Annotated in this window: 42 protein-coding genes and 1 tRNA gene (2 of these 43 cut by a window edge); 19 read left to right on the top strand and 24 right to left on the bottom strand. The window is 42.6% G+C overall.

All coding sequences use genetic code 11. From position 1 onward, the window contains the following. The 4 genes from G7092_RS27105 to mqnB all read right to left on the bottom strand — a co-directional run. Positions 1 to 333: the 5' portion of an SRPBCC family protein gene (locus G7092_RS27105; protein WP_166094785.1), read on the bottom strand. The gene continues 162 nt to the left of window position 1, outside the view; 333 of the gene's 495 nt are visible here — the first part of the coding sequence; the start codon lies at positions 331 to 333; its stop codon lies off the left edge, out of view. A 26-nt stretch (positions 334 to 359) separates the two neighbouring features. Continuing rightward, a complete protein-coding gene (locus G7092_RS27100) occupies positions 360 to 704 on the bottom strand; it encodes an ArsR/SmtB family transcription factor (protein ID WP_166094784.1) in 345 nt (114 codons plus the stop codon). Positions 705 to 950: 246 nt separating this feature from the next. Beyond that, complete coding sequence (locus G7092_RS27095) at positions 951 to 1,814, bottom strand: menaquinone biosynthesis family protein (protein ID WP_166094783.1); 864 nt, start codon at positions 1,812 to 1,814, stop codon at positions 951 to 953. A 91-nt stretch (positions 1,815 to 1,905) separates the two neighbouring features. Continuing rightward, on the bottom strand, positions 1,906 to 2,526 hold the full coding sequence (gene mqnB / locus G7092_RS27090; protein ID WP_166094781.1) for a futalosine hydrolase: 621 nt from the start codon (positions 2,524 to 2,526) through the stop codon (positions 1,906 to 1,908). 75 nt (positions 2,527 to 2,601) lie between these two features. Between mqnB and G7092_RS27085 the strand changes: the two genes are divergently transcribed. From G7092_RS27085 to G7092_RS27070, 4 genes are all read left to right on the top strand, one after another. Then, entirely contained in the window at positions 2,602 to 3,018 is a 417-nt protein-coding gene (locus tag G7092_RS27085) for a 6-pyruvoyl trahydropterin synthase family protein (protein ID WP_166095546.1), read from the top strand. A gap of 9 nt (positions 3,019 to 3,027) precedes the next feature. Continuing rightward, positions 3,028 to 3,672: a GTP cyclohydrolase I FolE gene (gene folE / locus G7092_RS27080; RefSeq protein ID WP_166094780.1), complete on the top strand. Its 645-nt coding sequence runs from the start codon at positions 3,028 to 3,030 to the stop codon at positions 3,670 to 3,672. A gap of 113 nt (positions 3,673 to 3,785) precedes the next feature. Continuing rightward, positions 3,786 to 4,670: an ACP S-malonyltransferase gene (fabD, locus tag G7092_RS27075; RefSeq protein ID WP_166094778.1), complete on the top strand. Its 885-nt coding sequence runs from the start codon at positions 3,786 to 3,788 to the stop codon at positions 4,668 to 4,670. 123 nt (positions 4,671 to 4,793) lie between these two features. Beyond that, positions 4,794 to 8,525, top strand: a complete 3,732-nt coding sequence (locus tag G7092_RS27070) for a sensor histidine kinase (protein ID WP_166094776.1) — start codon at positions 4,794 to 4,796, stop codon at positions 8,523 to 8,525. Between the two features lie 72 nt (positions 8,526 to 8,597). On the opposite strand, the gene G7092_RS27065 is transcribed toward G7092_RS27070, so the two are convergent. Continuing rightward, positions 8,598 to 9,155 (bottom strand): YfiT family bacillithiol transferase, encoded by a 558-nt coding sequence (locus G7092_RS27065; protein WP_166094774.1) that lies wholly within the window; start codon positions 9,153 to 9,155, stop codon positions 8,598 to 8,600. A 90-nt stretch (positions 9,156 to 9,245) separates the two neighbouring features. On the opposite strand from G7092_RS27065, the gene G7092_RS27060 reads away from it, so the two are divergent. Further along, the gene (locus G7092_RS27060) at positions 9,246 to 11,072 is read left to right on the top strand and encodes an FAD-dependent oxidoreductase (protein ID WP_166094771.1); all 1,827 of its coding nucleotides are present in this window, start codon (positions 9,246 to 9,248) and stop codon (positions 11,070 to 11,072) included. Positions 11,073 to 11,484: 412 nt separating this feature from the next. Here G7092_RS27060 and G7092_RS27055 read toward each other — a convergent pair whose 3' ends face one another. Continuing rightward, positions 11,485 to 12,000: a GNAT family N-acetyltransferase gene (locus tag G7092_RS27055; protein ID WP_166094769.1), complete on the bottom strand. Its 516-nt coding sequence runs from the start codon at positions 11,998 to 12,000 to the stop codon at positions 11,485 to 11,487. An 88-nt stretch (positions 12,001 to 12,088) separates the two neighbouring features. Between G7092_RS27055 and G7092_RS27050 the strand changes: the two genes are divergently transcribed. Beyond that, a complete protein-coding gene (locus G7092_RS27050; protein ID WP_166094767.1) occupies positions 12,089 to 14,455 on the top strand; it encodes a S9 family peptidase in 2,367 nt (788 codons plus the stop codon). Position 14,456: 1 nt separating this feature from the next. Here the strand turns inward: G7092_RS27050 and G7092_RS27045 are convergent, their stop codons facing one another. Beyond that, on the bottom strand, positions 14,457 to 14,786 hold the full coding sequence (locus tag G7092_RS27045) for a DUF2185 domain-containing protein (protein ID WP_166094765.1): 330 nt from the start codon (positions 14,784 to 14,786) through the stop codon (positions 14,457 to 14,459). A gap of 46 nt (positions 14,787 to 14,832) precedes the next feature. Between G7092_RS27045 and G7092_RS27040 the strand changes: the two genes are divergently transcribed. From G7092_RS27040 to infB, 4 genes are all read left to right on the top strand, one after another. Next, on the top strand, positions 14,833 to 15,246 hold the full coding sequence (locus G7092_RS27040) for a hypothetical protein (protein ID WP_166094763.1): 414 nt from the start codon (positions 14,833 to 14,835) through the stop codon (positions 15,244 to 15,246). A 133-nt stretch (positions 15,247 to 15,379) separates the two neighbouring features. Beyond that, a complete protein-coding gene (rimP, locus tag G7092_RS27035) occupies positions 15,380 to 15,844 on the top strand; it encodes a ribosome assembly cofactor RimP (RefSeq protein ID WP_166094761.1) in 465 nt (154 codons plus the stop codon). 3 nt (positions 15,845 to 15,847) lie between these two features. Further along, positions 15,848 to 17,083, top strand: coding sequence for a transcription termination factor NusA (gene nusA, locus G7092_RS27030; protein WP_166094759.1), 1,236 nt, complete (start codon positions 15,848 to 15,850; stop codon positions 17,081 to 17,083). A gap of 59 nt (positions 17,084 to 17,142) precedes the next feature. Beyond that, the gene (infB, locus tag G7092_RS27025; RefSeq protein WP_166094757.1) at positions 17,143 to 20,178 is read left to right on the top strand and encodes a translation initiation factor IF-2; all 3,036 of its coding nucleotides are present in this window, start codon (positions 17,143 to 17,145) and stop codon (positions 20,176 to 20,178) included. Positions 20,179 to 20,234: 56 nt separating this feature from the next. On the opposite strand, the gene G7092_RS27020 is transcribed toward infB, so the two are convergent. Further along, complete coding sequence (locus G7092_RS27020) at positions 20,235 to 20,378, bottom strand: hypothetical protein (RefSeq protein ID WP_166094754.1); 144 nt, start codon at positions 20,376 to 20,378, stop codon at positions 20,235 to 20,237. A gap of 297 nt (positions 20,379 to 20,675) precedes the next feature. On the opposite strand from G7092_RS27020, the gene G7092_RS27015 reads away from it, so the two are divergent. The 5 genes from G7092_RS27015 to G7092_RS26995 all read left to right on the top strand — a co-directional run bounded on the left by G7092_RS27015 (position 20,676) and on the right by G7092_RS26995 (position 28,200). Then, on the top strand, positions 20,676 to 21,422 hold the full coding sequence (locus G7092_RS27015; RefSeq protein WP_166094751.1) for a hypothetical protein: 747 nt from the start codon (positions 20,676 to 20,678) through the stop codon (positions 21,420 to 21,422). A 91-nt stretch (positions 21,423 to 21,513) separates the two neighbouring features. Continuing rightward, on the top strand, positions 21,514 to 24,309 hold the full coding sequence (locus tag G7092_RS27010) for a TonB-dependent receptor (RefSeq protein ID WP_166094749.1): 2,796 nt from the start codon (positions 21,514 to 21,516) through the stop codon (positions 24,307 to 24,309). Positions 24,310 to 24,313: 4 nt separating this feature from the next. Continuing rightward, positions 24,314 to 25,477, top strand: coding sequence for a DUF4249 domain-containing protein (locus tag G7092_RS27005; protein WP_166094747.1), 1,164 nt, complete (start codon positions 24,314 to 24,316; stop codon positions 25,475 to 25,477). Between the two features lie 51 nt (positions 25,478 to 25,528). Beyond that, positions 25,529 to 27,916, top strand: coding sequence for a hypothetical protein (locus tag G7092_RS27000; protein ID WP_166094745.1), 2,388 nt, complete (start codon positions 25,529 to 25,531; stop codon positions 27,914 to 27,916). Between the two features lie 210 nt (positions 27,917 to 28,126). Then, positions 28,127 to 28,200: transfer RNA gene (locus tag G7092_RS26995), tRNA-Asp, on the top strand. A gap of 103 nt (positions 28,201 to 28,303) precedes the next feature. Here G7092_RS26995 and G7092_RS26990 read toward each other — a convergent pair. The 16 genes from G7092_RS26990 to G7092_RS26915 all read right to left on the bottom strand — a co-directional run bounded on the left by G7092_RS26990 (position 28,304) and on the right by G7092_RS26915 (position 49,836). Continuing rightward, a complete protein-coding gene (locus G7092_RS26990) occupies positions 28,304 to 29,593 on the bottom strand; it encodes a TolC family protein (protein WP_166094742.1) in 1,290 nt (429 codons plus the stop codon). Between the two features lie 12 nt (positions 29,594 to 29,605). Further along, positions 29,606 to 32,707 (bottom strand): efflux RND transporter permease subunit, encoded by a 3,102-nt coding sequence (locus G7092_RS26985; RefSeq protein ID WP_166094740.1) that lies wholly within the window; start codon positions 32,705 to 32,707, stop codon positions 29,606 to 29,608. Positions 32,708 to 32,725: 18 nt separating this feature from the next. Further along, positions 32,726 to 33,847 (bottom strand): efflux RND transporter periplasmic adaptor subunit, encoded by a 1,122-nt coding sequence (locus tag G7092_RS26980; protein ID WP_166094738.1) that lies wholly within the window; start codon positions 33,845 to 33,847, stop codon positions 32,726 to 32,728. 94 nt (positions 33,848 to 33,941) lie between these two features. After that, the gene (gene mgtA / locus G7092_RS26975) at positions 33,942 to 36,653 is read right to left on the bottom strand and encodes a magnesium-translocating P-type ATPase (RefSeq protein WP_166094736.1); all 2,712 of its coding nucleotides are present in this window, start codon (positions 36,651 to 36,653) and stop codon (positions 33,942 to 33,944) included. A 10-nt stretch (positions 36,654 to 36,663) separates the two neighbouring features. After that, complete coding sequence (locus G7092_RS26970; protein WP_166094734.1) at positions 36,664 to 37,215, bottom strand: manganese efflux pump; 552 nt, start codon at positions 37,213 to 37,215, stop codon at positions 36,664 to 36,666. A gap of 8 nt (positions 37,216 to 37,223) precedes the next feature. Beyond that, a complete protein-coding gene (locus G7092_RS26965; RefSeq protein WP_166094732.1) occupies positions 37,224 to 37,931 on the bottom strand; it encodes an MgtC/SapB family protein in 708 nt (235 codons plus the stop codon). After that, positions 37,915 to 38,118, bottom strand: coding sequence for a hypothetical protein (locus tag G7092_RS26960; protein ID WP_166094730.1), 204 nt, complete (start codon positions 38,116 to 38,118; stop codon positions 37,915 to 37,917). Before G7092_RS26960 ends, G7092_RS26965 begins: the two co-directional genes overlap by 17 nt. Before the next feature lie 199 nt (positions 38,119 to 38,317). Beyond that, positions 38,318 to 39,685: a HAMP domain-containing sensor histidine kinase gene (locus tag G7092_RS26955; protein ID WP_166094728.1), complete on the bottom strand. Its 1,368-nt coding sequence runs from the start codon at positions 39,683 to 39,685 to the stop codon at positions 38,318 to 38,320. Then, positions 39,682 to 40,362, bottom strand: coding sequence for a response regulator transcription factor (locus tag G7092_RS26950; RefSeq protein ID WP_166094726.1), 681 nt, complete (start codon positions 40,360 to 40,362; stop codon positions 39,682 to 39,684). Before G7092_RS26950 ends, G7092_RS26955 begins: the two co-directional genes overlap by 4 nt. Positions 40,363 to 40,633: 271 nt before the next feature. After that, the gene (locus tag G7092_RS26945; RefSeq protein ID WP_166094724.1) at positions 40,634 to 43,690 is read right to left on the bottom strand and encodes an efflux RND transporter permease subunit; all 3,057 of its coding nucleotides are present in this window, start codon (positions 43,688 to 43,690) and stop codon (positions 40,634 to 40,636) included. Further along, on the bottom strand, positions 43,687 to 44,631 hold the full coding sequence (locus G7092_RS26940; protein WP_166094721.1) for an efflux RND transporter periplasmic adaptor subunit: 945 nt from the start codon (positions 44,629 to 44,631) through the stop codon (positions 43,687 to 43,689). Before G7092_RS26940 ends, G7092_RS26945 begins: the two co-directional genes overlap by 4 nt. 1 nt (position 44,632) lies before the next feature. After that, complete coding sequence (locus tag G7092_RS26935; protein WP_166094719.1) at positions 44,633 to 45,868, bottom strand: TolC family protein; 1,236 nt, start codon at positions 45,866 to 45,868, stop codon at positions 44,633 to 44,635. Positions 45,869 to 46,013: 145 nt separating this feature from the next. After that, a complete protein-coding gene (locus G7092_RS26930; protein ID WP_166094717.1) occupies positions 46,014 to 47,273 on the bottom strand; it encodes a sensor histidine kinase in 1,260 nt (419 codons plus the stop codon). Next, positions 47,270 to 47,947 carry a response regulator transcription factor gene (locus G7092_RS26925; protein WP_166094715.1) on the bottom strand — a complete coding sequence of 226 codons (678 nt, stop codon included), beginning with the start codon at positions 47,945 to 47,947 and terminating at the stop codon, positions 47,270 to 47,272. Before G7092_RS26925 ends, G7092_RS26930 begins: the two co-directional genes overlap by 4 nt. Before the next feature lie 130 nt (positions 47,948 to 48,077). Beyond that, positions 48,078 to 49,082 (bottom strand): YncE family protein, encoded by a 1,005-nt coding sequence (locus G7092_RS26920; protein WP_166094712.1) that lies wholly within the window; start codon positions 49,080 to 49,082, stop codon positions 48,078 to 48,080. Positions 49,083 to 49,254: 172 nt separating this feature from the next. Then, the gene (locus tag G7092_RS26915; RefSeq protein WP_166094710.1) at positions 49,255 to 49,836 is read right to left on the bottom strand and encodes an RNA polymerase sigma factor; all 582 of its coding nucleotides are present in this window, start codon (positions 49,834 to 49,836) and stop codon (positions 49,255 to 49,257) included. Between the two features lie 139 nt (positions 49,837 to 49,975). Between G7092_RS26915 and G7092_RS26910 the strand changes: the two genes are divergently transcribed. The 4 genes from G7092_RS26910 to G7092_RS26895 all read left to right on the top strand — a co-directional run. Further along, positions 49,976 to 51,142, top strand: coding sequence for a FecR family protein (locus G7092_RS26910; RefSeq protein ID WP_166094707.1), 1,167 nt, complete (start codon positions 49,976 to 49,978; stop codon positions 51,140 to 51,142). A 206-nt stretch (positions 51,143 to 51,348) separates the two neighbouring features. Further along, positions 51,349 to 54,684: a TonB-dependent receptor gene (locus G7092_RS26905; protein ID WP_166094704.1), complete on the top strand. Its 3,336-nt coding sequence runs from the start codon at positions 51,349 to 51,351 to the stop codon at positions 54,682 to 54,684. Between the two features lie 10 nt (positions 54,685 to 54,694). Next, on the top strand, positions 54,695 to 56,221 hold the full coding sequence (locus G7092_RS26900) for a RagB/SusD family nutrient uptake outer membrane protein (protein ID WP_166094701.1): 1,527 nt from the start codon (positions 54,695 to 54,697) through the stop codon (positions 56,219 to 56,221). Positions 56,222 to 56,437: 216 nt separating this feature from the next. Beyond that, positions 56,438 to 57,671: the 5' portion of a PAS domain S-box protein gene (locus tag G7092_RS26895; protein ID WP_166094699.1), read on the top strand. 797 nt of this gene lie beyond the right edge of the window; only the first 1,234 of its 2,031 coding nucleotides appear in the window; the start codon lies at positions 56,438 to 56,440; the stop codon falls past the right edge of the window.

Genomic DNA, 57,671 nt, shown 5'->3' with positions numbered 1-57,671 from the left:
AGTTTCCAGTACCACATGGCCTGCTTCTGGTAATCCCTCGAATTCAAATGTTTGAATGATGCGTTCAGGAGCGGTGCTTTCATGACAAACGCCATGAAAACCATATTCGTTGCCGGCCGGATCGGTATGGATATAACGATAGGAGCCGCCTGCTTTGGCTTCGTATTTTTCTATCCGCATGGTGAGATTACACTGACCGCCCAGCCATTGTACTACCAATTCCGGATCGGTAAATGCTTTAAACACCAGCTCGCGCGGAGCATCAAATTCGCGGGTAATAAAAATTTCCTGTTTGCCGGGTACGGCGTTGATGGTGGTTTTATTCTTTTCCATTTTTTTAGTTTTTAATTGTTGCCTTTTTATTTTTTATCATTTGAATCATTTTCCTTTTGCATACGCGCCAGCAGATCATCCATTTTATTAAACTGTTCTTCCTTGTTTCTACGGTATGGCTCTATCCATTGTGCCACCTCGTTCAAGGGCTCAAGCCTCACTTCGCAATACCGTTCCCTTCCGTTTTTCTTAACATCTATCAAACCACATTCTATCAGTATCTTGATGTGTTGTGATATGGCAGGACGACTAACCTCAAAGTTGTCGGCAATGGCGTTTAGGTTCAGTGGCTGCTGAGCAATCAGGTTAATGATCTGGCGGCGTGTAGGGTCGGCTATGGCCTGGAATACGTCTCTTCTGGTACTTGTCATAATGTGTAAGCGTTTGCTTACTCAAATATATATGTAAGTATTTACTTACGCAAATTTTATTTCAAATTTTTTTGAGAGAGAGAAAACAGAAGGGGTGCTGAAGATTGGCGTTTTTAGGCTGATAAGCAATGACGCATAAGGGGTTGTCATGCTGAGCTTGTCGAAGCATGGTGGGCAGGCCTTTACGCGCGATCCTTCGACAAGCTCAGGATGACCACCCATTTATGAGCAGGTAAAATTCCCCCTTCAGGGGGTTAGGGGGCTCAAAAACAATTCCTCCTTTATCTGCGGGATCGTATTGTTTTTAAGCGCTGTATCAAAAAGAAGGTTAATGGCTTTGCGGCCTTCTTCGCCCAGGTCAATGGAATATTTATTTACGTAAAGGTCGATGTGTTTGTACATCACTTCTTCACTCATTTCCTGGGCATGCGAGCGGATAAATTCCAGGCCCGATTTTGGATTAGCGAAAGCAAATTCTACTGATTTGCGCAGTACCCGGTTTAATTTATGCTGAACATCAACAGGTAAATTACGGTTGGCTACAATACCACCCAGCGGTATGGCACAGCCGGTTTGTTTTTCCCAATAATCGCCCAGGTCGAGGATCTTTTTTAAACCTTTTTCCTGGTAAGTAAAGCGGTTTTCATGAATGATTAAACCTACGTCGACACGACCTTCCAATACCGCATTTTCAATATCCGAAAACACCAGCTCCACCTTATTGGTAGCATTTGGAAATGCATAGCTTAACAAAAAGTTAGCCGTGGTGTATTTGCCGGGAATGCCGATAGTGAGTGGTGAGTTGGGAGTAGTGAGTTGTGCGTGGAGTTGTTCTGGATCATTTTTGCATATAAGCATGGGGCCTACACCATAGCCCAGTGCGCTACCTGAGTCGAGCAGGACATATTTATCGGCTACGTAGGCAAAGGCATGGTAGCTAAGTTTGGTTACATCCAGTTCGCCGCGGAAGGCTTTCTGGTTCAGGGTTTCTACATCGTCATAAAAAACCTCAAATTCCAGGCCTTCGGTATCAATTTTATGATGTATCAGCGCGTCGAAAATAAAAGTATCGTTGGGGCAGGGCGAAAAGCCGAGTGTTAGTTTAGTCATGGTAGATTTTTTATTGGAGTAAAGATTTTTGGAACAAAGAGTAAGGATCTTTTCTTTAATCCTTGTTCCTTGCTCTTCTCATCCTTGCTCCCTAATTATTAATGATCCGGTTAACCAGCTCGATGGCAAAGTTATTCAGATTTTTAATGGCAAGTTGTATGTCCCAGTTGTCGCGGTTACGTTTTTCTACATAATTTGACACTGACCTGATCTGCAGGCAGGGCGTATTGAACTGGCGGCAGGCATAAAAAAAGGCTGCACCTTCCATCGTCTCTATCTGCGGGTTTAATCTCCGTTGTATTTTTTGGATGGATTCTTCGTTGCCGTGAACGGTATTTACGGTAATGGCTTTTGCTTTGGCCAGGTAAAGGCTGCTGCAAACCTGCTCCAGGGTAGTTGTTGGTTTAAATGTATTTTCGCCAAAGCCCAAGGTAGTAATGGGTATAAATTCCTGATCGTCCTCGGCGCCTGTTTCGGCAAAGGTATCTTCGGTAATCTCCACTACATAGCCTGGGGTAATACTACGATCGAAACTGCCGGCAATCCCCAGGTTAATCACCAGATCATATTTATGCATATTAAACTGGCGGCCAAGGGCAAAGGCAGTGGGCACCATACCGGCGCCGGTTATCAGTACATCAAGCTTATTTCCAAAACTGTTTACTAAAGGTTCAACCTCAAAAGAGGTGGCTGCTACAATTAATATGAGCATATTGCTTTTTTTGACTGCTAAGATAAAACAACTCGGCTATTTTTGTTTTGTATATTTGCACCCACAAATATTATGATGATACATATTACGCGCAAGGAACATTTTAATGCCGCTCACCGGATGTACCGTGAGGAATGGAGCGCTGAAAAAAACTTTGAGGTATTTGGCAAGTGTGCCAACCCCAACTGGCATGGACATAATTACAATCTGTTTGTAACTGTTAAAGGCGAAGTTACGCATGCTACAGGTTACCTGATAGATCTGAAAGAACTCAAAACCATCATTAACGATTATGTGATTGAAAAGCTCGATCATAAGAACATCAATAAAGATGTACCTTTTATGGAAGGTAAAATGGCATCAACAGAGTTATTGTGTATTGAGATATTTAACCAGCTTAAAGCGCCTATTGAAGCATACGAGGGTGTTTTTTTACACTCGGTTAGATTGTATGAAACCGAAAACAATTCTGCCGAGTATTTTGGCGGATAATTTGATAACATGATAGATAAAGAGCACCTCCCTCATCGCGATGATGATGACGATCTGGATGGATATACCAAGGTTGATCGTTATAACCCAACGCTGATCAAAAATCTTTCTGGTAATTACCTCGATGTTTTAAAGCAAATTGGCGAAAACCCTGAGCGCGAAGGATTGTTAAAAACTCCTGAGCGTATGGCTAAGGCTATGCTGTATTTAACTCATGGCTATGATCTGGATGCTAAAGAGATCCTGAACTCGGCTATGTTTAAAGAGGATTACAGCCAGATGGTGATCGTGAAGGATATTGAAGTATACTCCATGTGCGAGCACCACATGCTGCCTTTTTTTGGTAAGGCGCACATTGCCTATATTCCAAACGGCTATGTGGTTGGCCTGAGCAAAATACCGCGTATTGTTGATGTTTTTGCCCGCCGTTTGCAGGTACAAGAGCGTTTAACCAACGAGATACGTGATTGTATTCAGGATACCCTGAACCCAATTGGTGTAGGGGTGGTTATTGAATGCCGCCACTTATGTATGAGCATGCGCGGTGTACAAAAACAAAACTCGGTAACTACCACATCGGCATTTACCGGCGAGTTTTTAAAAGAGAAGACCCGTACCGAATTTTTAAATTTGATATCAGCCAAATTGGGTTAAGCCCGGGATGAGAAGCAAGAGATAAGAATCAAGAACCAAGAGAAGATAAAAACAGGAGATCGGGAATGGATAAAATAAATCCGAAATCGAACATCCGACATCCGAAATAAAAAATGAAAGCATATATTTTTCCGGGACAAGGGTCCCAGTTTCCAGGTATGGGTAAAGATCTGTATGAACAATCAGAAAAGGCCCGTGCATTATTTGAAAAAGCAAACGAAATACTGGGGTTCCGTATCACTGATGTGATGTTTGACGGCACCGCCGAAGACCTGGTGCAAACCAATGTTACCCAGCCGGCTATATTTTTACATTCGGTTATTTTAGCCGCCGTTTTAGGTGATGATTTTAAACCAGAGATGGTTGCCGGTCATTCCCTGGGCGAATTTTCTGCTTTAGTAGCTGCAGGGGCACTATCATTTGAAGACGGTTTACGTTTGGTAGCGGCACGTGCCAACGCTATGCAAAAAGCCTGCGAGCTGCAGCCATCAACCATGGCGGCTATTTTGGGCTTGGATGATTTTACGGTAGAAGACGTTTGCCAGCGGGCAGCCGGTGTAGTGGTTACCGCTAATTATAACTGCCCAGGGCAACTGGTCATTTCGGGTAGTATAGAAGGTATTGACGAAGCTTGTGAAAAATTACTTGCAGCCGGTGCTAAAAGGGCATTAAAACTTAAGGTTGGCGGTGCATTCCACTCCCCGCTGATGGAATCGGCAAGGGTAGAGCTGGAGGCAGCTATTGTTGCTACCGAGATCAAAGAGCCCATTTGCCCGGTATATCAAAATATTGATGCCAAGCCTTACACAGATACGGCATCCATTAAACAAAATTTAATAGCCCAGCTTACCGGTGCGGTAAGATGGACGCAAACAGTAAAGCACATGCTGGAAGATGGAGCAACGTCATTTACCGAAGTAGGGCCGGGCAAAGTGCTGCAGGGACTGGTAAAAAAGGTAGATATGGCGGTACCGACCAGCAGCGCGGTTTTACAATAAATATTTTAGTATCAAGTAGCGAGTATCAAGTATCAAGATTTTTTTACCTACTCTAAATACCGTATTTAGAAGTCTTGATACTTGATACTCGCTACTTGATACTAACTAAAACATACAGCAAATTTGACTACCTCGGGAAAAATACGCTTGTTGCTTACCTTAATAGGCCTTAGTTTATTAATTACAGCTATTATTGTTCAAAAAGAGTATACCCCGGTAAATAACCTGGTAAAGGCCGGCACCACGCTGGAAGAAAGCCTGCACAAAAAAGAGGCTTATGTAAATGAGCTGATCAATAATAAATTAAATTTCAGATTGTTAAAGTACCTGCCTGATAATGAGCAGGATGCCCTTGATGATATTAATGATATTACGGTTAATCACCGTATATTGTTTATAACACTAAAAAACAATAATTTACGGTTTTGGAGCGGTATCAGGGTTATTCCTGATAACCTTGGAGCTATAAAAGAAGGCTACTCCTTTATCAGGCAACCCAACGGTTACTACGAAACGATAAGAAAAACCAAAGGCGATTTTTCTGTTATCTTTTTTATTCCGGTAAAGATCAATTATGCATTTGAAAACCAGTATCTGCAAAATACCTTTGATAAAGACCTGGTTAAATATAATAATGTTGAAATAGCCGATTTTGCCGACAAGAATATCTATGAGGTACACAGCAGCAATCACAGCTATTTATTCTCCATAAAATTAAAGGCTAATAGTATTAATTATGCCTTTGTTTATTACGAGCTGGTATTTTGGATATTAACCGTTATAGTGCTTTGTGTTTTGATGCACAAGGTGTGTAATTACGTAGCCTTAAAGGGGCATGCCGTGTTATCTATCATACTGCTGGCAGCTTTTATAGTATTGTTCAGATATATTAACCTGCATTATAACCTGCCCGATTTTGCTTATTCGCTATCTGTATTTAATCCAATATATTATGCATCCAGTGTAGTATATCCCTCTCTGGGCGATTTTTGTATCAATATCCTGTGCATATGCTGGTTTGTTACTTTTATATACCTGCAGCGGCGTAGGTTATTTACAATTGTGCCCGGTAAAACAATAGGTTACTTTATTGTTATAGCCTGTATATTAATACTTATAGCCAGCTCAACGTTACTTTTAAAGTTGTTTTATGGATTGATCATCAATTCAAAAATAAGTTTTAACGTCAATAATGTGCTCAGCCTTTCGGGCTTTAGCATGCTTGGGGTAATAATGCTGTGCTTTAGCTTCCTGGTCTTTTATCTTATTGATGAGATCATTCTTTCTATCTGCCTAAAGCTGTCGGTACCCCGCTCACACCAGTTATTTCTGCTATTGTTGGGCGTAGTTGTTACAACAGTGGTATTTGCCCTGTACCGGGAATATACATCGTTTTATCTTTTGTGGTGCATCCTGGTCATTATCCGGGCTTATGGGCATTTATTTCATAAAGAACGGCTTAATGGCACAACGCTCCTGGCTATTATATTGATATGTGCCCTTATTTCGGCTATTAAGCTTAACCAGTTTGAAAATGTAAAGGAACGGGAAACCCGCAAAGCGCTGGTCCAGAAACTAGAAATTCCGGATGATGCTACAGCCGATTATATCTTCAAAAAAATAGAAGGACAGATCATTGCCGATACTGCTATCAAGGCCTATTTTAACCCAAAGGCGGTGCACAATAAGGAATTTTTGAAAACCCGTTTTCAGAAATTATATTTTGATGGCTATTTGTCCAAATATGAATTTAAAGTACATGAATATAACGAGCTGGAACAGCCTTTATCAGACGATAATTATGCTTTAAATGTATTTAAGGACCTGGTGCAATACAGCTCATTTAAAGTATCGGATTACTTTTATCGCGAAAATGAGTCGTTCGGGTTTCAAAATTACTTTGCCATTTTACCCGTTAATGGAGGCGGTAAACAATTAGGCACGCTGATCATCGAATTAAAATCAAAACCATTGCAACCATCCGGTACTTTTCCGGAACTGCTGGTTGACGGACATATTAAACCGGAAGATGAGTTTAAGGATTATTCCTATGCGTTTTATATTGATAATAAGCTGCTGAGCCAAAAGGGCAATTATGTTTATACGCTTAATAATACCGAATTTCAAGGGGTTATTAAAAAGTATATCATTAAAACCACCCGCAGTACTAATGCCGATTGGTATGATAGCTTTACAACTTACAGCCATTTAATATATAAGCCCAGTAACCGCAATTTGATAGTAGTAAGTAAGGAAGAGAATCCTTTATATAACGGGATCACTTCTGTTACTTTCTTTTTTGTGGTATTGCTGATGTTTAGCGCGGTTATTTTAATCATTCGCTGGTTACGGATGCGTGTAAGGCTCTGGAGCATCAATGATCATGAATTGAAATGGGGCTTCAAAATAAACTTCGACAGGATATTATACCGCACCCGTATCCAGTTCTCGATGGTATTTGCTGTAATGATTACCCTGCTGATGGTTGGTTTTATCACTTTTATATCCATCAGCACACAATATCATACCCAGCAGGACAAAATGATCCGTGATAAGATAACCCGTATAGTTACGGCTTTTGAAAGCGGCGTATTCAACAAATATATTTATAGTGTTAACGAAGAAAGCCAGGTGAGCTTTAATGAGCTGGCCAATAACTACTCAACCGATCTTACTTTATTTGACACTAATGGAGTACCATTGGTAACTACCCAGCCCAAAATTTACGAATACGGATTAACGGCTAAAAGGATGAATGCCAAGGCTTTTATTTACCTGAGCAAACTGCAAAAATCGGAGTTTGTGAATGAAGAGAAAATAGGAGGGTTGAGTTATAAAGCGGCCTATGCGCCTATCATCAGTTCAAATAAAACCATTGCGTATATCCAGTTGCCCTATTTTTCGAACGAGGCGGATTACCGGGAGCGCATCAGTGCTTTGCTCAATGTAATGATCAATGTGTATGCGGTAGTGTTTTTGGCTATCGGCCTGTTTGCGGTTATTATAGCCCGGCAAATAACGGCACCTCTTACTTTTATACAGGAAAGCTTAAGTAAAACCATATACGGTAAAAAGAATGAGCATATCAAATGGGCGCGAAATGACGAGATTGGAGCATTGATAACGGAGTACAATAAAATGATATCGGCACTGGAGAACAGTGCGCATCGTTTGGCCCAGTCAGAAAGGGAAAGCGCCTGGCGCGAAATGGCTAAACAGGTGGCCCATGAAATTAAAAATCCGCTGACTCCATTAAAATTGGGCTTGCAGCTGCTGGATAAATCATGGAAGGATAAGGACCCCAAGTTTGATCAGAAGTTTGAGCGTTTCAGTAAATCATTTGTTGAGCAAATAGAAAGTTTGTCGTCCATCGCGTCGGAGTTTTCGGCATTTGCCAAAATGCCCGATACCCGTATTGAGCAGATCAATATTTTTGAAATGCTGGGGCAGGCGGTTACTATCTTTAAGCAAATGGATAATATCCATATTGCCTATCAGTCGCCCGAAACCCCGTTTATCATCAATGCCGACCGCGACCAACTGCTGCGCTGTTTTAATAACCTGCTCAAAAATGCTATTGAAGCAACCCCACCAGACAGGCAGGGAGTTATTGATATCAATTACCTGGTAACCAGTAAAAACGTGCTGCTTACTATTAAAGATAATGGTAATGGTATCCCCGAGCACATGCGCGAAAAGATATTTGAACCCAACTTTACCACCAAAAGCTCGGGTACGGGTTTGGGATTGGCATTTGTTAAAAATTCCATCGAAAACGCCAACGGTAAAATCTGGTTCGAAACAACCATTGGCAGCGGTACCTCTTTTTATTTGAGTTTCCCGGCAGCAGTTTAGTATTTTAGGTGAAAGGTCAAAGGGATAAAGGTGAAAGGTTTTCCCTTTTCTCTGCCCTTTAATCTTTGACCTTTATCCTTTCACCTTTTCCCTTTCGCCTCTTCCGGCAAATTTCTTCACTGTTTCCGTAACATGGGCCAGGTGGTGGTTGCTGTGCCAGGCATACGTTCCAAGACATTTAACGAGCGAAATAGTGTCACCAGATGCCGGGTGAACAAAAGTGCGGATCCATTCGTTTTCGGTAAAGCTTTCAAACAGGGCCACCATGTGCTGATGGATGCCTTCCAACATTTTCAAGGACGGCTCAACTGGCAGGCGATAGTCGGGCAGCAGTGCCCAGTCAGCCTCTTCGTATGGTTTTATCACCGGGTTGTTTTCGGTTAAAGCCAGTTTAATGCGGGTAATAGAATTCATATGGCTATCGGCCAGGTGGTGTATTACCTGGCGTAATGTCCACCCGCCGGTACGGTAAGGTGTGTCCAGTTCCTGGTAGTTAAGACCGGCAATGGCATGTCTTAATTTACCGGGCAGGGTTCTGATATCATCTATCCATTCGCGGATGTCTTCGTTGGTATATGACGCTGGTGGCGTAAATTTCCCGATAGGGAATTTCATTTGTTCGTCTGTCATGGGCTTTAAAAAAAATTTAATTTAGGTATAATTTAAAACTACCACAAGCTTTTGCCCTAATTTAGCGTTTTGTACCTATTTAATAAACCGATGGTTAAAAAGATATTGTTAGTACTCCTGCTTTTAAATGCCTCATTTTCATATGCGCAAACCATCAAAACCGATATATTGGTGATAGGTGGCGGAGCTGCCGGAACCGCGGCTGCCATACAGGGAGCACGAAGCAAATTAAAGACTTTATTGGTTGAACCCGGTCCATGGTTGGGCGGCAGCATGACCGCCGCCGGCATGTGCGTAGTAGAGGGCAACAGGAATTTACCATCGGGTATCTGGGGCGAATTCCGCAGGCATGTACGTGATTTTTATAAGAACAGGCTGGGTTATGATACCACTTACAACGCTACCCTGCGTTTTGAGCCCTATACCGGTGCTGCCATCCTCAAAAAAATGACCGATACGGTTAAAAACCTCAGTGTAAAATTAAATACTCCTTTTACCGCCATTGAAAAGGATGGCACAGGCTGGCAGGTAAGCATTACCGAAAATAACAGAACCACCACTATAAAAGCCAAAGTAGTAATTGATGCCACCGAAACCGGCGATGTAGCAGCTAAGGCAGGTGAGGTGCTGGTATCAGGTTTTGACAGTGCACAGGATACCGGCGAAAGTTTGGCTCCTGCTACAGCCTTGCCGCGTATTCAGGATATTACCTGGATAGCCATTGTAAAAGATTTTGGAAAAACAGCCAATAAAACTATGGCTAAACCGCAAGGTTACGACGCAGCTGAGTATGCCTGTTTAAAAGAAAAAAATATCAGCAAAATGCTGAACGATGGCAGGCTCCCAAATGATAAATACATGATCAAATGGGCAGGCTGCGGAAATCAATATCCAACTACTGCAGATGACCTGAAACCGGCCAATCGCGATGCTTTTTATGCTAAAGCCCGCCTGCATACTTTAGGCCTGATCTATTATCTGCAAACAGAACTGGGCTTTAAAAACCTGGGACTGGATGATGAATATCCAACGCCAGATCATCTGCCTTATCTTCCCTATATCCGGGAAGCCGGCAGGGCAAAAGGACTGGTGCGCATGACACTGAGCGATTTGTATCAACCTTATGATCGGCAGGCGAAATTATACCGTACGGCTATAGCCGTTGGCGACGCCACACCGGGACAGCATTACGGAGAGGGTACTGCGCCTAAAACCGATTATCCGCCATTTATGGCCTACAGTATTCCCTTGGGTTCCATTGTACTTAAGGATGTGGACAATCTGCTGGTTACAGAAAAAGCGCTGTCGGTATCACACCTGGTTAATGCCAGCAGTATGTACCCGTCTGTTCAAATGTGCATAGGGCAGGGAGCGGGAGCGACTGCTGCTTTTTGTGCTTTTTTTAAAACCACAACCAAAAAACTAAATGTGCGGATAATACAGGGTGAGTTGCTTGATTTTAAAGCCTGGTTATTACCTTTTACAGATATCAAACCCAATGATCCTTATTTCAGGTCGATGCAGCAAATTGGGGCTACGGGTTTGCTTAAAGGGATATCAAAGATAAGCGGCAACAGTGCGCAGTTGCTATTCATGCCCGATTCTGTAGTGAGCACCGCCGAAGTAGAACCTTTTTTTAAAGAGATATATGCCCGTGCTTTTTTATGGTTCAATAAAGAAAAACCGGGCGAAAAATTTACACAGGGAAACCTCTTGTCGTTCATCAGCGAAATCACATTGACCGAACCTAAAACCCTGCAGATAAGTATGCAGAAAGCCTGGAAAACGCAGTATAAATTCAACTCTGATTTTGATCTGAACCGAGCGGTAACCCGGCGCGAGTTTGCTGTTTTGGCTAATAAATTTTTAAACCCATTTGCCCGTACGGTTGATCTTTCCGGGCGGATGGTGAATTAAGGAAAGAAAGACTGAAAGCCACGTCATTATGGTCCCCTCCGGGTCTCCTGAAAGGGACCCGGAGGTTGCTGATTAGTCTATAACTCAGGGTCCTCTGCGAGAGACCCTGAGTGGACAAAAGATGAATAAATAATTTAGAAAAGGGCTGTCACCCTGAGCTCCGTCGAAGGGTAGAGCGCAGAGGCCCACCCACCATGCTTCGACGGAGCTCAGCATGACAGCCTTTTTGTCCCAGTCTGATCCCGCGCTAGAGACTTTAGTAGACAAAAAAGTGGGTTTACATGGTTTACACATTTTATAATTAGAATTTTTTTATCTAATTGATAATGAGTATTTTGAATGTATTTTTGTTGCCATATTAGCGAATTTGTGTTAACCCACTTAGAGGCAGGTATTCCATGTTGTTAAATTATTAGGGCTTCAAAATAGCATACATATGCTTATCCATTACTACACCCTTTTTAATAAGTGCATTACGCATAACACCCTCTTTAACATAGCCCGCCTTTTCCAGCACCCGCATAGATGCGGTATTTTTGCCGAATACGCCTGCCTGCACACGAATGACGCCTAAGTTTTCAAAAGCATAACGGGTAAGCAGTTGCACAGCTTCGGTAATAATGCCCCGGCCCCAGTAAGGTTCGGCAAGCCAGTAGCCTATTTCGGCCCCATTGTGGTTGGCATCAACCTTCAGATCCAGGGCAATACCGCCGCAAACCTGGCCGTCGATAGCTATGGCGAAATTGGTTTGAGTGGCTTGTTTTTTCATAAAGGTCACCCAGGTAATGGCATCACTGAGGGAATAAGGATAGGGAAAGCGATCCAGTAAAAAGGCAGATACTTTTGGGTTATCCGCGTGTTTTTGCAATGATTCTTCATCGCCATCAAACCATCCCCTTAAAGTAAACGTAGAGCCCTGTAATTCCATTTTGTAACAATAAAATGTTTAAAAATAGCAATGATAACCGAAACTGCTAAATTGCAGACATTTTAAGGCGTTTTGCCATACTGTCTACATGAAAAAACTGATCACTTTACTGCTTATAGCTAACACTGCAGGTGCGTTTGCCCAAAAACTGGATACGCTGACCGTTGAAAAGATCATGCGCGATCCGAAATGGATAGGCATATCACCATCCAACATCCGCTGGAGCGACGACAGTAAAAAGATCTATTTTAAATGGAACCCCGGTCATGATGAGGTAGACGCCTTATATGCTATTGCTACCGGCAATAACACACCTCAAAAAGTAAGTATAGCAGAACAGCGCGGGTTAACGGCCCCTGATGGAGAGTGGAATAAAAGCCATACGCAGAAAGTTTTTGAAAAAAACGGCGATCTGTTTTTGGCTGATATAAAAAGCGGGAAGGTTATCCAATTAACCAATACCGAGCAGCGCGAGGACGATCCCATTTTCAGCGGGGATGAGCGGGAGATCATATATAAGCAAAACAATAATCTTTTTGCCTTGAAACTCAATGGCGGGCAGTTAAAGCAACTAACCAATTTTGTGCGTTCGCCGGAAAAAAAGAAAGATGCTGAAACGCTGAATGCCGAGCAATCCTGGCTCAAAAAACAACAACTGGAGCTTTTTGACATCATCAAAAAAGAAGCGAAAGAAGATAAATTGGATTCGGCCCAAACCGCAAACCTGGAGCCCCAGCAATTAAAAGAACTGGTTACGGCCGGTGATCGTGTGGGTTTGGTAAAAATAAGTCCGGATGGTAAGTACGTTACCTATCGTTTAACCAGGGCTGCCGATGGTGTAAAAAATGCTATCGTTCCCAATTATGTAACGGCATCCGGTTTTACGGAGGATATCCCAAATCGATCCAAAGTTGGCCGGCCGTCATCCACCTCAAAAATGTTTGTGTTTGATACCCGCCGGCAGGCTGTTTACCCGGTGCTTACCCAGGACATCCCGGGCATTAAAGATTTGCCCGATTATCTGAAAGATTATCCAACGGAACTGGCCGAGCGCAAAAAAGCGAATGCCGACAGACAAGTAGATATAGAAGGACCTTTCTGGAGTGCAGATGGTAAAAATGCGGTTGTGGTGATCAGCGCGCAGGATAATAAGGACAGATGGATTATGCGCCTTGAACCGGTAACGGGCAAATTAACCCTGCTCGACCGTCAGCGTGATGAGGCCTGGATCGGTGGTCCGGGGATTGAAACCGGCGCTGCGGGTAATGTGGGCTTTACAGATGATACGCATTTTTATTTCCAGAGCGAAGCCAGTGGCTACTCGCATATTTATCTGGTTGATGTGGTGAGCGGCGCAAAAAAACAGCTGACCAACGGCAAATGGGAGGTACAGACGCTGCAATTATCAAACGATAAAAAGACATTTTACTTTACCGCGAATATAGAGCATCCGGGTATTACGCATTTTTACAGCATCCCGGTAAGCGGCGGCAAACCGGTAAAAATAACCGGAATGAAAGGTGGTAACGAGGTAACACTGTCGCCCGATGAAAAGTGGCTGGCTATCCGTTATTCTTATTCCAACAAACCCTGGGAGCTGTATCTGCAACCGAACAAACCAGGAGCAAAAGCAGTACAGATAACACATTCCGTTTCGGCAGAATTTAATTCCTATCCATGGCGCGATCCCGAGATCATCACCTTTAAAAATCGTTACGGAGCTGATGTTTATGCGCGTCAATATCTGCCCAAAAAGGCAGATCCGGCTAAACCCGCAGTAATTTTTGTGCATGGTGCCGGTTATCTGCAGGAGGTTACTTATTCCTGGAGCTATTACTTCCGCGAGTTTATGTTCAATAATATGCTGGCCGATAATGGGTATACCGTATTGGATATTGATTATACCGCTAGTGCGGGTTACGGTCGCGACTGGCGTACGGGCATTTATCGCCACATGGGTGGTAAAGATCTGACTGATCAGGTTGACGGGGTAAAATACCTGGTTGAAAAATTTGGTGTTAATCCTAAGCACGTAGGTTTATATGGCGGGTCATATGGTGGTTTTATTACCCTGATGGGTATGTTTACCGAACCCGATGTTTTTGTCGCCGGCGGCGCCATTAGATCGGTAACCGATTGGGCACATTATAACCATGGGTATACATCCAATATTTTAAATGAACCTTTTACTGATGAACAGGCTTACCGTAAAAGCTCGCCCATTTATTTTGCCAATGGCCTGAAAGGCAACCTGCTGATGCTACATGGGATGATAGATCAGAATGTGAATTATCAGGACATTATCCGGCTTACACAAAAACTCATTGAGCTGCATAAAGAGAACTGGGAACTGGCATCGTACCCCGTAGAGGATCATGGCTTTGAACAACCCAGCAGTTGGACGGATGAGTACAAGCGTATATTTAAGCTATTTGAGCAAACGCTGAAAAAGTGATTTAACCAGGAATGATTTGAAATTCATCTGTTCCCTCTATTCTTTCCAACTCCGTTCCAATAGGAAGATTTAGATATGGAATTATAGCTCTGTCGTAATTGGCAATGGTGTTTACATCGTAGATCATTATGTTGTCCGGATCGTCGACATAGTCCTGATCTTCTGTGCCCGAAAAGAATCGCCAACCGCTATCATGCTCGAAGTCTGATTCTTCACGATACATGTATATCACCTTGAGGCCGTCGACGGTGATTTTGTCGGTAGCCATACACCCACCCATTCGAGGTATAAGGTCTATGATCTGATCGGCTCTGAGTTTGAAATTTTTCATTGCGTAGCTCAAGTTCTGTTAAATTTGTAATATTCTACAAGTAAATATGAAAAAATTATGGTTCCTTCCGGTTCTTTTCTGCATAAGCTGTAGCAATACATCCAAATCTCCCGTAATCCATATCGTTAAGATTGACAAGGAGCGTTCTGTTAAAATAAGTGGTTTAGATGTAGCCGTAATACAGGATATTGCCCGTGATTCGTCTGGAGCAAACTGGCAGGGGTTAATACCGGTATATAAAATGCCGGTTGATACGGAAATGAAGAATTATCAGCCCATGCAGCCCGGTACATACCATATAGCCGATGATGCCGTTATTTTTACGCCAGATACGCCGTTTGTAAGTCATCAAACTTATTTTGTAAGGTATTATAAATTCGATTCTGGTAACAAGCTCACGGATTTTATCGGTGGGCGCAACCGACCGGGTAGTTTACACTACATAGATTTAACATTTTAAGCAATAAACTGCTGCGAATTGCTTGAAAATCAAATAATATTATGTATATTTGCACCTAATTAATAAAAGAGGGGGCGATTTGTCCCCTCTTTTATTTTATCAATCAAATTATCAATCAAAATACCGGAGGGTAATGAATATTGAAAAAAGAGTAAGAGAGCTGGTTGAGGAGAAGATAGCCGATAAACCGAATCTGTTTATAGTGGACATCAAGATGCACTCGAACGGAAAGCTGATAGTGCTGGTAGATGGTGATAACGGCCTGGGGATTGATGATTGTGTGCAGATAAGCAGGCATGTAGGCTTCCACCTGGAAGAGGAAAATGTGATTGAAACCGCATACAACCTGGAAGTATCATCACCGGGAATTGATTTCCCGCTATCGTCGGCCAGGCAATACGCCAAAAATATTGGTCGTACGGTAGGCATTAAGATGGCCGACGGAACCAAAAGAGAAGGGACACTGACAGCCATAACGGAAGATGCCGTTATTATTGAAGAAAAAGTAAAAGAAAAAGGGAAAAAAGCCGAAACTGTTGAAAGCGTGATCCCTATGGATAAAATAACAGAGACAAAAGTTTTAATATCATTCAAGTAGAAAATGAGCAATATTAATTTAATTGATTCTTTTCAGGAATTTAAAGATTTCAAGAACATTGACCGCCCAACCATGATGAGCGTTCTGGAAGACGTTTTCAGAAGCATGATCAGGAAAAAATATGGCACCGATGAAAATTGCGACGTAATTGTAAACACAGATAACGGTGACTTAGAGATCTGGCGTACCCGTAAGGTAATGGAAGATGGCTTTAGTGAGGATGACGACCTGGAAATAGAATTAGCCGAAGCGCAGCTGATTGATGCCGACCTGGAAGTAGGTGATGATTTTATTGAACAGATCACGCTGGAAAGCTTTGGTCGCCGCGCTATTTTAGCCGCCCGCCAAACACTGGTTTCTAAAATTCTGGAACTGGAAAAAGACGAGATCTTCAAAAAATATAAAGATCGTGTTGGCGAAATTGTTACCGGCGAGGTTTACCAGGTTTGGAAAAAAGAAACCCTGGTGCTGGACGATGAAGGCAACGAGTTATTGCTGCCAAAAACCGAACAGATACCGGCCGATTACTTTAAAAAGGGCGACAGCGTAAAAGCGGTTGTACATAAAGTAGATATGCTGAACAGCAATCCTAAGATCATCATTTCGCGTACCGCTCCTGAGTTTTTACAACGTTTGTTTGAACTGGAAGTACCTGAGATTTTCGATGGATTGATCACGATCAAGAAAATTGTACGTGAACCGGGCGAAAGAGCTAAAGTTGCTGTGGAATCATATGACGACCGTATTGATCCGGTAGGTGCCTGTGTGGGTATGAAAGGATCACGTATACACGGTATCGTTCGCGAATTAAAAAATGAAAATATTGACGTGATCAATTTCACCAATAATGTTCAGTTATATATTCAACGTGCTTTATCACCGGCCAAAATAACTTCTATTAAGTTGGATGATGATAAAAAGACAGCGGCAGTATATTTAAAGCCTGATCAGGTATCACTGGCCATTGGCCGTGGCGGTCATAATATTAAACTGGCTGGTAAATTAACCGGCTATGAAATAGATGTTTACCGCGAAGCAGACGAGCATGACGAGGATGTGGATATCGAAGAGTTTTCAGATGAAATTGACAGCTGGATTCTTGATGAGTTTAAACGAATTGGTTTAGACACCGCGAAATCGGTACTTGCTTTAACAGTAGGCGAATTGGTAAAACGTACAGATCTGGAAGAAGAAACTGTAAAAGAAGTGTTATCAATATTGAGTGCTGAGTTTGAATAAGCATAGAAACCAAAATTAAAATCGTATTTTTGCGATAATAAGCAGAGAAATTATAATAAATGTCAGAAGACAAATCAATAAAATTAATTAAAGCAGTAAAAGAACTCAACATTGGTATGAGTACCATTGTCGATTTTTTGGCTACAAAGGGCTATAAGGTTGAAAAACAACCTATGGCGAAGCTGGATAGCGACATGTACTCCGCATTGTTGAAGGAGTTTGCTGTTGACAAAAGTATTAAGGAGGAAGCGAAGCAGATCAGTATCGGAAAGATCAGAAAAGAAGAGCCTGCTGCGTTTCCGGAAAAACCGGTTGAAAACCGCCGTTCAAGAGATTTTGAGAACGAAGAGATATTGATCAAAAACACAGGTCACTATGCTTCGCCGCAGGCAGAAAAACCAAAACCTGTTGAACCAGTTGCCGAAAAAACTGACGAACGTAATGACGTTTTGCCGGGTGTTAAGGTAGTGGGTAAAATTGACCTTAATAACCTGAATGCGAAGCCTCAGCCAGTGGCTGAAAAACCGGCAGAGCCAGTAAAACCAGTAGAGGTTGTTAAACAACCAGAAGTGGTAGTTCCTGAGCCCAAACCGGAACCAAAGGCCGAAGCGCCGGTAGAAAAAGCCCCGGAGGCTCCAAAAGTGGAAGAGCCAAAGCCACAGCCTGTTGTTGAAACTCCAAAAGCTGAAGAACCAAAAGCCCCGGTAACACCACCGGTTGCCCCGGTTGTACAGGCACCGGTAGTTGAAGCTGCTGCTGATGAAAATCAGGAACCTGATGTGATCAGGGCAAAAGCCGAAAGACTTACAGGGCCTAACGTAATTGGTAAAATACAATTACCTGTTAACGCTCCTAAGCGTAATCCGGTGGCATCATCATCAAACGCTAACAACGCTGATCATAAGCGCAAAAGAAAACGTAAAGATAACCAGGGTAACCCTCAGCATGGCGGCGGTCATCAAGGCGGTGGCAATCACCAGCAACCGCAGCAGGGACAGGGACAAGGGCATAATAATCCACCTGCAGCAGGCGGAACCATTAATCCAAACCGTCCTGACTTCCGGAACCGTGGTAATAATCCGAATGCTGGTGGGCCTAACCATGGTGGTGGAGGCGGCAATCGTCCTGACTTCAGGAACAACCGTAACGCCCCTCAAAACAATACACCAAAAGAGGAACCATCTGAAAAAGATATACAAGACCAGATCAAGGCTACACTGGCCCGTTTAAGCGGAGCTGGTAAGTCGGGTAAATTCGCGCAGAGAGCCAAATTCCGTCGTCAAAAACGTGATGATGTGGCCTCTAGTGCCGAAGAACTGGCATTGGAGCAAGAATTACAGTCGAAGGTATTAAAGGTTACTGAGTTTGTAACCGCTAACGAACTGGCATTGATGATGGATGTATCTGTAACGCAGATTATATCTACCTGTATGAGCCTGGGATTGTTCGTATCTATTAACCAAAGACTTGATGCCGAAACTCTAAGCATTGTTGCCGATGAGTTTGGTTACCAGATAGAATTTGTAAAACCACAGGATGAGGAAGCCAATCTGGAGCAGGAAGATGATCCTGCCGATCTGGTACCACGTGCGCCGATAGTGACCATTATGGGACACGTTGACCACGGTAAAACCTCCCTGCTCGACTTTATACGTAAAACCAACGTAATAGGCGGCGAAGCCGGTGGTATTACCCAGCACATTGGTGCTTACGAGGTAACCCTGCCTGGCGATAAAGGTAAAATTACCTTCCTGGATACTCCGGGTCACGAGGCGTTTACCGCCATGCGTGCAAGGGGTGCACAGGTAACTGATATTGTAATTATAGTAATTGCTGCAGACGATAGCGTGATGCCACAAACCCGCGAGGCTATAAACCACGCGCAAGCTGCCGGAGCACCTATTATTTTTGCCTTCAATAAAATTGATAAGCCAGGCGCTAATGCCGATAAGGTACGTGAGCAGCTTTCGGCTATGAATATTTTGGTGGAAGAGTGGGGTGGTAAATACCAAACCCAGGAAATATCTGCAAAAACAGGCTTAAACGTTGAGCTGCTTCTAGAAAAAGTATTGCTTGAAGCCGAATTGCTTGAACTGAAAGCTAACCCCAATAAACGTGCCGTAGGTACTGTTATTGAAGCTGCTCTGGATAAAGGCCGTGGTATTGTTACCACGATCCTGGTACAGGCCGGTCGCTTAAAAGTGGGCGATCCGATACTGGCAGGCTGTTACAGCGGTCGTGTTAAAGCTTTAACTAACGAGCGTGGCCAAAGGGTTGAATCTGCAGGGCCGTCAACACCGGTACAGGTATTGGGTATGCAGGGTGCGCCTACAGCAGGTGATAAATTTAACGTGCTGGAAAGTGAAGTTGAAGCCCGTGAAATTGCCAACAAGCGTTTGCAATTACAGCGTGAGCAAGGTTTACGTACCCAGAAACACATCACTCTGGATGAGATCGGCCGTCGTTTGGCAGTTGGTAACTTTAAGGAGCTGAACATTATTGTTAAAGGTGACGTGGACGGATCTATCGAAGCATTATCCGATTCATTACTGAAATTATCAACCGAGCAGATACAGGTTAATATTATATCTAAAGCTGTTGGTCAGATCTCTGAATCTGATGTATTGCTGGCTTCCGCGTCTGACGCGATCATTATCGGTTTCCAGGTTCGTCCGTCAGGAAGTGCCCGTAAACTGGCCGAGGCTGAGCAAATCGACATCAGGTTGTATTCTATCATCTACGATGCGATCAACGAGATCAAAGCCGCGATGGAAGGTATGCTTGCACCAACATTTGAAGAGAAGATTGTTGCCAATGTGGAAATACGTGAAACCTTCAAGATCAGCAAAGTGGGTACCATTGCAGGTTGTATGGTGTTGGATGGTAAAATTAACCGCAACAGCAAAATCCGTATCATCCGCGATGGCGTGGTAATTTACACTGGTGAACTGGCTTCACTGAAACGCTTTAAAGATGATGTGAAGGAAGTAAATGCCGGCTATGAATGCGGTTTGAACATCCAAAACTTTAACAACATTGAAGTAGGTGACATTGTTGAAGCTTATGAAAATGTAGAAGTGAAACGTAAGTTGTAATAACAGCTTTTCAATATTGTAAAATAAAAAAGGCCCTTTTAAGGGCCTTTTTTATTTTACATTTTGTGATGACGCGGATGATGTACCACATGATGGTGATGACGGTGCACCACATGACGACGATGATGTGTTTGCGCGCTGGCTGCGGTGTATGTAAATGTTGCAAATAATACAACCGCTAATATTTTTAGAGCTTTCATAAAATTCTTATTTAGTTTATTATACCTGATAGACAGATATTTTGATCGCCGGTTTAATCAATATAGGTGTAATATTGGCGTTTCATTCTGGATTGAGATCAGTTATGATTATCTGCCGGGCTACTATAATGTGCCATTAGGTCTTCTTTAATCGGTTTAGCGCCATGTAGAGATATCATTTGCGCGCCTAGTTATTGTAACATAATTAATACAATGAAAGGGCGAGCTTAACTATTTTTCGTAACTCTTTGATTTTTAATTAAAAGTAACGTAAATTCCATTCTTTATAAAACCTAAATGATCAGAAAACTATTGCTGGGTGTTATCGTAACCATTCTCTTCTTTATTACGAAACAAACCCTGGGTCAAACTTTATCAGCAGATACATCTGAACAGCGCATTGCTATGACGCACATTGCAGATGCCTACAATACTGCTATTGGCCAACAATCACGCTTATATAACGGGGTTGAATATGAACCGTATAATCCAGGCATCAGAGGAAACGCCTATTTCCAGGATATCAATAAATTTACTCCCGGCACAGTCACTTACGATGGCTTATTTTTTAAAGATGTACCCATGATGTACGATCTGAATAAAAACGTTGTGGTGGTACTCCTGTACAATAAATTCTCCATGTTTACACTGTTAAATGAGCGGGTTGAGCATTTTGATCTGCTCAGCCATCATTTTGTAAATATCATAGCAGATTCACTGCATGCTAATGCTGGTATAGACGCAGGTTTTTATGATGAGTTATATCATGGCCATGTTGTTGTGCTGGCAAGGTACTCAAAATCACTCCAAACAACCTCTGTTTCAAGTACTATCGAAACATATTTTTCATCAAGTAAAAGTTTTTTCCTGAAGAAAGGTAGTAATTATTACAGCATTAGCGGGCAGGGAGCCTTGCTTGATATTTTAAAAGATAAAAAGAAAGAGCTGCAGCAATACATCAAAGCCAATAGAATCAAATATCGGAAAGGCCCGGAAGAAGCTATGGTTGCTATAGCTAGCCGGTATGATGAGTTATCCAGATAATATATACTAAACACAGGCGGTAAAATAGTATCCTGATGATAAGGATGTTAATTGATTTGCTACTGATACGGTTAAAAAAATAAAATTGCCGATGAAAAAAATTTACTTTCTGGTTTTCTGTTTTTTGATACTTACTAAGCTGGGTTTTGCCCAGCAGGGTACAACAACATCAATAAGTGTAAATGTTCAACAGGTAAACATTGATCAATTTGTAACTGAATTGGAAACAAAAACCGGATTTCATTTTTACTATAACCCCATTCAATTCGATAGTTTAAAAATTTCTGTTGAAGTAAATAATAAGCCGATTGAAACTGTGCTGGATATGGCTTTTAAAAACACTGATTTTCATTACGCCATTACCGCACAGCGTCAGGTATTTCTTACGCGCGGACGCGAGATACAAACCAGGCTACCTGCTGGCTTTTTCGGCAATAAACCGGGAGCAGCACTATCTGCAACAAAAGAGTCTATAAATACTACACCTAATAATACCGTAGCTGATTTTACTGATGAAAAAGAAAAAAAGGTTCCGGAAGCTACTACAGAAAATAAATTATATGAAATAGGTACTAAAACAAACACCATTCAACCCGGCAAGGCTACCTTATCGGGATATGTGCGTGATGGTAAATCGGGCGAATCAGTGGTAGGCGCTAGTATTTATGTTACCAATACCAAAACCGGTGTGGCTACAGACCAGTTTGGATACTTTACCATGGTATTACCCAAAGGACGGCAAATTCTAAGCATAAGGGGCATTGGCATGCGTGATACGCGGCGTCAGATAATATTGTATGCTGATGGTAAACTGATCATTGAAATGCAGGAACAGGTAACCAGTTTAAAAGAAGTAAAAATATCTGCCGAAAAGGTAGCCAATGTTCGTAATGTACAATTAGGTGTAAACCGGCTTGATATTAAAAGTATTAAACAGGTGCCAACGGTATTTGGTGAAGCTGATGTATTACGGGTGGTATTAACGTTGCCCGGTGTACAGTCGGTAGGTGAGGCTACAACCGGCTTTAATGTCCGCGGAGGCTCTGCCGATCAGAACCTGATATTGCTTAATGATGCTACTATTTATAATCCATCGCATTTTTTTGGTTTCTTCTCCGCATTTAACCCCGACATTGTAAAAGATATTGAGTTATACAAGAGTAGCATTCCTGAAAAATTTGGCGGACGCCTGTCTTCTGTATTAGATATAACAGATCGGGAAGGCAATAAAAAGAAATTTACCGGATCGGCTGGCATTGGCTTAATAACCAGCAGGCTCAATGTGGAAGGGCCTATTATTAAAGATAAAACCTCATTTATATTTGGTGGACGTATCACTTACTCCGATTGGTTATTGAAGCTATTGCCCGACGCATATAAACATAGCCAGGCCTCCTTCTACGATCTTAACTTTGATATAAGCCACCAGATAGATGATAAAAATAATCTTTATTTGACCAGTTACCTGAGCCACGATAAGTTTAAACTTAACAGCGACACGGCCTATAGTTACAGTAACAGGAATATCAATATCAAATGGAAACATAACTTTAACGATAAGCTGTTTAGTTTGATAACAACCGGCATCGACAGGTATCAATATGATATAGCCAGTTTTGATAACGTGGTAAATGCCTACAAACTTAATTTTGATATCAATCAAACCAATCTTAAGGCCGACTTTACTTATTACCTTAATCGGAAAAATACGGTTGATTTTGGTGTAAGTACTATTTACTACAAATTACATCCGGGTAATTTACAGCCCAATGATGTAAAATCATTAGTAGCGCCCGACGTAGTGCCGGCACAGCAGGCTTTGGAAAGCGCGGCTTATGTAGGGGATAAATATGATATCACCGACGATCTTTCATTAAGCGCCGGTATCAGGTATTCGCTTTATAATTACCTGGGTCCGCAAACGGTTTATAATTATGCCCCCAATTTGCCAAAAACAAGCGCAAACTTTGTAGATAGTACTACCTATGCTAAAAACAAAGTGATCAAAACGTATTCCGGACCCGAGTTCAGGCTTTCGGCGCGATATAACCTGGGCGATAATACTTCGGTAAAAGCGGGATATAATACCTTGAGGCAATATATACACCTGCTTTCAAACACCACGGCCATAGCACCAACCGATGTATGGCAGCTGAGCGACCCGAACATTAAACCCCAATATGGCGACCAGGTATCCTTAGGCTTATATCGTAATTTTAAAGCAAATACTATTGAAACATCGGTTGAGGTTTATTATAAACGATTAAGGGATTATTTGGATTACAGAAGCGGCGCTAATCTGCTACTTAACCATCATATTGAGAATGATGTGTTGGGAACGCAGGGTAAGGCCTATGGTATTGAGTTCCTGATCAAGAAAACAACTGGCAAAGCCAACGGGTGGATCAGCTATACCTACTCACGTACATTTTTGAGACAGGATAATGTGAATGAAGGTGAACTAATTAATGGAGGGGCCTATTACCCAGCCAATTTTGATAAACCACATGATTTTAATTTTATTGGTAATTACCGGTTTTCGCACAGGTTCAGCGTATCATTAAATGTAACTTATAGTACTGGCCGACCAATTACCTTGCCTATTGCTAAGTATGAATATGGAGGTTCTGAAAGAGTATTTTATTCAGACAGAAATGCCTACCGTATACCAGATTATTTCAGGTCGGATTTTTCAATGAATATCGAAGGCAATCATAAGATACATCAGCGAACACATAATTCATTCACTCTAGGAGTTTATAATCTTACCGGAAGGCAAAATGCGTATTCGGCTTACTTTACAGCGCAAAATGGTGTTATCAGTGGTTACAAGCTATCCATATTTGCTAAGCCGATACCATTTATTAATTATAATATCAGGTTTTAAACAAATGAAAATAAACAGATTTATCTATATCACGGTGCTTGCAGTTATAGTTAGCTGTAAAAAGCCATATAACCCACCTATTGTGAGTAGCGATAATCATTACCTGGTTGTAGAGGGAGTAATTAACAGCGGTAATGATTCTACTATAATTAACCTGAGCAGAACAGTGAAGTTATCAGAAAATGTAAGTACGCAATTAGTAGCCAATTACACCGTGGTTGTAGAAGGAGAACAGGGCAATAGTTATGCTCTGCAATCAGAAGGGAACGGCATATATGATATTGGCCCTATGCATCTTGATCCTTCAAAAAAATACAGATTACATATTACAACCCCAGATGGCAAGCAATACGCATCAGATTATGAAATGGTAAAACCAACGCCGCCTATTGATAGTGTTGGTTTTACTCCCAAAAGTAATTACCTGCAGATATATGCCAATACGCATGATGCAACAAATAATACCCGCTACTACCGGTGGGATTATTCGGAAACCTGGCGTTTTCATGCCAAATTTCAATCAAGCTTTATTGTTGATGGTAATGAAGTAAGAATAAGACACGCTAACGAAGCAATATATTATTGCTATGCGAATGACAAATCCAGCAATATAGTGTTAGGTTCATCAGAAAAGCTCACGCAGGATGTCATATTTCAGAGTCCTATAACTACCATATCATCAGATGCAGAAAAGTTGGAATTACGGTATAGCATATTGCTTAAGCAATATGCACTAACCAAGGCCGCGTATCAGTTTTGGGAAAACCTAAAAAAAAATACCGAACAATTGGGTAGTATATTTGATGCGCAGCCTACTCAATTACAGGGAAATATTCATAATATAAACGATCCCACAGAGCCGGTGATTGGGTATATAAGTATTACCAATTCACAATCGAAAAGAATATACATCAATAAGGGGCAACTACCAAATAATTGGACAGAGAAGTATCCTTATGATTGCGGCATGCCCGATTCTGCCTTTTTTTCGCATCCCAAAACAGGAGCAAATGATGTGTTATCCTATATTATTCAGGGCGGAGGAATACCTGTAGACGCAATATATACCCAATTTGGAATAGCAGGATATACTTATTCATCCCAAAGTTGTGCAGACTGTACGATACGGGGGAAAGTACAGAAGCCTTCATTCTGGATAGACAATTGATAAATAAGTATACTACTATATAAATATAGAACTAAATGTCAGGCATCTGTTATGAAAAAAGTTAAGGCGATTGCTAAAATCATAGCTTTATTAATTACCGGTTTATTGCAGCTCCATATAAGTTGTTCCGCACAGGCATTTGATCAAATTGCCAATAACTTTAATCGATACCAGCGCGAAGTTGTAGAAGAAAAAATATTTGTACATACAGATAAGAGCACTTATTTGCCCGGCGAGATCATCTGGTTTAAAATTTATAACGTTGATGCTAACCATCATAAGCCAATCAATTTAAGCAAGGTTGTATACATAGATGTGCTTGATCATGAGCAGAATGGGGTATTGCAAGCAAAAATTGCCATGAAAAATGGTGTAGGAAGCGGGTCTTTATATATACCGGTGTCATTAAGTAGCGGTAATTATAAATTAAGAGGTTACACCAACTGGATGAAAAATTTTAGCCCTGATTATTATTTTGAGAAAACAATCCTTGTCGTTAATCCATTAAGAACGCCGGAGGCAAAAACTCCCCAAACACAGGTCGATTATGACGTGCAGTTCTTCCCTGAAGGAGGAAATTTGATCAGTGGTATTGCCAGTAAAGTAGCTTTTAAAGTAACAACCCCCAATGGCCTGGGATTGGAAGCTTATAAGGGCTTTATTGTTAATGATCATAATGACACGGTAGCCCGGTTTGAACCACTGAAATTTGGTATGGGGAGCTTTACCTTCAACCCCGATATGAATAGCACGTACAAGGCTATTATTAAAACAACGACGGGAAACATAATTGCTAAAGAACTACCGGCTATCAATAGTCGGGGTTACACTATGCAGTTGAAAGAGAATGGTGGGCAACTGGAAGTCACGGTAAATGTTGCCGGTATCAGTAGTGGAGAAGTGTATCTTTTTGCGCACACCAGGCAAGTAGTTAAAATAGCCGAAAGTGTCGGAATTAGCTCTGGAATGGCCAGTTTTACAATTGATAAGGCAAAACTTGGTGAAGGGATATCGCACATTACCATTTTTAACAACGCCAAACAACCCGTTTGCGAACGACTTTATTTTAAACGTCCTAAACAACAACTATTCATCGAGGCATCTGCTGATCAGGCACAATACGCAACACGCCAAAAAGTCAATATAAATATTGGAACTAAAGGTGCAGCAGGAAGCCCCTTACCTGCCAATTTATCCCTGTCCGTTTTTCGGATCGATACGATACAGCATGCAGATGAGGGCGATATTGTGAACTACCTATGGCTGAAATCGGATCTGCGCGGAAATATTGAATCACCTGGTTATTATTTTAAAAACATTAACACAGAAACAGATGCTGCCTTGGATAACCTGATGCTTACACAAGGTTGGAGAAGATTTCAGTGGAATAATATATTGAACGGTAAGTCTGCAGCATTTAATTTTTTACCGGAGTATAACGACCATCTGATAAGCGCTAGGGTAACTAATACCATTACAGGTCATCCTGCAGAAGATATATTAGTTTATTTAAGCGTTCCGGGAAAAAGAGTTCAGTTATATGCATCAAAAAGCGATTCATTGGGTCGGTTGATATTTAATACTAAACAACTGTTTGGCCCTGGCGAAATTATTGCTCAAACAAACTCAGAACGGGATTCTACTTTTCGTATAGATGTTTTAAGCCCTTTTTCTGAGCAGTATACAAAATATAACATGCCAGGGATAAATATAACACCAGGTATGCAAAAAACGTTGGAAGAGCATAGTCTGGCTATGCAGGTGCAAAATATATATGCAGGCAATAAAATAAAGCAGTTTTATGACCCAGGAGTTGATAGCTCCGGTTTTTTCGGAAAGCCATATAAAACGTATCTTTTAGATAACTATACCCGCTTTACTACGATGGAAGAGGTACTGCGCGAATACATAAGGGAGGTGAATGTTGTACAGTCACATAAAAGATATCATATAAAAGTATTGAATGACAAAGGATTTTTGGATGGTGACCCCTTGGTTATGCTTGACGATGTGCCTGTGTTCAATATAGATAAAGTAATAGCTATCGACCCATTGAAGGTTAAAAAACTGGAAGTAATCAGAGATAGATATTATTATGGTCCATCGGTGCAGGAAGGTATACTAAGCTATACAACTTATAAAGGCGACCTGGGAGGGGTTGAAATGGATCCGCACGCCGTGGTACTTGATTACGAAGGTTTGCAGCTGCAGCGGGAGTTTTATTCGCCGGTTTATGATACGGAAGAGGTGGTCAAAAGCCGGATACCTGATTTTCGAAATCTTTTATTTTGGCAACCTAATGTCAATATCAACACTGATGGCAAAGGGCAATTGTCATTTTATACCTCTGATCAAACCGGGAAATTTATAGGTTTAATACAGGGATTGACCCCAAATGGAGATGCTGGCAGCCGGTATTTTACCTTTGGTGTAAAATAAATTAAAAAAAGTTTAGAAGGCCTTAAATGAAAATTATTGAAGCAATTGCAATTGCTTTGACTTGGTATTGAGTTGTTTATAAAAGCTAATGATAATAACGGATTATACATAATATCCCCAGGAAAGAGTAATGTATCCATAATAAATAAGTTTTTTTTCAAAACCATTTGCGTAATACAAAAAGCTGCGTATATTTGCAGACCCAAAAACGGAGTGGTAGTTCAGCTGGTTAGAATACATGCCTGTCACGCATGGGGTCGCGGGTTCGAGTCCCGTCCATTCCGCCTCGATAATAATAAGGCCCTTCAAATGATATCATTTGAAGGGCTTTTGTTTTTAAGCTATATGCACCTTAAAATAGCATAGAAAGAATAAAGCAAGAGGGAATCATTGAAGATCCCAAATGCCTGACGAACGTTCCAGCGTGATCAATGCAGCTGCGTAATTGTATAAAGACTGATAGTAGCTCTCTTGTACATCGTTATAGGTTCGCTGAGCATTCAACACTTCCAGTAAGGAGGTTTCACCGCGTTTATAACTATATATTTTACCATTCAACACTTTCTCGGCATCTGCTATTAAACCATTTTTATACTGCTGAACCTGTTTTTGAGCCGATTTATAATTAAAGTACGACTGGATCACATCTGCCTGGATCTGCTGTAAAACCTGGTCGTATTGAACGGCTACCTGTTGAATGGCAAAATGAGCGGCTTTCAAATCTCCCTTATAATGATTGGAAAACTTTAATGGAACACTGAGTCCTGCATTAACAGAGTGATAAGTAGGGGTAGGTGCAATTTCATTGGTAGATGCTCCGCTAAATTGCATGCCGGTGTTTACCCCTAAATCAATTATCCGGTTTGCTTTTACCAGCGACAGATTTTTCTCAGCAACAGTTTTGCTGTTTTGCGCCGCCACAGCATCAGCTCTGTTATTTTGGGCATTGTTAATTAATTGAGTCAGCACAAATGCTCTTTCCAGATTATCAGAACCTTTGGTAGGAACAAATAAAGTATCCATATCCTTATTCCCGGTAAATACACTCAGTTGTACCAGGGACGATTTCCAGTCGGATTCATTTTGGATAACGGAATTAAGAAAACTACTAGCTTCTAATTTAGACTGCCTGGCATCTATCTGAGCAATAGCTCCAAGTTTAAAACGAACAGAATCGGCATCGGCCAGATGCTTCATGGTTTGATATGAGTTTTCCTGTACCCGAAGTAAGTCCTTTTGCTGGATGGCGTTATAATAAGCCAAAGCGGCATCTGCCCTAAGGTTCCGGAGGTAATCGGTCAACAATGCCCTGCTCAATTCAGTCTGACTTTTGGCCAGGTTAATCCTGGCGCTACGCTTGCCTCCTAATTCAAGCGTAGCTCCCAAACTAAAATTTACACCTTGGCCTAAATGAAGTTTTTTTTCCTGGTTATTGTAGGCTCCTACAGTTAGCTGAGGATCAGGGAAAACTTTAGCGCTTTCTATACCAGCTTCGGCAATGCTGACATTATATTGTTGTGCCAACAGGCCCAGGTTTTGTTTACCTACCAGGTTAAGATACGGCACGAGAGATAACTTTTTGGAATAAGTTAAATTAGTATCTATTTGTGCATAAACATTAACGGCAATACCAAAGGCAATTGCAAACGTTAAAATGTATTTGAAGATGAGTTTCATAAATATTGATAGTTATGCTTCTTTTGCTGAGGGTTGAAAATCATGATTGCCCCATTTGCTTTCTATGAGGTAATACAAAGCCGGCAAAACAAACAGGGTAATAGCTGTGGCCACAAAAAGACCGTAAACGATTACTGTTGCCAATGGTCGCTGCACGTCGGACCCGATGCCTGTAGCTAATGAGGCTGGGAGCAAGCCTAAAGCTGCAACGGTGGCTGTCATTAATACCGGGCGGAAACGATGCCTTGTTCCCTGTATTACCGCATGGAGTATGTCGGAGCCTTTTTTACGCAGATCATTGATATGCGAAATCAAAATAACGCCATTTTGTATAGCGACACCAAACAAGGCGATAAACCCTACTGCCGAAGACACGTTCAACGTCATGCCGCGCACGTTTAGGGCCAACATGCCACCGAATAAAGCCAGTGGGACGATGCTTAAAATAAGTCCTGCCTGCCTGAATTTACCAAAAGCCCCATAAAGTAACAGGAACATGATAGCCAAAGCCAGGGGGACAATAACTGCCAATTTTGCGTAGGCCCTATTTTGATTTTCAAACTGACCGCCCCATGCTATCTGGTATTTTTCTTTATCGTATTTAACCTGCTGGTTTATTTTTGCCTGGGCTTCTGTTAAAAAAGTCGACAAATCAGTTCCTCTTAAATTAAGACGTACAGTAAGCTGGCGACGGTTCATTTCCCTGGAAATAGAACTTTCCCCTATATCCGTTTTTATTTCGGCCACTTGTGATAAAGGTATTTTAGCGCCTGTTTGGGAAGTGAGCATCAGGTTGGCGATTTTTTCGGGAGTATTACGGCTTTCTTCTTTGTAGCGACAAATCACATCATAAACCTTATCTGATATAAAAACCTGGGCTACTGCTTTACCGCCGATAGCCACCTCAATTAACTCGGCTACATCACTCATGTTTAGCCCGTATCTTGCCACAGCATCCCGGTTTACTTTGATCTGCAATTGCGGAAGCGGTGGCTCCTGGTCTATAGCAATATCAACCGCGCCTTTCACCGTTTGTAGGGTAGATACCGCAGCTTCGGCAATGCGGCGGGTTTCTTTGAAATCATTGCCAAAAACTTTCAGCACCAGTTCGCTATGGGCTCCGGCAATTTTATCCATTACCCCATCGATCATTGGCTGCGTAAAAGCGACTGAATAACCGGGCATGGCTGCGTATTCTTTTGATAATTCATTGATCAGATCATACTTGGTTTTGCCACCTTCCCATTCGTTGTATGGTTTTAAGCCCACTGAGACTTCAAAGTGCGAAGGAGTAAAGTAATCGGTACCATCATCATTGCGGCCCGCCTGAACCGTTACATAAGTAATTTCGGGATGTTTAAGTGTTGCAGCCCGCAAAGCATCGCTCATTTGCTGCGACTTTTGAAGCGTTATGCCCGGCGGCAAAGAAACTTGCAGCCAGATGGAGCCTTCATCCAAAGGAGGTAAAAAATCCTTACCTACCGTTACCGACAAAATAACCGCACCTGCGAAAGCCAATGCCAAAGGAATGAAAACCCGCTTGGGTTTATTCATGATCTTAGTGATCCGGCTTTCATATTTGGCCGACAGATACTCCAGCCATTTGTTATGGTAAAGCTTCCTTGGTTTACGATACACTGCATAGGCTAAACCCGGAATAAGCAATAAGGCTACGGCTAATGCACCTAAAAGCGCATAACCTACGGTGAAAGCCATCGGAGTAAAAAGTTTCTTCTCTACACGTTCAAAAGAGAATAGGGGCAAATATGCGGTAATGATGATGATGGTAGAAAAAAGAATAGGTTTTGCTACTTCCAGCGCTCTTGCGCTTATGGTTGTTTCTTCCAGTACCTCGTCAGGATTTTTTTCTCTTTTTTTAAGGATGGTTTCCATCATTACGATGGCGCCATCTACAATGATCCCAAAATCAATGGCACCCAGGGAAAGCAGGTTAGCCGGGATATTGGTAAACTTCATCAAAATAAAGGCGACCAATAAAGCCAACGGAATGGTGATGGCCACAATGAGTGCACCGCGCCAGTTACCCAAAAATACAATGAGCACAATGATTACCAGGGCCATCCCTTCTAAAAGCGTATGGGAAACGGTATCCAGGGTTTTATTGATGAGGTTTGTGCGGTCGAGATAAGGTCTGATGGTAACGCCTTCGGGAAGTATGTTCTTATTCAAATTATCAACGGCCTGGTGTATACCTTCCAACACAACAGAGGGGTTCTGCCCCTTCAGCATTACCACGATCCCTTCAATGCCATCGTTATGATCAACCTTTCTATCGGTATAGCCCAGCACCCCTTTACGTTCCAGGGTGCCAAATTTAAGCTCACCTACATCTTTGATCAGAACGGGTACGCCGTTAACCGATTTAACAACAACATCGCCAAGTCCCTGAAGATCTTTTACCAATCCTATACCTCTTACCACGTATCCCTGTTCGCCACGATTTAAAACACTACCACCAGCGTTGGTATTATTGTTATTGATGGCGGTTTGCACATCGGTAAGCGAAAGATGATATTGAGCCAGTTTGTCCGGATCAATCTCTACCTGGAACTGTGTGGTGATGCCACCGAAGTTGGCTACATCGGCCACGCCAGTAACCTGTTTAATGCGGGGGATGATCACCCATTGCTGCAGATCGGTCAAAGCCCTCAGATCATGGTTGGTGCTTTCGATAATATACCGGTATACTTCGCCGGTTGGTGAGGTTAAAGGATCAAGACCAGGAACGGCGCTAAAAGGTAGCTGAACACCGGCCAAGCGCTCCTGTATCCTTTGCCGGGCCCAATAATCGTCAACCCCATCATCAAATACCAGTGTGATGAGGGAAAGGCCAAAAAGGCTGCGGCTGCGCATCACGTGCATGCCCGGTAACCCGTTCAATGAACGCTCAATGGGTATAGTGATCTGCTGTTCTACCTCTTCTGCCGCGAGGCCCGGAACCTGTGTTACTACCTGCGAAGTTACATCGGCAATATCGGGATAGGCTTCAATAGATAATTGTTTCCAGGAGTAGTAACCAAAGAAAGCCAGAAGCACAAATAAGGCCACAAAAAGCCAGCGCTTTTTTATTGCGGTAAATATTAATTTTTTCATACAGTATAGGTTATAAGGTTACCGTGCTTCCAATAAATAAAAGCCACCTTCTGAAATGATCGTGTCGCCACTTTTTAAGCCGGATGTGATAACTACGCGGTCATTGTCGTTTCCGCCGGTTACTACTTTTCGTTTAATATATTTTCCGTCGGGCGAAGCCACAAAAACGAAATTGCTTCCGCTCATTTGTAACAGGGCAGTTTGAGGTATCAAGATGGCAGATGTAGGGGCGTCAATAAAATCTACTGTGGCATACATGCCGGGTTTAAGTGCATGGTCGGTATTGTTACACTCCATCAACACCTGTACACTTCGGGTATCGTCATCAACGATATCATTTACGTGATATACTTTGCCTTTGAGGTGTTTCCCGGGCAGGGCAGATACCTGAATATCGCATTCATCCTGTTGATGTACATACCGGATGTCTTTTTCTTTCACCTGTCCGGCTATCCATACTTTTGACAGATCGGCTACGGTAGCTACGCTGGCCGCATCATCTTTTATAAATTGTCCTAATACTACTTTGTTATCTACCACTTCGCCGTTAATGGGAGCGTGTACCACCAATGGCTGACCCAGGGATAGTTTTTCAGGATCGGCTTTGAATATCTTAATACCGATAACCGCATTTTCATATTCCTTTTTTTCGACCTCATAAGCAGTTTGGGCTTCTTCCAGATCTTTTTGCGTACCCACGCCATTAGCCATCAGATCCTGTTGCCGTTTTAAGGTTTTTTGAGTTTGCAGCATCTGCGATTTTTCCTGGAAAAAGATTTTTTGCGCGGTTATAAAATCCGGAGAGCTGATCTCAAACAAGGGTGTTGATGGGGTAGTTTTCATACCTAAGTGCAAATACGTCTTAGTAACCCTTCCCTGAAAAGGAGGAGCTATTTCTGCGTACTGCGTTGGTATGGCTTTGATAATACCTGTGGTGATGATCTGTAAACGGTAAGGTTCGTCTTTTAAAGTAATTGTTTTAAGTCTGTCTTTTAAATGGGAGTGGGAGGTGACCGTAATGGTATCGCCCTGTACCGCAAATAAGTTAGCAACTTGCTCTGTGCTATGTTCATGGCATGAGGCTGCCACCAGCCCTGTGCCTATAATGCACAGGGCAACATGAAAATTGTTTTTCATCATGTTGAATTATAGGGGTTTAAATATGTTATAAGTGTTGTATTGCCGGACGGCCCTCCCCGGATCTTTGCTCCTTGTTCCTAAAATCCTTATTTCATCAAAGCCATTGATTGAATTTTTTAATGTACCATGTTTTAACCAGCTGGGTGAGTACACAATAAGCTGTCAGTATGCCAATTAACCAGGGGAAATAAATTAGCGAAAGTGGCTGCATCTTTAAACTTTCGGCAAATGGCGAAAACGGGATCAGGATACCTATCACCATAATGAGTGAGGTTAATGCGATGATGGGTGTGGTTGCCCAGCTTTGTATGAATGGTATTTTACGTGTCCGGATCATGTGCACGATGAGGGTTTGGGATAACAGACCTTCGATAAACCACCCACTTTGAAACAGTTGCTGATGGGCCGGACTATTGGCCTTGAATACAAAGAACATAACCGCGAAAGTGGCATAATCAAAAATAGAGCTGATAGGGCCGATATACAGCATAAACCGGGTGATGCCCGAGGCATCCCATTTTTTTGGCTGCTCTATAAATTCTTCGTCCATAGTATCCCAGGGGATAGATATCTGCGATACATCATACAATAAATTTTGAATGAGGATTTGAACAGGAAGCATAGGCAGGAAGGGCAGGAATGCGCTTGCACCCAACATGCTGAACATATTGCCAAAATTACTGCTCGCGGTCATTTTAATATATTTGATGATGTTGCCAAATGTCCGGCGGCCATAGATCACGCCTTTGCGCAAAACCATCAGATCTTTCTCGAGCAAAATAATATCAGCACTTTCTTTGGCGATATCCACGGCAGTATCTACGGAAATGCCAACATCGGCGTCTCTTAAAGCTGCCGCGTCATTAATACCATCGCCCATGAAGCCAACAGTATGCCCTTTGGACTGTAATATTTTAACCACCCGTGATTTTTGTAGAGGACTAAGTTTGGCCAGGATAGAAACATCATCTACCTGGTGTTTCAGTTCGTCATCACTCATTTGTTCTACGTCGCTTCCGAGCAGGATGCGGCTGTAGGGTATGCCCACATCGCGGCAGATTTTTTTAGTGACGATCTCGTTATCGCCGGTGAGTACTTTTACATTAACCCCAAGCTTCTGTAAAGCCTCGATAGAGGTTTTTGCCGATGGTTTCGCGGGATCAAGGAAACCGATAAAGCCGGTAAGGATCATGTCCTTTTCGTCATCTACAGAATAGGTGAGGGCCCGGTCGTCAAACTCTTTAATAGCCACCAATAAAACCCGCAGACCCTCGGCATTTAGCTTTTTAGAAGTATTGAGGATCATGTTTCTCCGGCTTTCATCCATCGGCATAATCTTGTCCGACTCGATGTGTAATTGTTTATCCTCGCCGGGATCAAAAGCGTAATTGCACAAATCGAGCATTTCTTCCACCGCGCCTTTACAGATGAGTAAATGTTTGCCATTCCGTTGTTTTAAAATAACAGACATCCGGCGGCGCTGAAAATCAAAAGGGATCTCGTCAACTTTTAAATAGTACTCTTCTACTTTTAGATATTCATGAATTTCTATATGCTCCAGAACAGCTACGTCCAATAAGTTTTTCAATCCGGTTTGGTGAAAACTATTCAGATAGGCCCATTTTAATACTTCTTCATCCTCATCTCCAAAAATGTTCAGGTGTTTTTCCAGCACAATTTTATCCATGGTTAGCGTACCAGTCTTGTCGGTGCACAGAATATCCATGGCACCTATGTTTTGAATGGCACTAAGTCGTTTGATGATCACCTTTCTTTTGCTCATGTTAACGGCGCCTTTAGCCAGGTTGGCCGTTACAATCATGGGCAGCATTTCGGGGGTTAATCCTACTGCAACCGCAATGGCAAATAAGAGCGCTTCCCACCAGTTACCTTTAACCAACCCGTTGATTAAGAATATCAGGGGAACCATAACCATCATGAACCGGATAAGTAAATAGCTTACTTTATTTACACCTTTGTCAAAACTTGTTTCGGCGCGTTTGCCAACAATGTCTTTACTAAGCGAACCAAAATAGGTTTGATTGCCGGTGTTTACGCAAATGGCCATAGCCGAACCACTCACCACATTGGTGCCCATAAAGCATATATTATCCAGTTCAACCAAAGGTTTGCTGTCTGCATCCCGCACGGGGAAGCTCCTTTTTTCAACCGGTAAAGATTCGCCGGTTAACATGGCCTGGCTTACAAAAAGATCTTTGGATTGCATGATGCGGCAATCTGCAGGGATCATATCCCCGGCCGAAAGAAATACAATATCGCCAGGTACCAGTTTTTTAATATCGAATTCTTTTTTACCAACTGGTTTCCGTAAAACGGTTGCCGTGGTGGTAACCATGCTTTTGAGCTGCTCGGCTGCCCGGTTACTCCGGTATTCCTGAACAAAGCGTAACAGGGCGCTGGTCATCACCATAATGCCTACCATGAGCACGGTTTTATAATCGGCTTCTCCGGGCTTGGCCAACCAAACATCCAGTATAAATGATATGGCAGCAATAATAAGCAGGATACCAATGAAGGGATTGATAAAAGCCTCAATCAGTTGTTTGAACCAGGACGGTGCTTTTTCATGATGCACCTCATTCAAGCCAAATCTTTCCAAACGATCCTTAGCCTGGGCCAATGACAGGCCTTCCAGAGCGCTATCCAGCATGGCCAGGGAAAAATCCAGATCATGGGATGAAGCGTTCTTGAGTTTGGTTGCCGCGGCTTCTTCATTGCCGTTCAGCAGGATCTTTTTTCCGTCAGCTGCCACTTTTCTTAGTGAGGTTTTATTGATAGTCAGCATTCCTTAATATTTATAGGGTCTTTAAAATGAGTATTAATGTACCGGCTAATAACATTCCGGTACAGGTAAAGCGAATAAAGCGCAGAGGTTTATAGAGCTGTAAGCGGCCTAATATGATGCCTGCGTTCAGAAAGATCAGAATAGCGCCCGCTAACCAGTAGTTTAGCCTTTGATCATGAACGTTTAACCATTGCACAGCTACGCTAAATAGGAAAACGTACATAGAGGTACTAAAAGCAAGTAGTAAAAGATTATCTGGTGTATAGCTAATCACCGGATGAGTAACCTTCTGCTGAAAAAGCTCTCTGCAAATATTAATAGTCACAGACAATAGCAAACCCATACCCAGCAAATTCGGATTGCTACCAGTTAAGTAATGCGCCCAGCCTCCAACCGTTTTACCCAATAGCAGCATTTGATACTGGACTATAAAGAGCAGCAACAGGATAATAATCCATTTTTTATTGGATATAGAAGCGGTTTTGCTCACGGTTAATCCGGCTATCATCAGGTTGTCGGCAGCTATACCTATGGCTATTAATATAATGGCGTATAGTATCATTTTAGTTTCTACAGATCGTTTTCATGACCGGCTTTATTCCAGCTTACTTCATAAACCTGATGCTCTATGGTAAGGCGGCCTGCTATTTTTTCCATGGTGGCATCTTCATTTCCATTAGCCAGGATCTCGGCGGTGATAACGGCTATGGTGCTGTCATTATCGTCGGTACTTTTGAGCGAACGAAGCAGAATCTTTTCATCATGATTGGTAAACTGCAGCAGCAATACGCGGAGATGATTTTCAACCTCCTGCCTGCATTTAATGATGATGAGATAGTGCACCGGAACGGATGCATCCTTATGGATAGGCAGCTGACTTAGCCGGGTTCCCAAAGGACGCATTACTACATGGGTAATAATAATAAATGCCGACCCGATACAGGCTTCTGCAATAAAACCTGTACCACAGAACGCGCCCACAGCTGCTGAACACCACAGGGTAGCTGCAGTGTTTAAGCCCCTGATGTTAACGCCATCTTTCATGATGACGCCGGCACCCAGGAAACCTATGCCACTTACCACATAAGAGGTTACACGACCAGTGGCATCACCACCTATCTTTGCCGCTAAGGCTACAAACATGCTTGCTCCCAGTGCTACCAGCATATTGGTGCGGAGGCCTGCCATCCGTTGCCGCCACTGACGCTCGGTACCGATCACAGCACCGAGTATAAAGGCCACGGTTAGCCTTAAAGTGAAATCATAAATTGTGAGCATGGCGAATCTTCCTCCTTTTTTTGAGTTGACGGTAATCGAAAAGTTCGCCGGCAGGGCTGCTGAAAAAGATATGATTAGAAAATACCTCTTGTTCGGCACCGTTATTGGTAGCGGGCATATGGTTTGAACTTCCACCATCTCCCAGATAGTGGCGGTTCAATTTGCTGAAAGTCAGAAATTTGAACATAACGCTGTTGTTGTGCCGGCCTCATCAGCATAACAGGGTTATGTAATAGGCGGGCGGTTAACTATTAATTATTAAATACGATTCGGGGCCTGAGTCCATCTGTTGTTTTTTATTGTGCAGCAAAAGTAAGGCGACTTTTTGAAAAAGGCCGTTAGAGGAGAAACAGAAATTTATTAGAAATTTATTAGAAAAATAAGGGCTAAACGTGGATGAGTGATATGGTAAAAGTGCTGCCTTTATTTTCTGTAGAGGCAACAGTAATACTGCCCCCATGCATGGCGATTATTTTATCGGTTAAGGATAAACCTATGCCGTTGCCCCAGGTAAAATCCTTATTGGTGCCCCTGTAAAATTCCGAGAAAATATGCGGAATATCCTGTGGCTTGATACCAATACCATTATCTTTAAATGCCAGGATTACTTTGTCATGCAGGTACGTGATGGTTACGGTGCACAGATGATCGGGCGAGAATTTGCAGGCGTTTTCCATGAGGTTGATGAATGCCACTTTCAACAAGTATTCATTCCCCATCACAGAAATATTATCGTCATTTTCTATTTCCTGCTCAAACAATACATCCACATTAAAACCATCCATTGTTTTAATGACGGTTTCGCGGGCATCCATTAATAATTCATCCACCCGCAGCTCTTTCATCCTAACCTCCTTTTGGTCAAAATTGGCTTTAGCCAGATCGAGCAGGCCGTTGGACAGTTTTACCAATCTTTTAGCGTCGTGCAGCGATAGCTGGATCACCTCTTTATACTCCGTTATGGAACGGTCTTTTATCAACGCTAGTTGCAATTCCCCAACCACCGTTGCGAGTGGAGTGCGGAGTTCATGGGAAATGTTATTAACAAAACTTTTTTGTGCATTAAAGGAGTTCTCGAGTCGGTCGAGCATCTGGTTGAAAGTGATGGCCAGTTCGCCAATTTCGTCCTTTTCGCTTTTTACGGGTACACGCATATCCAAGCGGGTTGCTGTAATTTCTTTTACATTATCAATAATCTCGGCAACAGGTTTCAGGGCCCTGCCGGCAAAGTAATACCCTGCAATAACGGTAAAACAGATAATGATGATAAACGATATGATCAGCGTGTTTTTTAATTCGCCAAGACGTTGGATCCCATATTCGTCATTGGCGGCAGCTGTAAGGACATAGTTTTTATCATGATGGGTATATAAAAGCCCAACCACCTGCAAACTGCCCTGGTCAAAGGTGATCTCTTTCTGCTCAACGATCTGATCGATCATTTTCCGGGTTTCTTTTACTTTATCAATCTGCACCGCATCATGATATAATAGGTTAAACGAGGTATCGTAAACGGCCACCTCTTCCTCGAACAACGAGTTGGCGGAATTTTTATAGATCAATTGTAATACCGATGGGGCAACTTTAGCATCAAAAAGCAGGTTGGCTTTGGTTATGGCCTCTCTTTTAAGTTGTTTGAAATATTCATCCTTACGGGTTTGTGCCGAAGAAATGTATATGAATATAGAAAAGGCCAGCAGGAGCACCCCGAACAATACTAAAAACAACAATAAAAGTTGGTTCCTGATCTTCATCCTTCTTTAAAAATAAAGCCCATTCCCGGCTTGGTGTGTATGAGTTTGGTGGCGAAATTCTTATCGATTTTTTTTCGGAGATAGTTGATGTATACATCAATAAAATTGGTACCCGAATCAAAGGTATCCCAAACTTTTTCGGCTATTTCGGTTCTGGATAAAACTCGCTGGGCGTTCTTCATCATATATTCCAGTAGGCGAAATTCTTTAGGGGTGAGGTCGATCACCTCATTATTCCTGGTCACGATTTTGGTTTGCAGATTCATTTCCAGATCGGCAAAGCGTAAAATAAAACCCTGGTTAAAAGTGTTGTTATGCTGAACCCGGTTGGTTAGGGCGCGGATACGTGCATGAAGCTCCCGGAAATCAAAGGGTTTTACCAGGTAATCGTTAGCTCCAGCATCAAAGCCTTCTACTTTATCGTCCGTAGTACCTAATGCAGTCAGCATAATGATAGGAATGTCGGGTCTTGAACTTCGTATTTCTCTGCACAGGTCTATCCCATTGATCTTTGGAAGAATGATATCCATCAGGATCAGATCAAATTCTTTTGATAAGGACAGTTTTTTTCCCATTTCCCCGTCGTATGCAAGCGTTATCTGGAAGCCATGTTCTTCGAGACCTTTTTTGATCAGCTCGGCTACTCTTTGTTCATCTTCAATAACGAGTATGTGCATAGGATATCATTTACCTGCAAATCTCTGTATAATATTTGAAAAACTGCTAAGTGCCATTATAAGTGACTTATGGAAATCGCTTTTAGTTCAAATGGCCAATGGGAGGCACCTGACGGAGCCTTTTAAAGGAATATTTTCTACCTATAAACAGTTTACTCCTCCGGAGTTTAACGAATGGTACAAACGTAACTCCGGAGGAGTAAACTGTTTATAGGTAAAGTATAGAAAAAGAGATGGCTCCGTAGGTGCCACCTCTTACCGCTGTGTTAAATTATGTAGTTACAGGTGGATGCACAAAAGTATAATTACGGTAAAGCAGCCATAACATACTGGGCAACACGATCAACAACAGGGGCAATGCTGCCAGGAAACCACCAATAACCGCGATGGCCAATGGCTGATGCAATTGCGCCCCTGCGCCTATGCCCAATGCCAACGGTAACAGGGCGATAATAGCCCCCAGCGCCGTCATCAACTTAGGGCGTAAACGGGTAGAGATAGAATAGATTATAGCCTCGTTGATATTATTATGTTTGGTGCTTTCTCTAAACTGCCAGAAGGTGAAAATGGCATTTTCGCCAATAATGCCTACAATCATGATTAAGCCAGTATAACTGCCTACGTTTAATGGGGTACGGGTTAACCATAAGGCCAGAAAACTACCGCCAATACCCAGCACAGCTACCACCAGGATAAGAAATGCGATGCGAAACTGTTTGAACAGAAAAAGGATCACACCAAAAACCAGCAGGCTCGAGGTGATCAGAATGATCAATAGCTCTTTGAATGACTGCTGCTGCTCGGCATAAGCTCCTCCATATTCCACGTGATATCCCGTTGGTAAATTAATGGCGCTAATATTCTTTTTGATGGATGGCATCACAGAGCCCAGATCCACATTATCCAGCCGGGCGCTGATAACGCCCATGGCCTGCAGGTTTTCGCGTTGTACTTCCGCGTCGCCTGTTCTTAACTCCACATTTGCCAACTGACTGATCGGTAGAGGTTTGCCGTTGGGTAAAAAGACGGTTAGGTTTTTAAGACTGGCCACATCCAAAGAACGATTGCCAGGATACACCATGCGGATAGGTGATTGCTGTTCCTTCTCGAACAAACTACCTATTATATTGCCCTGTAGTGCAGATTGTACCTGCGTTTGCAAATTGGCGGGTGTCAGGTTATATTGGGCCAGCCTGGTATAATCGGGTACAATATTTACCGATGGACCGGCAATCACAATACCATCAAATACATCGGCGGTGCCTTTTACGCTGCTTACTGTAGCTGCTATTTGTTTAGATAGCTGTTGTAATTTAACCTGATCGTCCCCAAAAACTTTAATCTCGATGGGCTGCGTAGAGGTCATCAGATCGCCCAGCATATCACCAATTACCTGTCCAAAATCTACCCGCAGGGCAGGTTGGGAAGATTCGATTTTCTGCCGCAGATCGCCTATCACCTCTTCGGTAGTTTTATCGTGACCTTTTTTGAGCTGTATCAGGTAATCACCGGTGTTGGGTTCGGTAATAAAAAAGCCCATTTGCGTACCTGTTCTACGTGAATAGGCAGCTACTTCAGGATCTTTGATGATGATCTTCTCGATATCGCGCAGCATACGATCGGTTTCTTCGAGCGAGGTGCCGGGAGGCGAAGTATAATCCAGTACAATACTGCCCTCATCCATATCTGGCAAGAAGCCCGTTTTTAATCCTGACGGGATAAAAACAATGATCGCGGCAAGTGCGAGCATCATGATGATACTCAAATAAGGGCGTAATATAAAAAAGGATACCCAGCGCTGTCTTTTTACACCGTGGGCTTCTTTAACCTGTACACTATTGGTTTCTTGGTTGCGGGTAAGCAACAGGTATATTACCGGTAGGCCTATCCAGGTTACAAAAAAGGAACACACCAGGGTAATGATCATGGTGTTGGTCATTACCTTAAAATAGGCTCCGGCAACGCCCGTCATCATAACGAATGGGATAAAAATAACAATGGTGCTGATGGACGAACCTACCATGGCCGGAAAAAGGTAATCAACGGCACGCTGAAGTAGTGTCAGGGTAGGCTCTTCCGGATGCTCCTCATGCGTGCGGTGAATCTGCTCCACCACAACAATGGCATCATCAATGATCAAACCTATGGCAGCTGCTATAGCGCCCAGCGTCATGATATTAAAGGTATAACCCAGCGCGTACAGCACAATGAGCGTTAGGCAGAGTGTAACCGGTATGGTGACCAGTATCGTGGTACTGGCCTTTACCGATCGTAAAAAGATGATAGCTACAATAATAGCCAACGCCAGTCCGATCCATAAACTATCACTTACGCTTTTTACGGAAGCATTTACAAAATCGGCCTGAACATAATATGGTTTTATGGTTACACCAGGAGGAAGGATCTTTTGCAGATCGGCTACCTTTTGGGTCATGGCATCAGACAGGTCGATCAAATTGGCATTAGGTTGTTTGATTACGGCTATCAGTACACCCTCGTGGCCATTGGCGTTTACTTTGGTGTACTCAATACCGGGATTGATCTGTATGCTGCCAATATCTTTAAGCTGTATTACCCGTTTACGATTATTGCTGATCACCAGGTTTTCCAACTGCTGACTGGTATTTACAGAGGCATCTGTAACGGTTAAATACAACATCTTATAATCAGACAAATAGCCTTCAGACTTGATGAAGCCGGTTTGAGCCAGGGTATTGGTAATAATGTCTGGCGTGAGCCCCAGGGAGCCCATCTTTTGTGTATTAAGCACCAGCCAATACTCTTTGGTTTTACCGCCGATAACCCTGATCTCCGATACTCCGTCAACCTGCGACAGGAACGGTTTTACGGTATAGGTAGCCAGCTGTTTTAACTCAATGGGCGATTTGCTATGGCTCTCTAACGTGTACCCGCTTACCGGCAGGATGGAGGGGTTCATTTTTTCAACACTGATGTTCACTTCGGGCGGCAGATCATTTTTGATCTGATCAATACGCGATTGTATCTGCTGCTGGCTCAAGTCAATATCTGCGTTCCAATTCATGAAAGCTGATATTTCACAACTTCCGCGGCTGGTAGTACTGCGTACATATTGCAGGTTTGGCACTTGTTTCACGGCATTCTCCAGCGGTTTGGTCACTGTGATCATCATTTTATTTACCGGTTGTAAACCGGCATCGGCTATGATCTTGATCTTGGGGAAAGTGATCTCCGGGAACAGGGAGGTTTGCAAGCGCGAATAAGCAAAACCACCACCCAATAGTATGATGAACAGCATCAGACTGATGGGCTTTTTATGGGTGATGAAAAAGTTGTTCAGGTTCTTCATGGTTTCACAATTTTCACTTTGGCAGTATCGGCCAATCCATAATTACCTGTTATCACAATTCTGTCAGCTGGTCCAAATCTGGGCGAGAGGATCTCTACCTGGCTCTTGGTTTCGATTCCTTTTTGTACGGGGATCTTGACGGCTGTAGTATCATTAATGAGTTTCATTACCCAAAAATCGGTTTGTGTTTCATTGGCCAGCACGGCAGATTTGGGTAGTGAGGGTACATTGCTTTTTGCCGATTTAATAATATGCGCCCTTGCCACCAGGTTTTCGGGAATCGGATCGGCGCTGTTAACTTTGATTACTATACCCTGTGTTTGCGATAGCGTATCAACCGAAGGCATAACCGATGCTACCCTGCCGCTAAGCGTGTGGCCACCCGGTAAAGTGAGTATGATATCCTGATTATTGCGTAAAGTACTTTGAAGCTCATAAGGTAATTGCATTACAAAGGCAAAGCTTTCCTTATCGCTTATAGCGGCCAACTGCTCGCCATCCTGCACATAATCGCCAAGCTGGTGCATCAGTTGGGTAATATAGCCGCTGCTTGCTGCCTTAATACGGTTTACACCCGAAAATTTAAAAGTAGTATCCAGCACATTGATGGTATTGCCGATACTTTGCGCTTCTTTTGTTTTAATAGTGAACAGCAATTGCCCCGCACTTACATACTGCCCCGGTTTTACATATACATGTTGAATGTAACCTATTGCATTAGCCTTTACATAACTTTTTTGCATAAATGACGAAGTGGCATTCAGGCTTATAGAATCGGCCATTGTTCCGTTGCTGATGGAAGTCACCGTAACCGGTGTTTGTGATTTTACAGGGGCGTCGTCAGCAGCCGCAGTATCATGATTACATGCTGATATAGTTAATAGCAAACATGCACAGGCGAGCGCTACAAATTTAAAATATGGCGATGATAAAGTCTTCATATTATCGGTTCCAGTAGTTGAGTTGGTTAATGAGCAGCAGTCTGCTGATGGTATTTTGCGTAAGAAGGTTACGGATGGTCAAATAATTATTGATAGCCAGTATCAGATCGGCCATCCGGAGATCGCCGGTTTGCAGTAGTTTGGTATCCACCTTTATTAAGGTTTCAGAGTATTTGAACTGAGTATTGATATCGGCTATCAGGTTATCATATCCATCAATTTGTTGGTTCAGCTGGATGATCTGCTGGCTGTATTGCTGAGCAAAAAAGCTCTTATAATTTTTGCGCGATTCTTCTTCCAGCGCAAGCTTTTTGTATGATACCTTACGCTGCCCGCCATCATAAATCGGTACAGTAAGACTAAAGCCCACACTAGCTCCAAAATGCTTATAATAAAGGGCTGTAAGATCGGAGTTATAGCCACCATCGGCAAAGGCTTTTACCTGGGGCTTATAGCTATAGTCTATCAGTTTGCGGGTATTTAGCAGGCGTAAACTGTCAAGCGCATACTGTCTGAAAAATATGCTGTTGGTTTTATCGGCAGTAATAGCTCTTTGCAGCGCCGGTTTTTCTAATTCAGCAACTGTGGTATCTGTAATTCCGGTAAGGTAATTCAACGTGGCAAAATCTGTTTTATACTGCAGCGTAACTTGCGAAAGTTGTAAAGTTGCCTGTTTTAAAGTAACCAGGAAGGTAAGGTAATCGCTTTGGTGGTAAACATTATTACGGGTCAGTTTTTTAAGCAAATCTTCTTCGCTGCTTAGCAGAGTTACCACCTCTTTATTAAATTTTACCTGCTGTAGGCTACCGAACGCAGTGATGTATTGGGCGGCAATAGTGCGGCGCAGATCCTGCTCAGAGAGTTTAATGTTATTGCGTAAGGAATCGCGCTGAAGGCCTATGCCGTTATATTGCGCTTTCAGATAACCGTTACTGATGAAGGATTTATTTACCGATAACAAAGCATCGAGTGTTTGCCCGTTGGTGATGGCCTGCGAATAGCCATAGCCATGAATTACCGGTGCATATAAACCTGCGCTCCCGGCGCTTACCTGTGGTTTTAATCCGGCTTTTATCCTGACGCTGTCCAGTTGTGCCGATAGTATTTGGTTGTTGAGGTCCTTCAACAGCGGACTGTTCTTTACAGCTATCTGTAAATAATCGTCCAGTGTTTTTTGCTGTGCAAAGCAAAAAGAACTCATCATTAAACATAGTAGTGATACGATTAGATGTTTCATAATTCAAGATGCCCATACCGGTTACTCAGATAGGGGTAAGCCCAGCGACCAATAGTTTAAATCTAAGCTTTATAATATTAATCTTTAACAGTTTGGATATAATTCCATTTCTTCAACGTTGCTAAGCTAAATGTCAATTCTGTAATTATTCTGAAACAGTAAAGTTTACTGTAAATTGGTGAGAGTTTTCGCTAAACTGATATTGCAGATCAAAACCATAATTATTACAGATCTGCCGGCAAATGGTAAGGCCCAATCCAATACCTTCAGAAGCGGAAGATTTTTGAAAACGTTTAAAAACACGTTCAATATCAATCCTCCCGTCTTTCCCGGTATTACTGATACGGAGCTGCTGTTGATCAAGCACAACGCTGATGGTGCCACCCGGCAGATTATGCCTGATAGCATTGCTGAGCAGGTTGTTTACCAGAACTTCCATTAATAGCAAACTGGCGCTAACCTCACAATCGGCAAGTTGAGTGATCAGTTTGATATTTAAACTGCCCAGGAGTTCCTCGTATTGATAAAAACTGGTTCTCAACAATTCTTTCAGATTAACAATTTGCTGGTCATGTATTAAACCGTTCTCAATTTTAGTGAGTAACAGCATTGATTTGTTAAGCCGCGTTAAGCGGGCAACCGTATTATAAATATCATTAAGCAGTTTGCTTTGCGGATCAGAAAATTGCCCGGTTTGCACTAAAGTATCTAGCTTGGAGTTGATGACAGAAATGGGCGTCATTAATTCGTGCGCAGCGTTTTCGGTAAAAGCCTTAAGGTTAAGATAATCGTCCTTAGCCTTAGTGGCCATGATGCCTACCGCCTGATCAAGTTCTGTAAATTCATCAATGGTAGAAGGTACAGAAGCCACGGTTTTGTCTTCGGCCAGGTTGAATACTTTGAGTTGGTTGAGTATGGTGTAAAAGGGCTGCCACATGCGCCTTAATATCAGTCGGTTTGATAAAAACAGCGCTATCACCAAAATAAAAATAAGTATAAGGGTAATCAGGAAAACATCTTCGATAAGGTCCTCCGTTTCAACAGTTGATTGTATAACGGTTATTTTATATAGTTGAGGACCCACCATTACCGATGTGATAATAGCACGTGCTGGCTCCAGGTCCAGCTCCTTAGTATCCCGGTAGGAGGTATCAATAAATTTTCTTTTAACCCGGTCGTCAGCAGGTGTAAAAATGATTTCCTGGTGATTGGTCCGGAATACCTGGGGCAGGTGATGATTCAGTTGTACATAATCAAATACCTCACGTTCTTCTACTACCAGGGCCTTATCAACCTGGTGGGTAAGGATGGCATGGATAGTAAAGTAATATGTAACACCTGTAACCAGCATGATGACTACTGTTACACTGATGTTGATCCGGTTATATTTGTCCAGAAGCTTCATGCTTCGGTAAACTTGTATCCCATGCCGTAGGCAGCCTGTATGTAATCCTTACCACCCGCTTCTACCATTTTTTTGCGGATGTTTTTAATATGCGAATAAATAAAATCAAAATTATCGGCAATGTCTATACTGTCGCCCCAAAGATGTTCGGCAATGGCACTTTTGGAAACCACCTTGCCTTTGTTGGCTATAAAGTATAAAAGTAAACTGTACTCCTTCCGGGTAAACTTAACCGGTGTCTGGTTGATCTTAACCTCTTTCGCGGTAAGGTCGATGAAGATCTCATGCAGGGTAAGGATATTGTTGCCATTAAAGGCTTTACGGCGAACAATAGCCGCCACCCGGGCCCTCAATTCAGAAAGGTGAAATGGTTTGGTCAGGTAATCATCAGCACCCAGATCAAGTCCGGTGAGGCGATCGTCCAAAGAGTTTTTAGCCGAAATGATTAAAACACCGTCAGCTTGCTGTCCCGCTTTTAGGTGTTTTAAAATATCCAGACCATTGCCATTAGGCAAAGTAATATCCAGCACAATACAGTCATAACGATAAAGGTTAACCTTAGACATAGCCGAGGAAAAATCGTATGCCGTTTCGCAGATATTCCCCTCCTCGGTAAAGTATGCTTCAATACTTTCCCTCAATCCCGCTTCATCTTCTATGATTAATAATTTCAAGCTTTTTTCTTTAAAATTAGGACTTAATTTAATAGAAACTTTGTAAAATAAACAGGACAAACCAATTAAGTCCCCCCGTAGCCCCCTAAAAGAGAAGCCTGTGATTCGCCTGTTTATCTTTTTTGATGTTTTATTTCAGCTTATAAACCAGTACTTTAAAGGTGTTTGGTAATGCAGTCCGTGTGCCTTTTACAAATTCAGCCACGCTTAAATAAATTTTGTGCGTTTTGGTATCAAGAGCCATAGTTTTGGCGCGATAGGCGGTTTGTAATGTCTGGATCACTTTATACTCATCGGCCGATTGTTGTTTGATAATAGTGGTTACGCCATCACCGCATGAGCAGAAGATCAGCTTGGTTTCAGGATCATACGCTACAGCATCAACACCAGCGCCTATAGGTAAAGTGGTTATTACTTTGCCGGTGTTGATATTCACTACGCTTACCCCTTTATTTTCACGGCAAACGGTAAATACACGCTGGTTAGCGGCATCCAAAGCCAAACCTGTAGGGCCGCCGCATGGCGCAAGTGGATAGTTCTTGATTACTTTCAGCGTTTTGCTGTCTATAATGTTCAAGCTGCTTTTGTCTTCCAGGTTATTATATATTTTACCTTTACCATCGGCTACGGCAAACTCAGGCGCGCCGCCAAGTGCAACTGTGCCTACTTGTTTCAAGGTATTGGGATCAATTACTGAAGCATTATTACTTTCGCCATTAAAGCAGAAAACACGATCGGCATAAGAGTCGTACATAATGGCATCCGGGCCGTTAGCGTCTGTTAAAGGTATGGTGGCAATAACCTTTAAAGTTTTCAGGTCAAACGCCACTACGGCAGTAGCTTTACCATCGCTGATAAAACCGCGGTTGGCTTTATTATCAATAGCGATACCATGTATACCTTTCAGATCGCCGATCAGGCCTGCAGGTTTTTCTGTTTTCAGGTCGATCACGTTTACAGCTGTACCGTGCGATACATATAAACGGTTGTTTACCTTGTCGATAGACAGGTAATCATAGCCTCCATCGCCAGGCAGGGTAATTGTTTTATCCAACTCATAGGTTTGTGCATGCAATAATTGCGGTAGCAGGCCCAGGGATACGATCAGGGCTAAGCCCGATACAAATTTTTTCATGGTCATTTGTTTTGTTGATTTGGAGTTGAAGTTCCACTTTGATTCTGTAGAAAACTTGTAAAAATCCAGGCATGTTCAGTGCACTGTTCAAAAAACTTTTTAAACCTTTTTATTTTAAATCCCCTCTCTGCCAGCCTCGTGTTAAACTTGAAGTTTTGTATGTCGGCTCACCCTATTTAAGGATATACCACAAGGAAATAATGGCCGACATATGTTTAAAACAAACCCGCAAATGTTTAAGCGCCATCGTGATCTGGTTTTCGACTGTACGCTTAGAGATACCCAATCGACCGGCTATTTCCTGGTTCGAGAGGTGATTAATACGGCTCATGTAGAATATCTCCTGGCAACGTTTAGGCAACTGTTCCAGATAGCGTCTTAATTCATGTTGCAGTTCCTGATCTTTAATGCGGTTTTCACCGTTGTTATGATCCAGTAGTTCGCTTATACCGGCATCAGAAATGGTTAAAACAACCGGTGATTTTGCGGCCCGCATCCGGTTATAAACCTGGTAACGGATGGCTGTTAATAAAAAGTTGGGGAATGATTCAATCTCGAGTTCGTGCCTCCTGCTCCAGATATTCAAAAACACATCGTGTACCGCTTCTTCGCTGGTTTCGCGATCTTTTAGATAACGTAAAGCTGTTTTATACAATCGCAGCCAGTAGCGATCAAAAAGCATGGCAAAAGCCTGTTCGTCATCAGCACGGATGGCAAGCCACAGTTCAGCGTCATTAATCGGGGGATTGTACATACAACTGGTTGGATAAAATTAGGAAAAGCCAGCCAAATAAATCCACAATTAACAGCTTACAGAAAAAAAAATTAAAAATTGATGTGTGTGTCTATATAAAATTTACACTAACAAAGTATAAACCTGCAATTGCAACCTAATGATAACCAAAGAAGAATTCCTTGCTTTGTACGAAAAGTACATGAGCGGACAATGCACAGCTGATGAAAAAAGGCTGCTGGATGCATACCGCGATGAAATGACATTGGCCGAAGACGCTTGGGAGGATGATGTGGTTAAGGAAGACGATGTAAGGGCCCGCATATGGCAGCGATTAAGCAATAGTCGTAAAGTGGTTCAGCTGCCGAAGCGTAAGATGGCCAGGTATCGTTGGTTGCAGGTTGCCGCAGTTCTTGCGGCTGTGTTGTTTGCGGGTATATTTTTTATACAGCGTAAAAAAAATCACGAAACTGATACTGTAAAACTGACAAATAAAGTGGCGCCTATATTGCCAGGCGGCAACAAAGCTTATTTAACCCTAGCCAATGGCTCGCGCATTGTGCTTGATGACGCCCAAAACGGCAAACTGGCAACCAGACCCGGTGTTACCATAAGTAAAACCGGGAATGGCATGCTGGTATACCATTTTACTAATTCCAAAAACAATAATACCGCTGCCGTAATGCCGGAGTTTAATACCATTACCACGCCAAGGGGCGGGCAGTACCAGGTAGTATTGGAGGATGGTACGCGGGTTTGGCTCAACGCGGCTTCATCCATTAAATTTCCGCAGGCCTTTACTGGTACGACCCGCGAGGTTGAACTAAGTGGTGAAGCATACTTTGAAGTAGCTAAAAACAAAGCCAAGCCTTTTATTGTACAAGCCAATGGCACAAAAGTGCAGGTGTTTGGTACTCATTTTAACATAAATGCTTATGCTGATAACAATAGTATAACCACCACATTATTGGAAGGATCTGTGCGGATGAGCAGCGGTAGTTCGGCTGTAATGCTGCTGCCCGGTCAGCAAGGCGATGCTGTTATAAACGGTTCAGCTATTAAAGTTAGCCCGGCCGATATACAGCAAACCATGGCCTGGAAAAATGGCCTTTTTATATTTCACGATCTGAATATCACCGAGGTGATGAAACAAGTGGGCCGCTGGTATGATGTGGATGTGGAGTACAGTGACGACGACGCGAAAAAGAATGAATTTGGCGGTACTATATCCAAATACAAAAATATAAATGAACTGCTGGATGTGATGGTGCTTACGCGCTCCATTCATTACAAAATTGAGGGAAGGAGGGTAATCATTATGAAGTAAATTTTCCTTACCCATAATGTTTTACCTGTTTATAACCAGAGGCGTTCGCAGCGCCCCTGGTATAAAGCTTTGAATAGCTGTCAGGTAGCAATTAATGATCATATTTCTCATAACCAATTATTTAACCTAACATTCAAATGTATAAAAAATCTGCTGCAATAAGATGCAGGGAATGGCCCTGCCTTAAATCTAAATTATTTCTGATTATGAAATTGTCGTTTTTTTTGTGCCTGGTTTCTATACTGCAAGTGAGCGCTGCAACGTCATTTGCACAAAAGATCAGCCTTGATAAAAATAACGCTTCTCTTGCCGAAACCCTGCAGGAAATTCACCTGCAAAGCGGGTTCAGCGTGTTTTATAATGCCAAGCTGCTCAAAAAAGCGGTGCCTGTAAATGTGCACCTGCAAAATGCCGACTTGAGCGACGTGTTAAAGCAATGCTTCCAGGATCAGCCATTTAGTTACGTGGTGAATAACAATACTATTGTGGTTACCCCAAAACCAGTAGCTGCAAAACCAGTGCAGGTTATTACTGTAACCGGTCAGGTTAAGGACGAAAAAGGTTTGCCCTTACCTGGTGTTACCATAAAAATAAAAGGGGCAAATACGGGAGCGCAAACCGGATTGGATGGTAATTATAAGATCGAGGTAAATGATAATAATGCTGTTCTGGTATTCAGTTTTGTTGGTTTTATTTCGCAGGAGATAGGGGTGGGTAACCAAACCCGTATCGATGTGGTATTAAGGGAGCAAACATCAGCCCTTAATGAAATTGTGGTGGTAGGTTATGGTACGCAGAAAAAGGTAAACCTTACAGGGGCTGTGTCAACAGTAAGCGGTACTGACCTTAACAAACGCCCGGTGGTAAATCCTGCATCCATGCTGGAAGGCCTGGCACCCGGTGTAGCGGTAAATACCAGCTCCGGTGAACCAGGTAATGAAAGCGTATCTATCCGTATCCGCGGTAACGGTACTTTTAGCGGTGCAGGTTCAGATCCGTTGATATTGATCGATGGTGTTCCCGGAAATTTCAGTGATCTTAATCCAACCGACATAGACAACGTTTCTGTACTGAAAGATGCGGCTTCTGCATCTATATATGGTTCAAGAGCGGCTAATGGAGTGGTATTGATAACCACCAAGCAAGGTAAAGCCGGGCAAATGTCGGTTACCTATGATGGTAATGTTGGATTTGCCAGTCCTACCAAAATGTTTAAACTGGTAACCAATTCTGCCCAATATATGGAACTGTTTAACCAGGCCCGTATCAACAGTGGCACCACTGACCCTAACTCGCTTTATCCGCAGGATCAGATCGATTTGTATCGTAACAGTACCGACAGGCTGCATTACCCTAATACGGATTGGCTGAGCCTGATATTCAGAACCGCTCCTACACAAAATCATAATTTAACTTTTAATGGAGGTAATGATAAAACCACCTATAATGTATCCTTAGGTTATGTTGACCAGAACGGTATTGAAAGAGGTTTTGATTATAAGCGATACAGCGCCCGTATCAATTTAACCTCCAAGATTAATGATCACATTAAATTCGGCACCAATGTATTATTAAAATCGGGTACAAGAGATGCCGTGGCGGGTAGTCCTTCATCACCTAGCCAGGGAGACGGTTCATCCATGGACCTTTTTCTTTCGGCCATGTCGCAGGCGCCTACTTATGGTCCTTACCTGACTGATGGCAGCGGGCATTATACCTACAAAGCTTATGACTTTGAATATAACAATAAGAACCCGATAGCCGAATTGGATCAAAACTTTACCAGGGTTACTACTGACTACGCTGTAAATGCACAAGGATGGTTTGAGGTTCAGTTCAATAAGGATTTCTCCTGGTATACCAAAGGTGCGGTGAACTTTAACATGGATAAATACAAGGATTTTAAAGCTACCCTGGATGAATACAACTTCAAGACCAATCAGCTGGAAACCACGCTGGATCTGGGCAAAGGCTTAACCGATCAGGACGAACAAACCGTTTATACCAACTTATATAGTTACTTAAATTACGCACATAACTTTCATGGGCATAATATTAAGGCGCAATTTGGCTATAGCATTGAGCAAAGTAAATATCAATATTTACAAGGCTACCGGAAAAACTTTCCTGATCTGGATTTGCAGGAGTTGAACGCCGGAGGTTCTGATATACAAAATGCTTATGGTACGTCTAATCAATGGGCTTTAATGTCATACTTCGGTCGTGTGGATTATGATTACAAAGGCCGGTATCTGTTAGAAGGAAACATCCGTGATGACGGAAGCTCCAAATTTTCGGGTAAGAACAAGTGGGGTATATTTCCATCGTTTTCAGGAGGTTGGCGGGCCACAGAAGAGCCTTTTGTAAAAGCGATGAACTTGACGTGGTTGGATAACTTTAAGCTCCGCGGATCGTGGGGGCAATTAGGCAACCAAAATGTAGGTAACTATCCTTATCAGGCCTTGCTAAACCTTACCGGGAATTACTCTTTTGATAATTCTACCCTTACAACTGGTGTAGCGCAGCAAAACCTCAACAACCCTGCTATTAAATGGGAAACTACCACCATGACCGACATTGGGTTAGACGTTACTATTTTTAAAAACTTTAATTTAACAGCCGATTGGTATAATAAAACCACATCTGATATTTTACGGCAGGCTCAGGTTACCGCCGTAGTGGGTTTGGGTGCTCCTACCATTAATGACGGGGTTGTAAATAACAGGGGCGTTGAATTGGGCCTTTCATATAATAACATTATACGTGATGGAGCTTTAAGCGGCTTTGCTTACACTTTGGGCGCCAACGTTGACCATAACCGGAATAAGCTGGTGAAATTTGGCCAGCCGGAAATTGGTGGTTATACCATTAATGAAAACGGCCAACCCTGGAACTCTTTTTATATGTTGCAGGTAGTCGGCATATTTCAGTCGGCTGCTGAGGTAGCTAATTCACCCAAACAGTTTTCTGATTCGACCCTGCCGGGCGATCTGAAATATAAAGATGTTAATGGCGATGGTAAAATTGATCAGAATGACCGTACGCTTGTTAGCGGCGTTTATCCTAAACTAAATTATTCATTTAATCTTGGAGCAAGTTTCAAAGGCTTTGATCTGTCGGCTATGATGCAGGGCGTTTACGGGGTTAAATCATATGTGTCTGGCTGGGGAACTATTCCGTTTGTACAGGGAGCTTCGCCAACTACAGATTGGTTAAATGCATGGACTCCGGAACATCCGTCAACCACTATGCCGCGCATCTACTTCGGGCAGAGCGCACCTGATAAGATTAGCCGTCCATCTACTTTCTTCCTGCAGGATGCATCATATTTAAGGCTTAAAAACCTGGTATTGGGATATACGTTTCCTGCACAGATGACTAAAAAAGTGGGTATTAACAGACTGCGGATTTACTTTGCCGGCGATAATTTATTAACCATAACCAAGTTCAAAGGTCTTGATCCGGAACGTTATGGCAGCGGCGATCTGGTGCAGTATCCGCAAAATAAAATATACTCTTTTGGTGTAAATGTTTCTTTTTAATTAGCCCTACATGAAAAATCGAATTATAATAACCATCATACTCATTACACCGCTTTTTTTAGGCGCGTGTAAGAAAGCACTTGATCTGAATCCATCGGATCAGATTGCTACTTCAACCTTTTATAAATCAAAAGCCGATTTTGATGAGGCTCTTGCTGCTGTATATGCCTCTTTACAGCCAGAAGAATTTGCTGTAGGCATAGGTTTCAGGGATTGCTTTACCGATAACGGATACAACCAGTTTAACTCCGGTAGTTCTAAAGATTTTGTACAGGGTAACTTTAACCCCACTACCGGGGGATACGAAACCGCCATATATAATGACAGCTATACCGGTATCGCCCGTATAAACCTGTTCCTGCAAAACCTGGGTAATTACAAAGGAGGTGATATTTCTGATGCACAAAGAAAAGTGTACGAAGGTGAAGTAAGGTTTATCCGGGCCTATTTCTACTTTCAGCTATACAGCATTTATGGCGACGTGCCAATGGTGCTGCAACCGCTTGATCTGAGCAACCAAAAACAACCAAAAGTACCGGCTGCTCAGGTTCTGACCCAGATCACTGCCGACCTGGACTACAGTATTGCCAATTTAAATACTGCCGCTTATTACGCCAATGGGGGCCATGCGGCGGCATCTTCGGCAAAAGCTTTAAAAGCCAGGGTATTGTTATTTGCCGCTTTTGGCAGCACCGGCACACCAGACCCAACTATACTTACGCAGGTAAGGGATTTGTGTCTGGATCTGATGGGGCAATATAAGCTGAGCGCTAATTTTGAGGATATATTCCGCGATGCCACGCAGAAAAATAATACCGAGATCATCTTCTCCGTTAATTTCCTGGCACCCAACAATACCGCCCCTTGGGATTTGTACTATGGCGATTATGATGCCTGTGCTCCGCTGCAAAACATGGTAGATGCTTTTGAATGTACCGATGGCCTGCCATACGGGCAATCGCCGCTTACAGATACCACCAAAAAGGGAGTTTTCCATAACCGCGATCCCAGGATGGCCAAAACCATATATGCCGATTCCGTTTATTTTGGTCCGGGCAAAGTGTATCACCCATCAAACTTAAGGCCTACGGGTTATGGTACCATCAAGTTCCTGGAGCCTAACAATATTCCTTATGGTTTTTCAACCCTGAGCCAGCAGGATGCCGTTATATTGCGCCTCGGCGAAGTGATGCTGATGTATGCCGAAGCTCAAAATGAAATTGTTGGTCCCGACGCTACCGTTTATAAGGCGATGGCCGATTTGCGTGCCCGTGTAAGTATGCCGCCATATCCGGCAGGTTACACCAAAGACCAGATGCGCGAAAGGATAAGACATGAACGCCGTATTGAGCTTGCTTTTGAAGGCTTGCGTCATTATGATCTGTTAAGATGGCACATTGCCGGTCCGGTGCTGAACGCGGTAAAAACCAGCCTCATCAATTATCACTTTGAAGATAAATTTTATCACTGGCCATTACCTCAAACAGAAATTGATAAGAGCGGAGGGGTATTGATCCAAAACCCGGATTATAAATAATAAACTTAACTATTAACGATCAAAAACCGGCAGCAAAAATTTGTTGCCGGTTTTTTTTATAAGAAAACGCAAGGGTGAATTTCTCTTTAATTAAACTATTTATCCTTTACTTTTCATATTAAGTAAATAGCTTATCAGAAAATGATAAAATAATCGATTTTTATGGTTTTTATTGGCAAAAATCAAAGTTCAATAACTTAGTTTTGTATCTATACCATGGAAAACCTGTCCAATTTACAACAGCAGCTTGCACAGTATCAACAACGTGAAGCCGAACTCGAAAGGAGTGAGGCCAGGTTACGCATGGCCATTGCTTCTGCCAATTTAGGTACATGGGATTATAAACCATTAACCGGCGAACTTACCTGGTCCGACGAATGTAAATACCTATACGGCTTAGCTCCCGAAGCCGAGATAAACTTTGAACTGTTTACAGAACACATTTACCCGGCCGACAGGGATGCCCTGTCGCAGGCCATGGAGCGGGCCATGGATCCGCTTGGTGATCATATTTATGATATGACGTATCGCATTATTCGGTTTGATAGTCCAGAGGTAAGGTGGTTAAGAGCACAGGGGAAGGTTTACTTTAATAAATTGCAAGAGCCAGAGCGCTTTATAGGCACTATTGTTGACCAGACCGAGGCTAAGCTGGCCGAGGAAAAAAGTGCCAAGCTGGCGGCTATTGTAGAATCATCGGATGATGCTATCATCAGCAAAACGCTGGATGGCATTATCACCAGCTGGAACCCCGCTGCAGAGAAGCTATTGGGTTATACCGAAAAGGATGTTATCGGGAAACATATTACCATGCTTATCCCTGAAGACCGCCTGGAGGAAGAGGATCTTATTTTAGAACGGATCAGGAATAACCGAAAGGTTGAACATTATGTAACATTCCGGGTAACAAAATCTGGTTTAGAGATTCCGGTTTCTATATCCGTTTCTCCCATCCGGGACGTTAATGGCCGGGTGATCGGGGCTGCTAAAATCATTCGTAATAACGCTCATCAAAAAGAAACCGAAGCCAGGCTATTACGCTATGCAGAAAACCTGGAAGTGTTGAACGCGCTCGGGAAAGTTATTTCGGAGCGTATGGACGTGAGTGATATCCTGCAAAAAGTAACTGATGCCACCACCCGGTTGATCGGCGCAGCATTTGGAGCGTTTTTTTATAATAATGAAACTGAGGCAGGGGAATCATATATGTTGTTTGCCCTGTCTGGGGCGCCAAGAGAAGCTTTTGAGCGCTTTGGGATACCCCGGAACACGCCTCTTTTTCACCCTACATTTACAGGCGAAGGCATTGTACGTGCCGACGATATTACCAAGGATCCGAGGTATGGACAGAATAGCCCGTTTTTTGGAATGCCCGAAGGACATTTACAGGTAGTTAGTTATTTGGCAGTGCCGGTAATTTCCAAATCGGGCATGGTAATAGGCGGATTGT

The sequence above is a fragment of the Mucilaginibacter inviolabilis genome, from assembly GCF_011089895.1.
GTDB classification, from domain to species: Bacteria; Bacteroidota; Bacteroidia; order Sphingobacteriales; family Sphingobacteriaceae; genus Mucilaginibacter; species Mucilaginibacter inviolabilis.
The sequence above is the reverse complement of the archived record's forward strand: the minus strand, read 5'-3'. Positions and strand labels throughout refer to the sequence as shown.

Excerpts from the sequence above, each read along its gene's own strand:
- G7092_RS26985 (WP_166094740.1), bottom strand. The coding sequence starts at position 32,707 with ATGAAAAAATTAATATTTACCGCAATAAAAAAGCGCTGGCTTTTTGTG.
- G7092_RS26945 (WP_166094724.1), bottom strand. The coding sequence starts at position 43,690 with ATGAAGAACCTGAACAACTTTTTCATCACCCATAAAAAGCCCATCAGT.
- G7092_RS26910 (WP_166094707.1), top strand. The coding sequence starts at position 49,976 with ATGATAACCAAAGAAGAATTCCTTGCTTTGTACGAAAAGTACATGAGC.
- G7092_RS26965 (WP_166094732.1), bottom strand. The coding sequence starts at position 37,931 with ATGCTCACAATTTATGATTTCACTTTAAGGCTAACCGTGGCCTTTATA.
- G7092_RS26905 (WP_166094704.1), top strand. The coding sequence starts at position 51,349 with ATGAAATTGTCGTTTTTTTTGTGCCTGGTTTCTATACTGCAAGTGAGC.
- G7092_RS26940 (WP_166094721.1), bottom strand. The coding sequence starts at position 44,631 with ATGAAGACTTTATCATCGCCATATTTTAAATTTGTAGCGCTCGCCTGT.
- mgtA (WP_166094736.1), bottom strand. The coding sequence starts at position 36,653 with ATGCTGACTATCAATAAAACCTCACTAAGAAAAGTGGCAGCTGACGGA.
- G7092_RS27010 (WP_166094749.1), top strand. The coding sequence starts at position 21,514 with ATGAAAAAAATTTACTTTCTGGTTTTCTGTTTTTTGATACTTACTAAG.
- G7092_RS26930 (WP_166094717.1), bottom strand. The coding sequence starts at position 47,273 with ATGAAGCTTCTGGACAAATATAACCGGATCAACATCAGTGTAACAGTA.
- G7092_RS27005 (WP_166094747.1), top strand. The coding sequence starts at position 24,314 with ATGAAAATAAACAGATTTATCTATATCACGGTGCTTGCAGTTATAGTT.
- G7092_RS26960 (WP_166094730.1), bottom strand. The coding sequence starts at position 38,118 with ATGTTCAAATTTCTGACTTTCAGCAAATTGAACCGCCACTATCTGGGA.
- G7092_RS27045 (WP_166094765.1), bottom strand. The coding sequence starts at position 14,786 with ATGAAAAATTTCAAACTCAGAGCCGATCAGATCATAGACCTTATACCT.
- fabD (WP_166094778.1), top strand. The coding sequence starts at position 3,786 with ATGAAAGCATATATTTTTCCGGGACAAGGGTCCCAGTTTCCAGGTATG.
- G7092_RS27055 (WP_166094769.1), bottom strand. The coding sequence starts at position 12,000 with ATGGAATTACAGGGCTCTACGTTTACTTTAAGGGGATGGTTTGATGGC.
- folE (WP_166094780.1), top strand. The coding sequence starts at position 3,028 with ATGATAGATAAAGAGCACCTCCCTCATCGCGATGATGATGACGATCTG.
- G7092_RS26935 (WP_166094719.1), bottom strand. The coding sequence starts at position 45,868 with ATGAAACATCTAATCGTATCACTACTATGTTTAATGATGAGTTCTTTT.
- G7092_RS27000 (WP_166094745.1), top strand. The coding sequence starts at position 25,529 with ATGAAAAAAGTTAAGGCGATTGCTAAAATCATAGCTTTATTAATTACC.
- G7092_RS26900 (WP_166094701.1), top strand. The coding sequence starts at position 54,695 with ATGAAAAATCGAATTATAATAACCATCATACTCATTACACCGCTTTTT.
- G7092_RS27085 (WP_166095546.1), top strand. The coding sequence starts at position 2,602 with ATGATACATATTACGCGCAAGGAACATTTTAATGCCGCTCACCGGATG.
- G7092_RS27040 (WP_166094763.1), top strand. The coding sequence starts at position 14,833 with ATGAAAAAATTATGGTTCCTTCCGGTTCTTTTCTGCATAAGCTGTAGC.
- G7092_RS26920 (WP_166094712.1), bottom strand. The coding sequence starts at position 49,082 with ATGAAAAAATTTGTATCGGGCTTAGCCCTGATCGTATCCCTGGGCCTG.
- G7092_RS27050 (WP_166094767.1), top strand. The coding sequence starts at position 12,089 with ATGAAAAAACTGATCACTTTACTGCTTATAGCTAACACTGCAGGTGCG.
- G7092_RS26915 (WP_166094710.1), bottom strand. The coding sequence starts at position 49,836 with ATGTACAATCCCCCGATTAATGACGCTGAACTGTGGCTTGCCATCCGT.
- G7092_RS27065 (WP_166094774.1), bottom strand. The coding sequence starts at position 9,155 with ATGACAGACGAACAAATGAAATTCCCTATCGGGAAATTTACGCCACCA.
- G7092_RS26950 (WP_166094726.1), bottom strand. The coding sequence starts at position 40,362 with ATGCACATACTCGTTATTGAAGATGAACAAAGAGTAGCCGAGCTGATC.
- G7092_RS27020 (WP_166094754.1), bottom strand. The coding sequence starts at position 20,378 with ATGAAAGCTCTAAAAATATTAGCGGTTGTATTATTTGCAACATTTACA.
- rimP (WP_166094761.1), top strand. The coding sequence starts at position 15,380 with ATGAATATTGAAAAAAGAGTAAGAGAGCTGGTTGAGGAGAAGATAGCC.
- G7092_RS27100 (WP_166094784.1), bottom strand. The coding sequence starts at position 704 with ATGACAAGTACCAGAAGAGACGTATTCCAGGCCATAGCCGACCCTACA.
- G7092_RS26980 (WP_166094738.1), bottom strand. The coding sequence starts at position 33,847 with ATGATGAAAAACAATTTTCATGTTGCCCTGTGCATTATAGGCACAGGG.
- G7092_RS27015 (WP_166094751.1), top strand. The coding sequence starts at position 20,676 with ATGATCAGAAAACTATTGCTGGGTGTTATCGTAACCATTCTCTTCTTT.
- mqnB (WP_166094781.1), bottom strand. The coding sequence starts at position 2,526 with ATGCTCATATTAATTGTAGCAGCCACCTCTTTTGAGGTTGAACCTTTA.
- nusA (WP_166094759.1), top strand. The coding sequence starts at position 15,848 with ATGAGCAATATTAATTTAATTGATTCTTTTCAGGAATTTAAAGATTTC.
- G7092_RS26990 (WP_166094742.1), bottom strand. The coding sequence starts at position 29,593 with ATGAAACTCATCTTCAAATACATTTTAACGTTTGCAATTGCCTTTGGT.
- G7092_RS26955 (WP_166094728.1), bottom strand. The coding sequence starts at position 39,685 with ATGAAGATCAGGAACCAACTTTTATTGTTGTTTTTAGTATTGTTCGGG.
- G7092_RS26970 (WP_166094734.1), bottom strand. The coding sequence starts at position 37,215 with ATGATACTATACGCCATTATATTAATAGCCATAGGTATAGCTGCCGAC.
- infB (WP_166094757.1), top strand. The coding sequence starts at position 17,143 with ATGTCAGAAGACAAATCAATAAAATTAATTAAAGCAGTAAAAGAACTC.
- G7092_RS27095 (WP_166094783.1), bottom strand. The coding sequence starts at position 1,814 with ATGACTAAACTAACACTCGGCTTTTCGCCCTGCCCCAACGATACTTTT.
- G7092_RS27060 (WP_166094771.1), top strand. The coding sequence starts at position 9,246 with ATGGTTAAAAAGATATTGTTAGTACTCCTGCTTTTAAATGCCTCATTT.